The sequence below is a fragment of the Acinetobacter lwoffii genome (assembly GCF_019048525.1).
GTDB lineage: Bacteria > Pseudomonadota > Gammaproteobacteria > Pseudomonadales > Moraxellaceae > Acinetobacter > Acinetobacter lwoffii_K.
In genome coordinates, this window is record NZ_CP077369.1 from 2,708,540 (window position 1) to 2,766,210 (window position 57,671).

Genomic DNA, 57,671 nt, shown 5'->3' on the forward strand with positions numbered 1-57,671 from the left:
GTGCGAGAGACCTGTTTGGCGACTCTTTAGGTTTCGTTCTTACTGAAACCTTCGCCCTCTTGATCTCTTCTGTAACCTTTGGTTTTGCAGTTCTTGCTGCATACAAAAAAGACGTTGCAAAAGTACTGACTTGGTTAGCGATTACTTGGGTATTCGGTGCTATCTTCATCGGCATGGAACTATATGAGTTCAATCATTTAGTTCATGCGGGTCACGGTCCAAGCACAAGTGCGTTCTTATCTGCGTTCTTTACTTTGGTAGGTACGCATGGTATTCACGTAACTTCTGGTCTGGTCTGGATGATCGTGCTTATGGTTCAAATCAAGAAATATGGTTTGACTCTTGCAAACACGCGTCGTCTAGCTTGCCTAAGCTTGTTCTGGCACTTCCTTGACATCGTTTGGATCTGTGTATTCAGCGTAGTTTACTTGATGGGAGTTCTGTAATGAGTCACGATCATAACGCTGCTGGCGAATCACACGGTAACGTTAAGCAATATACTGTTGGCTTTATCCTTTCTGTCATCCTTACCGTAATTCCATTCGGTATGGTGATGGCAGGCGGTTTTGGCCGTGGTATCTTGATTACTGTCATCGCGATTACTGCGGTTGCTCAGATTCTTGTGCAGTTAATTTACTTCCTGCATATGAACTCTTCTTCAGAGCAACGCTGGAACGTGATTGCATTCGTGTATACCATCTTAACTATCGCTATTCTTTTAGTGGGTTCTGTATGGATCATGAATTACCTACACTACAACATGATGATCTAAACTGGTCGTCATGCTGAAAAAGTATTTATTCCTGACTAAGCCAGGAATTCTCTTCGGTAACTTTGTTACCACTTTGGGTGGCTACTTCGTAGCCACCCAAGGTTCTGTAGATTTCCTTCTCCTGCTTATTACCCTTCTCGGTACTACGCTTGTCGTAGCATCAGGATGTGTGGTCAACAACGTGATTGACCAGGACATCGACCAAAAAATGCAGCGCACCCAAAACCGTGCTCTGGTCACCAAAACCATTTCCGAACCTGTTGCCCTGGCCTTTGCTCTGGTATTAGGCATCGCTGGTTTTAGTCTTTTATGGTTCTGGGTAAATGCGTACGCTTTCTTATTCGCGGTGATTGGTTTTGTCGTATATGTTGGTTTCTACAGCCTATGGACAAAACGAACCACAATTCATCAAACTGTTGTAGGCAGTATTTCTGGTGCAGCTCCGCCTGTCATTGGTTATACCGCAGTAGCCAATCAATTTGACCTCGGTGCGTTACTGATCTTTTTAGGTTATGCGCTATGGCAAATGCCTCACTCATGGGCGATTGCGATTTACCGCTTTGATGATTACAAAAATGCAGGCATTCCGATCTTGCCTGTGGCGCGTTCGATTCATCGTACCAAGATTGAATCACTGGTTTATGTGGTGTTATTCACCCTGACCATGAATGCGTTATTTGTCTTTGGTTATGCTAACTGGTTCTATGCAGTGATTTTAAACTTACTGTGCATTTACTGGTTGTATATCGGTGTCATTGGATTTAAAGCTGAAAATGATCAACTTTGGGCAAAAAAGTATTTCTTGTTCTCGGTGATCCTGATTACTGTCATCAGTATTATCTTTAGTTTTACCTCAACTGCGCCATCTACACAGATTGTGTTTTTTTAAAAAGATAGAGTTAGTCTCTATCTTTTTTATTTTGATTTCTCTTAATCCCCTACTTCCAATAGTTGTAGAGCAGAAACAAAAATTCGGCTTAATAAAGCTAAACCTCGATCTTCCTGATCGCTTAGAAAATTCAATCTTTCTGGTTCCAGACTCCGATCCTTCAGTTTTCTAGATTTTCTGGCCTGATAAGTACAGCTTAATCTTCGCAACAATACATTTGCTGAATTTAATCAGTCCAAATTTACTTAAAGCCAAAGTCAGGTTCTGATGATCGATCTGGTTATAGAGATAATTGCGCAAAAATGTCTTATTTGGTTGAAATTATCCCTAAAGATCACTACAATTCCCCCTTCGCAAACACTGCGACACAACTTTGGTTGTGACTCCTTGCTTCAATTTACTTAAATTGGGGCTGTCCAAACCGTAAGGAGCTGACAATGCGTCATTACGAAATCGTACTTTTAGTACACCCTGATCAAAGCGATCAAGTAGTTGGTATGGTAGAACGCTACCTAACTCACATCAAAGAAGCTGAAGGTCAAATCCACCGTCTTGAAGACTGGGGCCGTCGTCAATTGGCTTACCCAATCAACAAGATCCACAAAGCTCACTACATTCTTATGAATGTTGAGTGTGGTCAAACTACTCTTGATGAGCTTGAAGAATTGTTCCGTTATAACGACGCAATCATTCGTAGCCTTATCATTCGTCGTGAAAACGCTATCACTGAAGAGTCATTATTGGCGAAAAGTGCTGAAGAAAAACGTGCGCGTAAAGCTCAACGTGAAGAAGCACAACACGCTCAAGACTCTGCTGAAGCTTAAGGAGAACATAACATGGCACGTTTTTACCGTCGTCGCAAGTTCTGCCGCTTTACAGCTGAGAACGTTACGTACATCGACTACAAAGATATCGACACTTTAAAACAGTACATCACTGAAAACGGCAAAATTGTTCCTAGCCGTATTACAGGTACTAAAGCTCGTTACCAACGTCAATTAGCGTTAGCTATCAAACAAGCTCGCTACTTGTCTTTGATCCCTTACACTGACAATCATAAGTGAGGTTGAGCTGTGGATATTATCTTATTACAACGCATTAAAAACCTAGGTAAACTAGGCGATAAAGTTTCAGTTAAAGCTGGTTACGGCCGTAACTTCCTTATCCCTCAAGGTAAGGCTGTTGCTGCAACTGAAGCAAACACTGCTGCTTTTGAAGCTCGTCGTGCTGAACTTGAGAAAGAAGAAGCTGCTATCTTGGCTGCTGCTCAAGCACGTGCTGACCAATTGAACGAAGTGAACATCGTTATCACTGCGAAAGCTGGTGATGAAGGTAAACTATTCGGTTCTATCGGTACTCGTGACATCGCTGACGCGTTGACAAATGCTGGTCTAGAAGTAGACCGTGCTGAAGTACGTCTTCCAAATGGCGCGCTTCGTCACACTGGCGAATTTAACATCGCAATCCAATTGCACCATGATGTTACTGCAGAAGTTCTAGTTACTATCGTAGCTGAGTAATTTCTCGCCTCAAAAAGAGCATGCGAAAGCATGCTCTTTTTTTATCTCTAAAAAATATAATCTAGCCAACACTGTCAAATTCATTTTATTATTCGTGTTTACAAAAAATTGCACTTCGCATTTTTGATCAGAGCGCGTATCATTTCATTTCGTCGTGAATAAACGCTATTCATCTCCGACGATATTTAACCATTGTATTTAAAATCAGGGATTTATATGTCACAGGCGAATGCCAGCAAAAAGGTAGCTCCTGCTAAACCAGAAATTGTTACTGAAAATAGCAATCTCAAGGAGTTCCGTACTCCGCCACACAATTTAGCAATTGAACAGGCTGTACTTGCTGCCCTTATGACTGTGGCTGAATCTTTTGAGCAGGTCGGTGATGTACTGACCGAAAATGATTTCTATGCCACCCGACATAAATATATCTTCCGTGCCATTGAGCAACTCTCTAAAGAAAACTCGCCTTATGATGCGGTTCTGGTGCATGACTGGCTCATCAAACAAAACTTGCTCGATGCAATTGGTGGCGAAGAATATCTGATGCAGTTAATGGCAGATTCGCCATCGAGTTTCTATAACCTGGAAACTTATGCAGGCAAAATTAAAGAATTCTCTACCCTGCGTAGTATGATTAAAGTCAGCTCTGAAATTTTACAAAATGCCTATGACACCAAAGGCCGTACTGTCAGTGAAATTCTGGATCTGGCTGAGACCAATATTTTCTCGATTGCCGAACAGCATAATAACAATGCCAAAGCGCAAGGGCCTAAGCCGATCAACTCGGTGGTCGCGGACGTATTCGACAAATTAAATGAACTGTCGCAAATGGAAGGCAGCATTACCGGTTTAACTACTGGTTTTGTGGAACTGGATAACAAAACTTCCGGCATGCAATCCGGTGACCTGATTATTGTCGCAGCGCGTCCTTCCATGGGTAAAACCACCTTTGCCATGAATCTGGTCGAAAGTGTTTTATTCAATAACAACCTGCCTGCTCTGGTCTATTCGATGGAGATGCCAGCCGACTCCATCGCCATGCGTTTGATTTCGTCATTTGGTCGCGTGCACCAAGGGCATTTACGTTCCGGTAAAATGGACAGTGATGAATGGTCAAAAGTCACCAGTACCATTGTGCATTTACAAGAAAAAAATCTGTATATCGATGATTCTTCTGCGCTACCACCAACAGAATTACGTGCCCGTGCGCGTCGTATTGCCAAAATGCATGGCGGAAAGCTGGGCTGTATCATGGTCGATTACTTGCAGCTGATGAAAGTACCCGGTATGGGCGATAACCGTGTCGGCGAGATCTCGGAAATCTCCCGAAGCTTAAAAGCTTTAGCGAAGGAAATGCAATGTCCGGTAATTGCCCTGTCACAGCTCAACCGATCGCTGGAAAACCGTCCAAACAAACGTCCGGTGATGTCCGACTTGCGTGAATCCGGTGCGATTGAGCAGGATGCCGACTTGATCATGTTTATTTACCGGGATGAGGTTTATAACAAGGAATCCAAGGAAGCTGGCACCGCCGAAATTATTATCGGTAAACAACGTAATGGCCCGATTGGTACCGTGCGTCTGGCATTCGAAGGTCAATATACCCGCTTTAGTAATCTCTCACCTGAGTTCTATGCTCAGTATGATGACGAAGAGTAATCAGGCTCTCGTCATCACATTTCCATCGTCCCTCTAGGAGTAATTTAGGGTGCGTCAAGCTACAGTTTATATTGACAGCGCTGCGCTGCAATATAATTTAAACCGTGTCAAACAACTTGCCCCAACCGCGAAAATCGTCAGCATGGTGAAAGCCAATGCTTATGGACACGGAGTTAAAGACTGCTTAGCAGCCTTAAGCGAAACCGATGCCTTTGGTGTTGCCTGTCTGCAAGAAGCCCTGGAAATTCGTGAATTAGGTTATTTACAGCCGATCACGCTTATCGAAGGTGTTTTTTCACCAGATGAGATGCCAATCGTAATTGAACAAAATATTGAAGTCATTGTGCATCAACAGGCACAAGTCGACTGGTTAATTGCACATAAAGATGCCTATATCGCCAAAGAACTTAAAGTCTGGGTCAAACTGAACAGCGGCATGAACCGCCTGGGCTTTAAGATTGAACCGATCAAAGACGTAATTTATACGCTAAAAGCCGCAGGCTTTACTTGCGTGCTTGCCATGCATTTTGCCAATGCCGATGCTGAGCATCCACTGAATGATGAACAAATCCGTCAATTCTTGGAAATTAAAAATGACTGCGCCCCACTTTTAGCCTCTTGCTGTAACTCGGCTGCAATCTATAAATATCCAGAATTGCATTTTGACTATGTCCGTCCCGGGATCATGCTCTATGGCGCGACGCCTTTTGCAGACCGTGATGTACATGACCTAGATTTAAAACCGGTCATGACGTTTACAGCTGAAATTATTGCCTTGAATGATATTCAAGCGGGTGAGCATGTCGGTTATGGTTCGACGTTCACCGCAGATCAAGACATGACTTTGTCCATTGTTTCAATTGGCTATGGTGATGGCTACCCTCGTGCTTTCCCTAAACAGAACTATGTCGCAATCAATGGTCGGCAAACTCGCGTGATCGGCCGCGTAGCGATGGATATGATCGCTATTGATGTCACAGGGTTAGAAGTGCAATTGGGCACAGAAGTCGAACTTTGGGGTAAAACCCGTCTGGTGGATGATGTGGCTGAAGCGAATGGCACGATTGGTTATGAACTATTATGCAGGCTCAGCAATCGTCCACTACGCCAAGTAGTCTGATCTAGTCCTCAAAGTAAAAAAGCCCAACATAGGTTGGGCTTTTTCTTTAGGCTGACTTTTGTTCTTCGCCCTGCTCTATGCATAATTGCATTAATAAGGCATCGACATGACTTTGCTGAAAGGCAAAAGGATTAAAGTCATCAAATCCCATTTCCCGACAGAATTGCTGGATCTGACTGCGTTTGGAAATATATTTCATGGACCAGTCCGGGAAACTTGGATATTCAATTTCCTTGGTCTCAAATAATTTAATATCCTGATGGCGTGGATCTTTATTCAGTCGCTCCACCAGCAGACTCTTTAAAGTAAGACATTCACCTTCCAGACATTGAAAAAAATGCCCATCTGCGAAATACAGTACACCTGTCACTTGATGCTGGTAATTAAAATCACGAGCTTCTTTCAGGATATTCGCCAAATCTTCAAGTAAGTCAGGTTTGGGAGAAGTACTTTTACTGGCATAACAAAATTGGTACATGTGCTAACTCCTCTTTTTTTATTATACCTGATGCATAGAAGTTAACACTGTACGCGAAAAACCTGAACCCGGATAGGTTTATTATAAGAAATACTCATTAGAGGGAACCGGAAGTTCCGCCAATCCTTTTTTCAAGGTCTCTGACCATTGCCGGCTGATTGACGTGAAATACTCATCATCTTCGGCAATACGCTTGCCTCTTGGCATGATCAGACTGTCTTTTTTATAGACCAGCACATCGAGGGGCATACCAACCGATACATTGGAACGTAGGGTCGATGCAAATGAAATCAGGGAACAGCGCAAAGCTTCATCCAGCGGCATATCATAAGTCAGCGCACGATCCAGGATCGGCTTGCCATATTTACTTTCGCCAATCTGGAAATACGGCGTATCGCGTGTGGCACAGATAAAGTTCCCTTGCGGATAGACATGATAAAGCTGCATATCCTGATCTTTAAGTTGCCCCCCGACCAGCAGATTGCAATAGTAATTGCTTTGTTCCGAAATATCGCTCGTAACATTCGCAATCACTTTTTTCAGCATACTTCCAACCAGCTCAGCGACATCAAACATGGTGTGCAGACTCAAGATATTGGGTTCCTGCTTCAGTTCGAGCTGATTTTTGATATGCCCAATTACGGCTTGTGTTGTTGCCAGATTTCCGGATGCCTGTATGACGATCATACGTTCACCAGGAATACCAAAGGTATACAACTTTCGAAATACAGAAATGTGATCTACTCCGGCATTGGTCCGGGTATCACTGATAAAAAGCATACCTTGCTCTAAACGTAGTGCACAACAATACGTCATTCATTCGTCCTTATTAATATCCTAGCACTTGAACGATGGAATGCATGGATTCCACACCGCCCTTTTCTCTGACACCGCGTACCGGCGCCACATCCCAATAATCCCGTCCAATCGCCACATAAACATGCGAACTTGGAGTAAACAACAGATTACTGACATCAAAACAATACCATGTCTGGTCTACAAACACCTCTGCCCAAGCGTGACTGGCCAGATGCGAAGCATTTTGTGCATATAAATAACCAGAAACATAGCGGGCAGGTAAACCTAGATATTTGCACATGGCAATAAAAATATGACTATGGTCCTGACAGACGCCCTGTCTGGACTCAAAGGCATCTATTGCAGAGCCTTGCACTGAAGTACTGTTGGAAATATAAGGCACATGCTCCAGCAAGGCCTGTGCCAGTTCAATCAAATGCTGACGGGTTAATGCAGGAACATGACGTTGTGCAAAGTCTTTCATTGCTGCATTACATTGTGTCGATTCGGTCGGCTGTAGAAAAAGATTGAGATTGATTGAATCATTCAGTCCACTCTGATGCGCAGGATTCAGTTCAACAATCCCTTGCGCCATGATAGTCAGGGAATAATAAGGCTCCCGCTGGCTACAGGTCATCCACAGATTATGAAATGCATCTTTCCGGATTTCTTTATTACCCGGCACACTAATATCCCAGGAATGCACCCGCTGATGCGCATTGCTCGAAGGCATCATTTTAATGTACTGAATACTGTTCCTCACCTCGGCCGTGTACATATAATGCGTTTGGTGATTCACCATCAATTTCATACATCTGCCTCAAACAGTTGATGGATATGGTCGCTAAACTGGTAAAACTGAATCCGGTTCGGTTCTGTACGCAACTGCTCCCAGTACTGTTCCAGATCATTCCAGCCCATCTCTACCAAAATTCTGACCACATAATCAATCTTGCAGAGTGTAGTACTGGTTTCTTCACCCAGACGTAACTGATGATCGAGCTGTTCGACACATTGCCCTAGACTAAAAAACAGAAAAATATCGGAAGATTCGGCTTCCAGAATATCTTCACATTCCGTCACCACTTCACAGATATAACCAGCATTTTTGTCTGCGGTTTTGATCAGTTTCATCAGTTCCGCATAGCCTGAAGCAGACAATACACCACGTAATTCCTGAATATTGTCTTTGGCCACTTTAAACTGCTGGCTAAAAGACGCCACTTGCGTAGGATCAAGTACCAGCTCATTTAAGGAACTGGCATCAAAGGCAGGTAAACAAAAGGCATGAGCATACGCTACTGCCGCTTCGTCTTCTAAAAATGGAAAGCGCGCACATAAAAAATGAGTGCGAGATAAATAACGCCCTAGCCAAAAAATATGTTGTGCATTGCTATTCAGCAAAACCATGACATTTTCCTTCTTTGGAATCTTATGAATGTAAATTGTCGACTACCCAGGTATCTTTGATACCGCCACCTTGTGATGAATTCACCACCAGTGAGCCGGGCTGCATCGCCACACGGGTCAAGCCACCCTGTACGATTTCAGTACGATAAGGCGAACTTAATACAAATGGGCGTAAGTCGATATGACGTTCAGCAATACCAAAATTGGTCAAAGTCGGACTAACCGATAAGTCCAAAGTTGGCTGCGCAATATATAAATGCGGCGCAGCTAAAATTTTCTCCCTGAAAGTTTCAATTTGCTGTTTAGAGGCTTGTGGTCCAATGAGCATGCCATAACCGCCCGAACCCTGCGCTTCTTTCACCACCAGTTGATCCAGATGAGCCACGACATAGTCTAATTCTTCAGAATTACGACATTGATAAGTCGGAACATTTTTTAGAATTGGCTGCTCACCCAAATAAAAATGAATCATTTTGTCGACATATGGATAAACCGATTTGTCATCTGCCACACCGGTTCCCGGTGCATTGGCAATCACAACATTATTTTGCAAATAAGCTGACATCAAGCCAGCCACACCCAAAGTGCTATCCGGTTTAAAGCATAAGGGATCAAGAAACGCATCATCGACCCGTCTATAAATAACATCGACTCGTTGGCGACCACGTATGGTTTTTACATAAACCTTCGAGTCATCAACAAAAAGGTCACGTGATGTTACCAATGGTATATCCATCTCCCTTGCAAGGAAGGCGTGTTCATAGTAAGCGCTATTAAAACGTCCTGGGGTCAGCACCACGACAAATGGCTTGTCGACGTAGGCATTTTCGATCAGGATTTCTTTCAATAATTGTGGATATTGCTCGATTCCGGCAATCTTGGACTGCTCGAATACTTTTGGCATGAGTTTTTCACTGATCTTGCGGCATTCCAGCATATAAGAAACGCCAGATGGCGTTCTGAGATTATCTTCTAAGACATAAAACTCGCCCTTGGAATCACGGATTACATCGATCCCGCTAATCTGGCTATAAATCCCGCCTTTCAAGCTATGTTGATACATATGCGGCTGATAGGCTTCATGAGTTAAAATCTGCAACTCAGGAATGATATTGGCTTTTAAAATGTCCTGTTGATGATAAATATCATGTAAGAATAAATTTAGCGCCCGTATCCGTTGTGCCGAGCCTAAAGCCACCATATTCCACTGCTTCCGGTCTATGACTCGCGGAATGATATCGTAGGGAATGGTGCGTTCTACGCCTTCTTCATCGCCATAAACGGTAAAGGTAATACCGTGATGTAAAAAATGTTCTTTTGCTACCTGATTCAGTGCATTGAGTTCATCCAGCGTATGTTGTGATAACCATTCTTCCAGTCTTTGACCAGCCTGACTGGACAACACATGTTCATCCTGCATTTCATTAAAGAACGTTGAAGATAACTGCTGCAGTAAAAGTTGTGGATTCGTTGTAGTAGATACCGCTGTAGTTTTAGTGTCTATAAAATTTTTTCCAATATTCTGGGAACTAAATTTATCAATTGTTTCAATCACATTTGTATCCTGATTTCCTTTAAGCATACAAACCCTCGTATTATCATCTATTATAATTAAATCAAAGCAATATCCATGCCATGACATCTGTATTTCAATTACCATTAATCTAATAAATGCCCTTTGAACTCAATGCCATTTTCGACCAAGTTGTTTTAGAATTGTAGGACAAATGTTGCACAGAGGGACTTGCGAAAAAATGAGAGTTTTTTTATTGTGTTAAGCTAAGCCTAAATCCCCTCTTCTTTATTGCCAGCAAAATAAATTATGTCAGCACAAGAAAAAGAAACTTCAAACAGTCTATATCGCCAATGGCAAATCTTGTCGCGTCTTTCTACCGGCAAATGGATGGGAACACGTGAATTACAGGAAATCCTCAATCGTGAAGGCATCGATATCAGTCTGCGCACCATTCAGCGCGACCTGAATCAGATTGCTCAACGCTTTCCGATTGAAAGCAGTAAAACCACGCCGCAAGGCTGGCGTTGGCGTTCAGATGCGCCGCTGCAAAGTTTGCCGCATATGACCAGCTCGCAAGCGGTCACTTTCATGATGGTCGAAGAACATTTAAAACATCTGCTGCCACCGAGCCTGATCGAGGAAATGAATCCGTGGTTTGATCTGGCACGACGCAGTCTTTCTTCCCAGAACAATGTCCGGCAATGGATTAACCGCGTACGCATTGTTCCGGCTACCCAACCCCTGATTCCACCTGTGGTAGATAAGGCTGCGCAGCAAGCGGTGTATGAAGGTCTGTTACAGGACAAACAGCTGGAATGTGTGTATCAGGGCCGCGGTCATAATAGCGAAGAAAAAACCTATATTCTCAATCCTCTGGCATTGGTACAAAAAGGCTCAATCATCTATCTGGTGTGTACCCGTCATGACAAATCGGATATCCAGACCTTTGCCCTACACCGCTTTAAATCGGCTGTGGTGCTGAATTCCCGCGCCTTGCATCCGGTCAATTTCGATATTGATGAGTATATTGATTCTGGTGCGCTGGGCTTCCGGGTGGACTTTAACCATCCTACCGAAAATGTCACGCTTAAACTCAGCATGTCAGAATCGGATGCGCATTACTTTGAGGAAAGCCAGCTCAGCAAAGACCAGAAGATTGAAAAAATGGACAATGGCATGTCGCTGATCACAGCTACCGTGCCATTTACCTCCCAACTGGTCTGGTGGTTACGCAGCTTTGGTAAAAAGATTAAACATATTGAACCGAGTATTGTAGCCAATGCAGTCGCTCAACTGGATGAGGAAAACCCTTAACCACACATGCTTCATCCAGATTCTTTTAGGTATTCCAGAATAAAAAAATCCCCAAATTGGGGACTGGAGAATTATGCTTATATTTTTGTTCTTGTTGTGGTGATCTGCCGCTGTGCCAAGCTGCTTTTCTTTGATACCCCGAAATGCAACTTGGATGAAACATCAATATTTAAAAATGACTGAGACATGAGCAAGCCAGCTCAGCATTATTAAAGCGAATGGATTTTTTGGTCATAGTTTAAGACTCCTATGTAGTGAATAAACCGACTATAAAGTCATCTGTCTTAATTGTGAAATAAATAGAATGCATGTCTTTTGCAGATTTTTTCTATAGTACTTTTTTCGAAAAATTTATCTATAATCGCTGCCGATTCATTGTCTGGCTTAATAGCATTTTCGGCAAGTTTATAAAATCGAATAACAATTCTCTGCTTGTATAAGATACCTCGCTCTGCACATCATAAAGCCCTATAGAAGTAGAAATAGGGACTTAATTTTACAATGGCTAACCCTGCTCAATTAGTACGTCACAAGCTGCTCAATACTTTCTTTTCCCGCCATTCGGTCTGGTTTGCCTGCATTCTGATTGCAGTGATTTTTACTACATTTCATATCGGTTATTCACCGCGTTATATCTATTATTTTATTCCACAAACGTTGGTGAATACCCTATGGATCCTGAGTATTCTGCTGAGTTTGCTGGGTTTGTATGATGTACTGCAAAATAAGCATTCCATTCTGAAAAATTATCCCATCATGGGACATTTCCGCTTTATCTTTGAAGAATTCCGTCCGGAGATTCGTCAGTATTTTATTGAAGCCGACCGCGATGCACTGCCTTTTTCCCGTATGCAACGCAGTCTGGTGTATCAGCGGGCAAAAAATGAAAATTCAGATAAACCTTTCGGCTCGATTCTGAATGTCTATGAAGATAATTACCGCTTTGTTAGTCATTCTATTACGCCCTGCAAAGTTGCCGATCCGCAGACTTTTCGCATTCTGATTGGAAATGAGCAATGTACTCAGCCCTTTTCAGCTTCTATTTTAAATATTTCAGCCATGAGCTTTGGCAGCATGAGTGCCAATGCGATACGAGCCCTTAATCTCGGTGCTAAAAAAGGTGATTTTTTCCATGATACTGGAGAAGGCAGTATCAGTCCCTACCATCTGGAATATGGCGGCGATCTGGTTTGGGAGATTGGCAGTGGTTATTTTGGCTGCCGTACTTTAGATGGGCAGTTTGATCCGGAACGTTTTGCTGCACAAGCGAAATTACCCCAGGTGAAAATGATTGAAATCAAGCTTTCGCAAGGTGCTAAACCCGGACATGGCGGTATTTTACCTAAAAGCAAGATCTCGGAAGAAATTGCCCAAATCCGGGGCATCAGCCGTGAACATGATTGCGTATCACCCTCTAGTCATCCCGCCTTTAGCACCCCGATTGAAATGATGAATTTCATCCAACGATTACGTGAACTTTCCAACGGAAAACCGGTCGGATTCAAGCTATGTCTGGGGCAGCCCTGGCAGTTTATGAGTATGGTCAAAGCCATGCTGCACACCCAGATTTATCCCGATTTCATCGTCGTCGATGGCTCTGAAGGTGGAACGGGCGCTGCACCCATTGAGTTAATCGACTTTGTCGGTGCACCCCTAAGAGAAGGTTTACTATTTGTGCATAATACCCTTGTTGGTGCAGGTTTAAGAGATAAAATCAAAATTGGTGCAAGTGGTAAAATTATTAGTGCATTTGATATTGCCAGCACGCTCGCGATTGGGGCAGATTGGGTGAATTCGGCACGTGGTTTTATGTTTGCCGTCGGCTGTATTCAGGCTCAAAGCTGTCATACCAACCAGTGTCCTGTCGGTGTCACCACACAGGATAAAGATCGTCAAAAGGCCTTACATGTGCCCACCAAAGCAGAGCGCGTATTTCATTATCATAAAAACACCTTACATGCCCTGTCTGAACTAATAGCTTCCGCAGGTCTCAAACACCCTTCCGCTATTAAGGCGCATCATCTGGCACAACGCGTGAATAATCACGAAATAAAGAACTTTGCGCAGATTCATTTTTGGCTCAAAGAAGGTGAATTATTATCCTGTGAAAATAAGGATGAGGAGAACTTCTACTTCAGGATGTGGAATTTGGCCCAATTAGAAAAATTTTAATTTGATGCAGTTAAAATCAAAAAAGGCGTTTTAATAAACGCCTTTTTAAATATCCAATTTTCAATCTATTAATAATAAGTTTTGCTGCCATGTGCATGCAGAAAGGCTGGAATCAAACCCGTCAATGCAGCGCGAATATCAGCACGTTCATTGATTAACTGATGCGAACCTTCTTCCAGCATCAGTAAAGTCTGGAGCCGGAATTTACGCCGGATAAATTCGATATTATAACGCCAATCAACAGTCTGATCCTGTGCACCCTGTGCCAGCCAGACTGGAATACGACAAGCCGGACGCGCTTCCATTTCCAGCATCCAGCGTGACATCGCCAGAATCCAGTCCATGCCCATCATTCGCGGTTGTAATGGATCTTTAAGCCGGATAAAACGCAGAAACTCCGGATTATGGTTATTGCGTCTAAAATGCCGGGGAACTTCACGTTTGATTCGGCTAATAATGCCAAGCCCGACCGAATTATGCCACCAAGCAGTTTTGGCGGGACGAATCAATGGTGATAATAGCAAGACCCGCTCGACAAAAGGATTTTCACGACGTTCTGCAAATTCCAGTAAATGGTGCATCCAGATCGCACCACCGGTACTCTGGCCGATGCCAACCCAAGGTTTCGGTAATTGTGAAGCGTGCTGTACATAGCGATGTACTGCATGCAAGACCTGCTGATAATGATCAAAATTCTGAATGCTAGCAGGTGAACCATCACTGAGACCATGTCCCGGCAAGTCATAGGTCAATACGCTAAAACCCTGTTCCAAAAGCTCTTTGACAATCGGCTGATAAATACCGCTATGTTCCAGATAACCATGCAGCAAAAAAGCGGTTCCCTGAATATTGTCAAAGCGGGTATTTTCCAGATTCGGTTCAAACACCTGTACATGCAACCTGAATAAAGGCATCTGTACATAGCCCTGCCAGTGTTTGCAGTCCAGTAAATCAAAACCATAAAGCTTGCGATAGGATTGCAAGTCAATCGGCGGTTCATCACTACGATTCAGGTTTAAAGGTGGCAAGAGTTGAGGCGTAACATCCCGACTCGGAATGGGTAAATCCAGCTGTTTCAGAATGGTGGGATTTAAAAATGGGATATCAGACATTATGGCACCTCCCGACAGTCACTGGATCCAAACCACATATCGCGCATGGTCGCCAACATTTCATAATTGGCACGACGACTGTGATCATAATTTTGTGCACTTGGACGCCATCGTGTCAATGGCGTTGGCATCGGCGCTTCTACCGGAATGGTTTGTATGCCATTTAACGCAAATAAACGGCGGGTACGCGGCATATGATAACGATCCGTAATCAGAATCACTGTAGGCGCTCCACCTTTCTTTTGTAATAATAATGAACTGAAACGGGTATTTTCACAGGTGTTCATGCTGCGATCTTCCAGTAATTTGGCATCGACACCATGATTTTTTAACCAGCGCTGCATATACGGCGCTTCGACCCCACTCAGAACAATCGGCAACTGATAATGTTTCTCTACTGCCAGCGTAGTTTCCAGACGTAGTCGCGTATAGTTATTGACTACAATTTCTTTGCTTTGTTCATCCAGAGTTAAGCCACCACCCAATACCACAATCGCATAAGGCTGAGAGCGATTCGCGGGTTTAGCCTGCTGTTGCTCTTGCAGTAAAGCCAAGTCTTGCTGGATCTCCTCTCCATCAGTTTCCTGTACCGAACTGGCTTCCCCTTGTTCCAGCGGATGCGTCATCAGAAACTCCATATATTGCTCAATACGTTCCTTGTTTTCACTACTGTCCCACTCCAGCAATTCCCGGACATTTGCTGTCGGATCGACTGGTTCTGCATCTTCCTGTGAGGACAATAACGGCACCTGAGCAGGTGGACTTTGCTCTGTTTTTTGATCTTGCTGCTCGCGTTGATATTCTTCAATTACTTGCTGCAGTGCTTTATAACGCGCCTGAATCAGCATCAGGTTGGCAGAATTATTCTGCTGGATATCCTGTTCCATGACCTTTAAATAAGCCTGACGGGCAATCCACAAATCAGAGCCAGGTTCCAGATTTTCATGCTCGCTTAACGCTGCCATTTTCTGGCTTTGGGCCGCGACTTCATTTAGCTCTAGGGAGACAAACTGGTTTAAACCCTTGACGATCATTTTTGAGTAAAAAGGCGTATAAACCAACACCAGTAGACAGCCGCATAGTACAAATAGTCCAGTGATAATTTGTAGCAAACGTACCATCCAATGGGTGTTTTTCATGTTATTCCTCTTCCTGATGAGAACGGATCAAGCCATTTTTATCGAACAATACAGGTTCAGGTTCCAGCATTAGACTAAATTTTTCCCAAACCGATTGCTGTACTGCACGATAAGTTTTACGTACATCGGTGAGAGAGGCTTGACCATAATTCACCAAGACCAATGCCTGTTTGTGAAACATGCCGACAGACCCCAACTGTTTACCCTTCCAGCCCGCCTGATCAATCAGCCAGCCCGCTGCTAGTTTAACTTGAGCATTGGCTTGTTGGTAATGGGGTAAATTCGGGAAAGATACAGCAATTTGGTCAGAGACCGCCTGATCAACCACTGGATTTTTAAAGAAGCTACCCACGTTGGGAAATTCTTGCGGATCAGGTAATTTGCTCTGACGAATCTGAATGACCTGTTGCTGCAAGTTTTCTGCTGTGAGCTGATCACCGACCGCAGTCTTCAGGTCACCGTAATTCAGTTTCAAATCTGGCTGTTTAAGTAATCTAAAAGTCACATGGGTAATCACATAACGGTTAGGATCATCTTTAAAAATACTATGCCGGTAGGCAAATTGACAGTCTGCTGCCTGAATCGAGGCAAATTGTTTCAGCTGACGGTCATAGACCTCGACGGAATCGATAAACTCGCCGACTTCAACGCCATAAGCGCCAATATTCTGTACTGGCGAAGCACCGACACGTCCAGGAATCAGGGCCAAATTTTGTAAACCATACAGACCTTGTGCTGTAGTCCAGAGCACGAAGTCATGCCAGCCTTGTCCGCCGCCTACACGTAAACGTTGCGACTGATCATCAGCATCCAGCATTTCAATGCCTTGAATATCCATATGCAGAACTAGCGCATCAATCTGCTCCGGCAACAACATATTACTGCCGCCTGACAGGATCAGCAAATTGATTTGCTGCTGTTCCGCAAAATCTAGTGCAGTTAGCAGATCAGCGGTGGATTGAATCTGAGCATAGTGCGAAGCAACTGCTTCTAAATTTAAGGTATTAAAAGGTTTAAGTTGAACCTGGGTTTGAATCTGCATCGCTTAAACCTTGTGTAAATTCTGTTTAAAAATCTCAATCCAGGCCTGGCTGCTGGACTCACACTGATCAAGCACCCGTTCAAAGCCATCCGCTTCGCCATAATAGGGATCCGGTAAGGCCTGTTTCGGATAGGTCTGATCATGTTCACTCATCAATGCCACACGTGCACGTACATGACCAAACTGAGTTTCTGCCAGACGCTGTATGTTCTGGATATTGGATAAATTCTCCAGATCCATCGCCAGAATCAGATCATAATCAATAAAATCATGCGGAATAAGTTGACGTGCGCGAAGTGCTGAAAGGTCATAGCCACGTTTCAGCGCATGCTGCTGGCTACGCAAGTCCGGTGCCTTGCCCGGATGATAATTACTGGTTCCGGCAGAATCGACCACAATATTCAGTTGCTGTTCATCACAATAATGTCTGAGTACAACTTCTGCCGTGGGAGAGCGGCAAATATTTCCCAAACAAACACATAACACCTTGTATGGCGTTCTGGATGACATAAACAACCTCAGAGCTACTTTATTTTAAGGATTCTTATGTTAAGTTATTTATATACTGATTCCTATCTTACAACCATAGAATAATCTCGTATTTGCAATAAAAAAATCAAGGATATCGCCATGAATCGTTTTCAGTTTCAAACCGTCCCCAATATCATTGCCGGACTAGGCACGATTCAGGAATTATTTAAAATTCTAAAAAATGGCCGTTATCAACGTCTTCTGCTAGTGACTGACCCGGGGATGCTGAAGCAGCAATTACATTTGCCGCTTCTTGATATTATTGAATCTGCCGGGCTGGAGTACGTGATTTACTCGGATGTTCAGGCCGATCCGCCCGATACAGTGGTGCTTGAAGCGGCGGCTTTTGCAAAACAGGAAAATATTGATGTGGTGCTGGGCTTTGGTGGTGGCAGCTCGATGGATGTGGCCAAACTCATTGCAATTTTGGCGCATCCCGAGCAGCATCAGACACTGTCCGATCTGTATGGCGTTGATAATGCTACCGGACCGCGTTTAGCTTTAATTCTGGTACCGACCACCGCTGGAACAGGTTCGGAAGTGACGCCGATTTCGATTGTCACCACAGGTGAAACGACCAAAACTGGCATTGTCGCGCCCATTCTCTATGCAGATATTGCCATTCTGGATGCAACCTTTACCCAAAATCTTCCGGCACAGATCACTGCCGCCACCGGCATTGATGCCATGGTGCATGCCATTGAAGCTTATACCTCAAAACACAAGAAAAACCCTTATTCGGATATGCTGGCCAAACAGGCTTTAAGATTACTGAATGCCAATCTGCAGCGCGTGCTGCAAGACGGCAATGATTTAGATGCGCGTCAAAATATGCTGATTGGTTCCATGCTGGCTGGACAAGCCTTTGCCAATGCACCGGTCGCTGCTGTACATGCGCTGGCTTATCCGCTTGGTGGACATTTTCACCTGTCACACGGGCATAGCAATGCACTGGTTCTAACTGAAGTATTAAAGTTTAATGCGCCAGTGGCTAAACAGCTCTATGCGGAATTAATGACCTGGCTGGATCCCCGCAGTAAAGGTTGTCATGATGGCCTGACCGATCTATTTATTGATCATTTTAATAATCATCTGATGCAAAGCGGTTTGACTCTAAAACTAAATCAGTTGAATGTTCCAGAACATATGCTGCAGGTCATGGCAAAAGATGCGATGCAACAAAGCCGGCTGTTGCAGAATAATCCCCGTGAACTCAAGCTGGAGGATGCTTATCAGATTTATCAGGCGATCTATGCCTAGATCAATTTCCACCTAAGCCTTATCTAGCCGAGGACTGAATAGTGATAAAAGCCACCATCAAACAGCGCGAACACTATACATTTTTCCTGCCCATTCAAACCCGATGGGCAGACAATGATCTGTACGGCCATGTCAACAATGTGACTTATTACAGTTATTTTGATACCGCAGCCAATGCCCTGCTGATTCAGGAGGCTGATTTTGATCCTAAATATTCCCCGATGATTGGGCTGGTGGTCAGCTCCAACTGTCAATTTAATCAGGAACTGTCTTATCCGGAAATTATTGAAGTGGGCGTGGCCATTGAAAGCATGGGAAATTCATCGCTCAGCTATGATCTGGCTATTTTTAAACGCAACTCAGATACAGCCGCTGCGCAAGGCAATTTTGTCCATGTATTTGTTGACCGTGAAACACGAAAAAGCACCCCGATTCCAGTCGAAATGCGGGATGCTTTATCTCGATTTGTTGTGACTTAACATCCAGCCTATTTCAGCTGAATATTTTGCAGTTCACCATCAAACTGCTGTAACAGATCGCGTACTGCCGGTTCAGCATGTAACAGTTCTTCGGCACGTTTAAAGGCACGTACCTTACGCTGATGCTGCATGGTATAGGGCGTTAACTGATCCACATTTTCAAATTTCACCTGGAAATTGGTTTGCGGCCATTGCTGTTGCAAAGCAGCTTCCAGATGATGTTGCAACTGGGTCAACAACTGCTGGTACTGTTCAGGAATATGGAAAACGGATTCGCCATTCATCTGGCCAGTCATGACGCCATACTGCACCAGTTCCTGTACCGCTGGAGAAAGCTGGCTATTACGGAACCAGTATTCCCATTTTTCTACGCTCCACTCGCCTTCTAAGGTTTGCTCAGGTATTTTTAAAATATCCTGTGGCATCAGATTCTGCGTATTTACATCTTGGGAAATATCTTCCAGCAAAGCTGTCTGTGCAACTGGCTGAACCGGAGCTGTGTTTTCAAGAGCAGGCTGAGCAATCGAATCCTGTGAAAGTTCCAATTCCGGTGCAGCAAGACTAAATTCCTCATCAGCAGGCATACTGTCTTGTGCTGGCTCGGTATGAATCACAGCATCTGCAGGAATAAACTCTTCAAGCAGAAAATCATCTGAACTGTTGCTTGTAGCCGCTGTTTCTGGGGTGCTCTCGATTTCATCGAAACCAAATAGGCCTTTATCATCATTTGGATCAAAAACAATCTGATCCGCAGACTGAATCTCTTCAATCACTGTTTGAGTTGCTACAGGCTGGACAGGTTCAGGTGCATTGATGCTGGTTGGCTCTTCTTCATCGAGAAAATCATCCGAAGAAGGCCCAGACGCTGATGCAACATCAATCTCCTCATCTGTCCCATCGTCCAGAGAGAAATCATCAAATACCGGTTCTGCCTCCAATGATTGTGTTTCTATTGATTCAGATTGAAGTTGTGTCTGAACAGGTGGCTGTAGACGTGTTGTATGGGTTGTTGCCTGTTGCGATGCAGTCTCCTGCATTACTGGAATTTCACTTGGTTGTAATGGACGGAAAGCCAGTAAGCGTAGCACCGTCATCTCAAAGCCTTGTTCCTGCGTAACTGCAAGCTGTAAATCGGCACGACCCTTACAGGCAATCTGATAATAGAGTTGCAGGTCTTGTGCTGAAATTAGAGCCGATAATTGCATGATCTTTCGATTGATCTCGGCACTATATTTCAAACTCAGATCTGGCAGGTACTGCAATAAAGCCAGTTCATGCAGGGTTGAAATCAGCTGGTCGAGCACCAGTGATACATCCAGAGCTTGCTGGCGGAACTGTAGCAATAACTGACTGACTTGTGCTTTCTGATTCTGGTGAATCGCCAGAATCAGGTCATAAATAATAGTACGGTCAATCAGCCCCAGCATGTCTTTAACATCCTGATGCTGAATCGCTCCCTGACCATAGGCAATCGCCTGATCGGTCAACGACAAGGCATCACGTAATGAACCTTGCGCAGATTCAGCAATCTGCCAGATCGCATCCTGATCAGACTGAATACTTTCTTTGCTAAGAATATGGCCCAGATGTTCGGTAATTTCATCGACTGCCAATGGGCGCAAGGTAAATTGCAGACAGCGAGAAATTACGGTAATTGGCAGTTTTTGCGGATCGGTGGTTGCAAATAGGAATTTGACATGTTCCGGCGGTTCTTCTAGCGTCTTTAACAAAGCATTGAAAGAATGCGTGGAGAGCATGTGCACTTCATCGATCAGGTAGACCTTAAAGCGACCTTGAGTCGGTGCATAAGGCACATTGTCGAGCAGCTCACGGGTATCTTCGACCTTGGTACGGGATGCCGCATCGATTTCGATTAAATCAATAAAGCGCCCTTCATTGACTGCGGTACAGGTCGGACACACCTCGCAAGGCGTCGAAGTAATACCGGTTTCGCAGTTCAAGCACTTCGCCAAAATACGTGCAATCGTGGTTTTTCCGACACCACGCGTTCCTGTAAACAAATAGGCATGATGCAAACGGCCACGTTCGAGCGCGCTGGTTAAAGCACGTGATACATGGTTTTGCCCCACCAATTCATTAAAATTACGAGGACGGTATTTTCGCGCAAGTACTTGATACATGTATGCTCCTTTTTACAGGTCTAAGCATACTGTTTTTTTATAAAATAGTGAAATGAATGCCGGTTTATAAAGAATAAAAATCCCTTGATCAAAATCATTGAAAAAGGGATATAAAACAGATGCTTTTTTAAAATCAGACGGATTCAAACAAGATAAAGTCACTTTGCATCTGGTAGCGTTTGCCTGTTTGATCTTCACGAATTTCCAGAACATGCTTTTTCAGATCGACATAGAGTAGATTCCGGGTATCGACATTCAGCAATTCAATCTTTTGTTGTGATTCATCCTGAAACCGAATATTCCCGCTCATCGTTTCAATTTCATTATGACCACTTAAACTTTCACGCTGTAAAGTAAAGGTCTGATCTTCATTTAAAGTTAAGGCCACTGCCATGCCTGGACAGTCTTCACAACTTGAAAAGCATCCCATACATGGCGTTGTACCTTGATAATTCCCGACCCAGGCAGGAATCTGAGCTTTGGCTTCCATCACCGTTTTTACAGCCGGCTGATTCGGCTCCTGACATCCGAACAACGCACTGCTTGCGACCAGTGGAATCACCAGCACTTTTTTCATTACTTCACACCATAGCCATGGACTGCGCGACAAAATAACATATTTGTCTGATGGGCTAAACTCCCAAATCAGGGATAACTAGCGCCAGCCTTTGCGGCCGGTCAGTACCGCATCCGCACAGCGCAATGTTTCCTGCGTCAGGCCCCAAAGACGATAATCTCCGGTTAATGAACCTGTCGGGAAATTATGGGTATAGGCAAAACTTAAATTCCGCTCAGGATCGCACCAGGCACCAGAGCCATTAAACCCCATATGACCAAAACCTTTAGAGGCTTTTCCTAAAGTGAGAACACGGTGATAACCCAAACGCCAGTGCATCGGTAAAGGCATGACCCGATCTCGTGTTTTGTATTGCATCTGACTAAGTCGCTGGAACACCTCAGGCGAAATCAGTTGCTGACCTTGCCATTCGCCATGATTCGCCAGCATGGTATAGATTTTTGCCAGACTCTCTGCAGTAAAGACACCATTGGCGGAGGGAATAATCGCTTGTAGCCCCTGTTCACTAAAGAAACTAAATTTCTTCATGCCTTTGGGAATCATGGCATCCTGAAAATCCTGAGGATCCTGCCCGCTAAAGACCAAGGCTCGCTCCATCAGGTTCGGCTTTCTTGGTGTAGTTTTTTTCGCAGTCTGTGTTTGAGACTTGGCTGCTTTAGGCTTTAAAATGGGCAGCGCTACCCGAGCTAACTCATTCGTCGGTACGCTAAAATAAGCACCATTTAACTGTAGTGGCTGTACCAGATATTCCTGCATCAGCTCACCCAGTTTTTTACCAGTCGCTTTTTCTAATGCTCCACCCACCTGCCAGCCAAAAGTCAGCGGTTGATAGGCTGCATCTGTTGCAACTCGAAAACGTGGTTCCGCTGCTGCAATCCGGTCCAGCATATGCGACCAGTCGGCCATTTCAGTGGCATCATCAATCATATTACGGATATCAAACAGGCCACTTTGATGACTCAGCATATGCGCCAGAGTAATATTTTCTTTACCCTTTTGTGCAAATTCAGGCCAGTATTCTGCAACCGGTCGATCATAATCCAGATAACCTTGACTCACCAGAATGTGCGCCAAAGTCGCCAGCACACCTTTGCCTGTGGAATAACACAGCGACATGGTATCCGGTTGCCAGTTTTCAGTGACAGACTTTTTACCGGTATAAATATCGACGACCTTTTGTCCCTCAAAATATACCACCAGTGCGGCACCACCCTGTTCGGTACGTGCATCCTGCAAACGGCTAAACTGACGGGCAAGGTCACTGAAACGCTCATCGACATTGCCCTGATAATTATGCTGATCAGCAAACAGATAATCTTTAATTGGCTGCATCATTCTATCCATAGAATATTGATCCCTTAAAATGAAAAAGCCTAAATCGGGTTTAGGCTTTTGATCCAGATTTAAATCGCTTTGATATGACCGGTGACATGCGGTTTTTGACTCTTACTGTTTCGAATCAGGAAATCTGTCTCATTCGCTGCCTGCGCGGTCAGGAACTCAACTTTAGATGGCAAGTACATCGGCAACTTGAACCAGACATCAACTTCATAAGCATCTGGCAATGACAGATTCGCCAGTGCTTTGGCTTTGCTCCACATACCATGTGCAATTGCCTGTTTAAAGCCAAAGGCTTTCGCTGTAACTGCATGAATATGAATCAGGTTAAAGTCACCTGAGGTCATGGCATAACGGCGACCCGTATTCTCCGAGATGCTCCATTCATTATTCAGTTTGTATTCTGGCGCTTGGCTTTCTGCAGGTTTAGCAGCCGCTTTAGCATTGGTCTTTTGACGTGACAGATAAGTGGTTAATGCTTCAACTACGACTTCACCTGCCACTTTGACTGTAGTAATGAAATCAAACTGAACGCCTTTATCATGTGGCTGTAATTCACCAAATTTGCATGATAGGGTCAAGGTTTCATTGACGCCGATTTTACGGTATTGCTTCACTTGGTTACGGATATGTACCAGACCCAAGATCGGAAACGGAAATGCTTCTGAAGTCATCATGTGCATTTGTAGACTTTGTGAAAGCACCGTCAGATAGATTGCTGGAATATAACCATTATTTTTAAAACCGCAGACTTCATTATAGGCTTTCAGATGTTTTTGATCGACCTTGAATGAATCCACCACATATTCAACTTGCGGTAGAACTTTTTCAGCTTTCGGCTTTTTAAAAATCAAGCCTTGAATCACTTTTGGATAGGCTAAATAAGGTTTTGGAAGTTGACTAAAATGGCGCGTATTCATACTGAACCTTTAAAATATTCTTTTCATTTATATATGAGTGGATTTCTCTCTCCCTTTGGGAGAGAGTTAGAGAGAGGGCTAAAAAAAGGCCCCTAATCTCCCTCTCCTAAATCCTCCCCCTGAGCTTCAATAAAAGCGCAAGAGAGAATTTGAATGCTTTAAGCCCCTAAAAGACTTTGACCACATACACGTATCACGTTGCCATTTAAACCTGTTGATGCAGTAGCAGCAAACATTGCAATCGTTTCTGCAACATCGACAGGTAGACCGCCTTGACTCATCGAATTCATACGGCGGCCCGCTTCACGGATCGCAAATGGAATCGCAGCCGTCATTTGTGTTTCGATAAAGCCCGGTGCAACGGCATTAATGGTTATACCATTTTTTAAAGTTGGTGCTGTGAATTTCACCACACCAATCACACCCGCTTTAGACGCTGCATAGTTGGTTTGACCCAGGTTACCTGCAATGCCTGAAATTGAGGATACACAGATAATACGACCATTGGCATTTAGACCATCGTTGGAGATTAAATAGTCATTTACACGTTCAATCGCAGACAGGTTGATGTTAATCACCAGATCCCATAGCTCAGGCTTCATATTGGCCAAAGTCTTGTCACGGGTAATACCGGCATTGTGCACAATAATGTCCAGACCACCCTGCTCAGCTGCTGCCGCTTTGATTTTCTCACCTGCATCTGCAGCAGTAATATCAATAGCTAAAGTTGAACCGCCAATTTCACCGGCTACACGATCAAGGTCCGCTTGCTGCTGCGGAACATCCAGACAGATGACATGTGCACCATCACGTGCCAATACATGAGCAATCGCTTCACCAATACCACGGCTCGCACCGGTTACTACAGCAGTTTTGCCTGCTAATGGTTTAGTCCAGTCTACGTCTACTTTTTCAGCTGGTGAAACACGGATCACCTGACCAGAAACATAGGCAGACCGTGGAGAAACTGCAAAACGTAAAGCAGACTCAAGATTTGCTTTAGCACCAGCATCTACATAGATCAGGTTCGCTGAAATTCCCTTTTTAAACTCTTTACCCACAGATTTTACAAAACCTTCCAGTGCGCGTTGAGCAATGGACTGGCTGACTGATTTAGCAGTTTCAGGCGTAGTTCCTACAATCACGACACGGCCAGAACTTTGGATTTGACGTGCAATCGGGTTGAAGAAATCATAAAGTGATTTTAACTGTTCTGAGTTTTCGATTCCTGAAGCATCAAAAATGACAACTTTGAATTTTGATTCTTTATCGCCTGGATTAAATGCACCCAGATTCAGTCCAGCTGATGCAGCAGCCTGTTGTAATTCAGCATTGTTACCTGCATAGCTATTGGCATGAATATTTGCCAGAACCTGAGCAATAGCACCAGTCAAGGTACTTGCCGGTGCTGCTCCAAACAATACTGCACCTTTGACTACAGGTGTAGCAGACTCAAAACGCTCTAAAGAAGTTGGGGATGGCAGACCCAAATTTTTAATGACAAATTTACCAATAGGAGATTTTGCAAAAGTTTGGTACTGATCAGTCATGTTTATTATCTCTCATACAAATTAATTTTTGGTTGATCTAAAGTTATCCTTAAACTTCAGTATGATGCCAGACACTTATATTTCAATAGATCTACCAGTTTCCGCCCAATCATACTTGAGATAACAGGCAGATGACTTGACCTAAGCGCAGTCTGTAATGTCATTGTAGTCAATACAGCTTATCTTCTTCTATGCTAATGTAACCGCCAAGAAGACGATCTATTTGCCTGGTAAAGCCTTATGAGCAAAACAACTCAAGATAATCCAGCAGTCGAGAACTCTGCGACAGAAACTGTGTCAAAACCATCAACGCGTAGCAAGCGTAGCACTAAAAATCCTGATACAGCCAATGCCACAGAAAAAAGTCCGGCTAAAACCACACGTACACGCAGTACATCTGCACGTACCAAAAAAACGACTTCAAGCCAACAAGATTCAACATCTATAACACAGACTTCTGTTCAACAGGAACCAAACATGAGCCAAAATACAGTTCGCCGCGTTGCTATTATTGGTGGTAACCGCATTCCATTTGCACGTTCTAACGGTGCTTACTTTACGGCATCCAATACTGATATGTTCACAGCAACCCTGAACGGCCTAGTTGAACGCTTTAATCTGCAAGGTCAACGCTTAGGTGAAGTGGTTGCGGGTGCAGTACTGAAACACAGCCGTGACTTCAATATGACCCGTGAATGTGTACTAAATACTGCCCTTGCACCTGAAACGCCTGCTTATGACATCCAGCAGGCATGTGGTACTGGTTTGCAAGCGGCATTTCTTGTTGCCAACAAGATTGCTTTAGGTCAAATCGAAGTAGGCATTGCAGGTGGTGTAGATACGACTTCTGATGCACCGATTGCTTTTGGTGACGGTTTACGTAAAGCATTACTTGAGCTAAACATTGCGAAAACTGCAAAAGACCGTCTGAAAGCACTGACCAAAATCAATGTGAAAGACCTTATGGATGCACCAAAAAATGGTGAGCCGCGTACAGGTCTGTCTATGGGTGATCATCAGGCGATTACCACACTGGAATGGGGAATTTCCCGTGAAGCGCAAGATGAACTGGCTGCATCTTCACACCAGAAAATGGCTGCAGCTTATGAAGAAGGTTTCTTTGATGACCTGATTACACCATTCTTGGGTCTTCAACGTGACAATAACCTGCGTGCTGATTCTTCAGTTGAGAAGCTGGCAAAACTTAAACCTGCTTTTGGTAAAGGTGATGCACGTACCATGACAGCGGGTAACTCTACACCGCTAACAGATGGTGCTTCTTGTGTGCTATTGGCTTCTGAAGAATGGGCGAAGGCAAACGGTCATGAAGTGCTAGCTTACCTGACTTTCCAGGAAACTGCTGCAGTTGACTTTGTCGAGAAAAAAGAAGGCCTGTTGATGGCGCCTGCTTATGCAGTACCACGTATGCTAGAGCGTGCCGGTCTGAAACTGCAAGACTTCGACTATTATGAAATTCATGAAGCTTTTGCATCTCAAGTATTGTCTACGCTGAAAGCTTGGGAAGATCCGAAATTCTGTAAAGAGCGTTTAGGTTTAGACGCTCCACTGGGTGCAATTGACCGTGCCAAACTGAACGTGAAAGGTTCATCACTTGCTGCCGGTCACCCGTTTGCAGCAACTGGCGGTCGTATCATTGCGACAGCAGCAAAACTGATTAACCAGAAAGGTTCAGGCCGCGTACTGGTGTCGATCTGTGCAGCCGGTGGTCAAGGTGTAACGGCGATTATTGAAAAATAATTGTTCCCACTATAAAAAAAGCCCCTCAAATGAGGGGCTTTTTTATGACTTATTGATTTGGCATCGGGTTATTTTTAAAATACTCATCTACTTTATTCCATGGTGCAGTCGATGCCACGCCTTTCACCATATTCTGGTTCACACCCTGACAAAGTGCGTTGTCCGGCGTCAAATGAAAAGCATTTACATTTGGATCCATATAAGGAATTGAGCCTGGACGGCGCTGGAAATAGAAGTTTAACCAATCGACCACAGCTTCAAAGCCATAATCCGACATGGCCCATGCACTGTTATGTCCGCCCCAATGATGACCAAATTCATGTGCAATAATTCGATAACCAGATAATCTGTAATGGCCATAGAACAACCAGGTATCCACTCCCAAGACTGCTCCACCTCCTAAACCACCACCCATATTGGTAATGCCAAGATTAATTTCATTGCGGTTAAGAATTTCCCGATAGATCCGGACATAATCTTCTGGCTGAAAGAAACCATTCGGCCCTTCTACCTGACCAGCATTGCCCAAAAAATCGTGTCCCATGACCGCTTTATGGTTAAACCATAAGGTTTCAAATTCTGGAGTACTGAGCATATAGGCCAGATTAGTCATCATCATGACCCATTCCCGGGCATAGACCGGCGTAATACGACACCATTTATTCGGTTCATCATAGGTACCGAAATAAATTTTCCATTTGGCTTTAATCTGGTTCAGCTTTTTAACGTGCTCATCAGTCTCAGAGCTAATTTTCAGATCAAAAACATTGCTTGGATTTTGCGTGGTCTGACTCAGACCTGCCAGCTGGATCGAGCCTGTGCCATCAAGCAACGGGAAACGGGATTGATCGGTTAACTTGAGATCAAAATTTGCCTTCGAAAATGGCGTCAACTGATCCAGCTTAGCCAGAATCACCCAGTCTTCTGAGTTTTTAATCTTGGCACGAATCTGCAAATCACGTACAGGCACAGCACTGTAACTTTGCACATGCAGGTGGTTGCCATTTAGAGTTGCCGATAAAATCTGGTTCATATAAACATGACGCTGGCTGCTATTAGTCAAGATTTCCCATGATTCACCATCCTGCAAAACACGGCTTCTCTCGCGTGCTTTAGATTCGGTTAAAATCATAGCTTGGTTTAGCTGGGTGGATTTATTCTGTTGCAGGGTCAGCATTGGCAGAATATGAATTTTCTGATTGGCCATGTGTATTAGATTCTGACCATAAATATAAAGATCGCTAGCCTTGGCCAGTCGACTGCTCTGGTTTTGCCCTTTTAAAATATAATCTCGGAAAGTATCTACACTTTTATTGGGTAAGATAGACTCTGAACCGTACCGGGTTTGTCGGAGACTTTTTTATTTAAGTTAAGCCACCTGACCTAACGGGTTAATCTTATCATAGTACATTGCTTCAAACTCAAAAGGCGACACATAACCCAGTGCACTGTGTACACGCTTTTTATTGAACCAATCTACCCAGTTTAGTGTCGCAAGTTGTACATCTGCTAAACCTTGCCAATCTGCTTTTAAATATTCAATCACCTCTGTTTTGTATAAGCCATTCACCGTTTCAGCCAAAGCATTATCGTATGAATCACCAGTTGTACCGACTGATGCTCGTAAATTTGCTGCTTCTAAACGATTGGTATAGCGAATCGAAAGATATTGCACACCCCTGTCGGAATGATGAATCACATTCTTTGGCATGCCTCGATCGTGCAATGCTTGCTCAAGTGCATCGAGCACCATATCTGTATTCATTCGTGTAGATACTTTCCATCCAACAATTGCTCGTGAGAACACATCAATAATAAAGGCGGTATAGACCCAGCCTGAATGAGTTTGAATATACGTAAAGTCACTGACCCATAATTGGTCAGGTCGATCAGCACTAAAATTACGTTTCACTAAATCATCTGCTCGTTTTTGATCATCTCGGTTGCGGGTAGTTTGTTTGTTCTTACCACGCCAAACACCTTGTATATCTAGCTTCTGCATCAATCGAGCAACTGTACAACGTGCAATAACATAGCCTTCACGTTTCAATTTTTGCCAAACTTTACGTACACCATATCGACCTGAACTTTCCTTCCAAATTCGTTTAATTTGTTCAGCATGATGCTTATCATGTAGATCTCGTTTCGCTCGATGTTCTGGATTGTCAGCGAGATCTAAAGTTCGGTAATAGGTTGAAGCTGCGATCGGTAAAATCCTACAAATCGCATCAACACCATATAAGTCTTTATTGTTATGGATAAAATCCACCATTATTTGTGTGGGCGGTCGAGCTCCGCCTGGGCGAAAAAAGCGGCTGCTTTACGTAGAATTTCATTGGCACGCTTTAATTCTTTAATTTCACGTTCCATTTGCTTCATTTTTTCTTGATCAGATATCTGTTGTACTTTAATAGGATTTTGCTGATCTAAATGCTTTTGATGCCAGGCACGAAGTGTTTCAGGAGTACAACCAATCTTAGGCGCAATTGCTGTGATTGCAGCCCAAGTAGAAGGATAATCTTTTTCAGATTCAATTAGTAATTGAACCGCTCTTTCTCTAATTTCGGGGGTATAGGTTGGTTTTTTCATCGGAATAGTCTCTCAGAATATTGAGTCTCCGACAAACCCGGTACGGTTCACTCCAAGTTAAAAGATTTTTCCCGGTAGCTTTTTACAGTTCCATCATTTCGTGATACATAGACCAAGCCATCGTTATGGCGATGCATGACTGCCGACAAATTGGTTTCTGTTAAAATGGGCGCAATATTATTTCCATTTTTCTGAATCTGATTGATATCGTGGACATAAGTCATACCATCGGGCAGACTGGTGTACAGATAGTCGCCCATGACCTCCATACGTGCATTACAGTTGCGTGCACAGCCCGGCAAGCTGAGCCGTGCAAATTTGCGGGCCTTTAAATGATTTTGCGCAGTCACATCACTTTGACGCCAGACATTGATCCGGCCTTCAATATTAGGTACATAAACATAGCGATCGTCAGCAGTCACTGCATTGCTATGTACCAGCGCATAATTAAGCGCATCGCCCCACCATACACCTGTGCCGAGTGCCGTAATGAAGTTCGGTTGCTCACCACTAATATCTAGAATATCAATTCGGTTTAAGCCATAGTTGGCCACATATAAACGCCCTGCATGAATTTCCAGATCATTCAGACTGTCCCATTTTTTGACCAGACCCGGAATTTTCATAGGATCTATGGAACTGAGTGCACGTTTTTGTTTTAAGTCATAACGCAACATATTCGATTCGGCCTGACTATTGGCAATATAGTCAAATCATTATAAAACCAATACAATGGTGCAATGAGTTATTCAGAACATTTTAGACGTAAAATTTTAGCTAAGCTTGAGGAAGGTTATTCTATTCGAGCGGTAGCTGCACAATTTGAAATTAATAAAAATACCATTGTTGAATGGAAGAAACGTATAGAGATTAAAAAAACTCGTGTACGTAAACCTTCTAAAATTAACGATGATGCTTTACGTGAAGATGTTGAAAAGTATCCTGATGCTTATCAATATGAACGTGCTGCACGTTTTAATTGTGGTGTTTCATCTATTGGTGCTGCATTAAAGCGCTTAAATATTACAGTTAAAAAAAGACGTTAAGCCATCCTAAAGCAGATACAAAGCTTAGGGATAAATTTATTCTGCAAGTGAATGAATTAGAAAAAAACCATCCGATTATTTATCTGGATGAAAGTGGTTTTAAGTCACATGATTATAGACCTCATGGCTACTCACGAAAAGGAGTACCCTGTTTAGGGCAATATAATTGGCAATTAAAGAATCAGACCAATGCCATTGGAGCAATCCATGAGGGTAAGTTATTTTCAGTCGGTTTATTTGACTGCAAAATCAATTCAGATGTTTTTCATTTTTGGATTGAGCAATTCCTCATACCAGCATTACCAGAAAATAGTGTAGTGGTTATGGATAATGCAGCATTTCATAAAAGAGCAGATATTCAGGAGTTATTGGAACAACAAGGGCATAAAATTCTTTGGCTTCCTGCATACAGCCCTGATTTAAATCCTATAGAACACATGTGGGCATGGGTTAAACGTAAGCGTAAAGAATGGTTGATCGACTCAGTCGATGAGTTATTTCGAGTTTTTTTCGAATCTTGTATGAATAATAAAGTAGTTTGACTATATAAAGGACATCGCCATTTACCACCATGACGGTGGGATTCCAGCTGGCCAGACCGAAATTCCCTGCTGTTAATTCTGAACCCACATCCAGAACCTTAAATTCCGCAATTTTGCTCAGTTGCTCACCCGAACCGGGGGGGTGTCACTGGATCCGGCAGCGTCTGCTGTGGCGTACTGCTCTCACCTCCTCCACCCCCACATCAGCAACACGATGGACACTGACAAGATCGCTCGTCTAAATAGCATTGAATTCCCCAATAAATTTAAAAATTAAAATAAAAAATCAAAGTCTTATAGCTTAATTTTCAGTTGGGTTCGAGCATAAAAAATGAGGACTTGATCAAGTCCTCATCGCTGAATATTTCACCTTTCGCATTCTGAAAAGGGAGTCTGAACTGTGTGGTATTTTTTATGGCGTATTTTATGATGAGATTTTCCGATAATCCGGCTGTAGCCCCAGTCTGGCTTCTAGATGATCATAAACCCACTGAAAAATAAAGGTATATACGAGAATACAAAGGGTTAGAGCTAAGTCCAGCAAAAAGGCCTGAGCCAGACTCATGTGTAAGGCATAAGCCACCATCGGAATGGTCGCCAGCATCAAACCGCCTTCAAAGCCAATTGCATGAGCAATTCGCACTTTAATGGTTCTTTTCAAATGATGTCTGGCTTCAAACTTTTCAAAATAGTGATTGAACAGCATGTTCCAGAATACTGAAGTCACGGCCATAGCAATCCCGAGTGCACCAGTGACCTCAAGCGGCATATGCATCAATGTACTTAGTAGGACAGCGATCACGACCAGCAAAATGCCTTCATATAAGGCAGCATGAATCAGTCTTCTTTTGGAAATTAACATATCAAATCAGCTCAGTTTTTTACACGATTCAGGAAGTTTATTTCTTTAAATCTGACTATTCGAGTTAGAATCTATCAATAAAAATGAAAGATAAAATTATGAATGTTAATCAAGAACAGTTACTGATGTTTAAAACCGTGATGGAAACTGGCTCCTTCTCTGCGGCTGCCCGACAACTGGGTAAAGTCCCTTCAGCAGTCAGCATGGCCATTGCCAATCTGGAAATTGACCTAAATCTAGAACTGTTTCAGCGTATAGGTCGTGAACCGAAACCGACCGCACAGGCGCAGGTGCTGTATGAAAAAACCCAGCAACTTCTGGTCGAGATGAACCAGTGGAAACAGCATGCTCAAGCCCTAAGTTCAGGCCTGGAATCTGAACTGAATATTGTGGTGGTTTCAGAATTGCTGCATACACGCTGGACCGATTATATCGTGTTGCTGGAACAGGAATTTCCTGCACTGCAAATCAATGTGTTTAGTGCACCTCAGGAAGATGCACATCGTATGCTGTTTGAAGGTTCAGCGCAGCTGGCTTTAATGTTTGAACGCGAACAGCTGGAAACACGGGAACAGTTTGTGGAGTTGAAACGTGAGGTACTGGTGGCTGTAGTCGCTAAACAGCATCCCTTAAGTCAGTTCGATCAAGTCAGTTATGAACAGATTTTGCAAAACAGGCAGATTGTGGTCGCCAGTCGGGATCGTACCATTAAACCGGAACTGCTCTTTTCAAGACACTACTGGCGGACCGACAATCACCACTCGGCTTGCAGCATGATACGGCAAGGTCTGGGCTGGGGCGTGCTGCCACTCGAGATGCTGAATGAGCAGCCACATTTGCAAGATCAGTTACAGGTTCTCAACCTGCTCGATTTCACCCCAAAGTTTGAATATTTTGTTGACCTGGTCTGGAGCAGGGAAACCCGATTAGGCACAGCTGCTCATTTTTTGATTAATCACTTGCGCAAACAACGTAAAACTAGGCATTAATCACAGAAATTCAACGACAGTCTACTTGGTAAACCGGCCATTTATGATATATAAGAAAGCATAAGCAATAACCATAGAACTAGATCGTAATGACATTAACTGCATTAAACCAATTAAAAAACTTGACGACCATTGTGGCAGACAGCAGTGATTTGAGTGCCATTGAAAAATTTCGTCCGCTTGATGCAACCACCAATCCATCGCTGATTACTGCAGCAGCGAAACAACCTGAAAATCAGGCTTTGATTGAAGCTGCTTTTCAGCAGGCCCAGCAAGAAGGCTATACAGATGATGCCCTGATTGAACGTACCATTGATATTTTGACGGTCAAATTCGGTGTAGAAATCTTAAAACTGATTGAAGGTCGTGTTTCAACGGAAGTCGATGCTTCGCTGTCCTTTAATACTGAAGCTACCATTGCCAAAGCCAAAGAGTTACTGGCACTTTATGCGCAATATGGAATTGACTCAGACCGCATTCTGATCAAGATCGCGTCTACCTGGGAAGGCATTCAGGCAGCGAAAGCACTGGAAGAACAAGGCATTCATACCAATCTGACTTTATTGTTTGGTCAGCATCAGGCCCATGCCTGTGCTGATGCCAAAGTAACATTAATCTCGCCTTTTGTCGGCCGTATTCTGGACTGGTACAAAAAAGCTGAAGGCGTTGAGTCTTACCCGATTGAAAAAGATCCGGGTGTACTTTCGGTTAAGCGTATTTATGAATTTTATAAAGCGCATGGTATTCAGACTGAAATCATGGGTGCCAGCTTCCGCAGTATTGATCAGGTTCTAGGCTTGAGCGGCTGTGACCTGCTCACGGTAGCACCAAACCTGCTGGCCGAACTGGAAAATGATCAGCGTGAAGTGCAGGCCCAACTCTCAGCCAAAGATATTAAAGTTCAAGGTGAACTCAGCCCAATCAGCCCTGCCGATTTTGAAGCACAACTGAAACAGGATCCGATGGCCAGTGAATTATTGCAAGGCGGCATTGACGGTTTCATTAAAGCCCGTGAGCAACTGGCTGCTTTATTACGTGAAACTTTCCTGAGTACCACTGAGATTTAAAGAAAATTTAGCAAATTTCTCCAAGCCGATGTTGCTATAATGCCGCATCGGCTTTTTTGTTCATGCGAGTTTTTCGTGTTTGGTATCACAGATCTAACGACCTTTATCATTGGAACCACGTTGATTGTGCTACTGCCCGGGCCGAATTCCCTGTATGTCATGTCGATTGCTTCGCGCTTTGGGATTAAGACGGGATATATGGGTGCCTTGGGGGTTTATACGGGCGATCTGATCCTGATTATATGTACAGCATTGGGAGCAGCTTCTTTACTGCATGCCTTTCCGGTACTGTTTATTGCACTGAAAGTTATTGGAGCGATCTATCTCAGTTACTTGGGTATCAAGCTAATCATTGCGGCCTACCAGACTTTCTTTCCGGAAAAGTCATCACAACGCGTCCAGATTAAAAAGACGACTCCAGATACGGTAGAATCTGTTCATCCCTTTCGTACCGCACTTACGATTAGCATCTTAAATCCCAAAGCGATTCTGTTTTATCTGTCTTTTTTTGTGCAGTTTGTCGATCCTGCCTATCCTTATCCTGCCCTGACGTTCACGCTACTGGCTCTGATCCTGCAATTGATCAGTATGACCTATCTGTCAATCCTGATTTTTTCTGGTGTAAAACTGGCGTCCTATTTCAATCAAAATTATAAAGTGACTGCCAGCTGTGTCGCGGCGGTCGGGATTCTATTTTGTGGTTTTGGCCTTAAACTGGCGACTTCAACTTTCTAGTATTGACCGGCTTCAAGCCACCAGACCTCTGGATAAAATTGTTAAAAACATTGTGTTGATACGTGAAAAGCGTATGATTTAAACGCATTTAAAAATAGTGTCATGGATGATGCCAAAACTTTTACAAGATCTCTCCTTTCCTGCCATCATGGCCGGTTTTATTACCTGCATGATTGGTATCAGTGTTTCCGCCGTACTGGTCATTGAAGCTGCGCAAAGCCTGGGTGCCAATGCCGCGCAAATCAGCTCCTGGTTGTGGGCACTGGGTATCGGCATTGGAGTTTCCGGGTTTCTGCTTTCTTGGAAATATCGCTATCCGATTTCAACCGCCTGGTCGACTGCCGGTCTGGCGCTGGTCATTGCTTCTGCCGGTCACTATAGTCTGGGGGAAGCAATTGGCGCTTTTCTGATTTCTGGCATTCTGATCGCTTGTCTAGGATTTTTTGGAATTTTCGAGCGAATTTTCCAGTTTATTCCACAAAGTTTGACCAGTGCCATGCTGGCAGGTGTCTTGCTGAAATTTGGTATCTCGGTCTTTGGCAGTCTGCAACAGTCTTGGGAATTTGTGCTTTGTGTACTGGCGATTTATCTGGTTTCTAAAAAATTGAGTACGCGCTATAGCATCGTGATTACCGTGTTAATGGCTATTACTCTCTGTCCTTTCTTTATTAATTTCACTATTCCTGCACTGAACTGGAGTATTGCCCAGCCGGTATGGATTACACCTGAATTTAGTCTGCAGGCTGTTTTAGGATTAGCCTTGCCTTTGATGGTGATTAACCTGGCATCACAATATCTGCCTGGACTCGCCGTCATCAAAAGTTATGGTTATCCGCCGAAAGTAAATTCTATTCTGGGCTGGACGGGCATTACACAGACGATGTTGGCACCATTTGGCTGTTTTAGTGTCAATCTTGCCGCAATCAGTGCGGCAGTCAGTCTGGATGCTCAAGCACATCCCGATCCGGCCAAACGTTATATTGCCGGTATGAGCTGCGGCCTGTTTTATATTCTGATGGGTTTCTTCGCTGCGACCTTGACCAGTCTATTGATGGCTTTTCCCGCTATTCTGATTACAGTATTGGCGGGCATTGCCCTGTTTGGCACCATTGGCCACAATATCGCACTGGCTTTTCAGGACAGTCATGACCGTGAAGCAGCACTGATGACATTCCTGTTTAGCGCCTCTAATATCCAGTTTTTTGGGATTGGTTCAGCTTTCTGGGGACTGCTACTTGGTTTGATGGTTTATTTGCTGTTTAAGCTGAAACCGCAAGTGGCATAAGCTTATTGTAGAAATGAGGCAGCTACCTTGTCTGCCTTTTTAATGCCCTGTAGTTTGAGAAAACAAGTTAATCACCACCACACCGGAAATGATCAGTGCAATCCCGATAAAAGCGGGCAAATCCAGCGCCTGCTTAAAGATTACATAGCCCACGATTGCCGTAAGAACGATGCCTACTCCCGCCCAGATCGCATAGGCAATGCCTAAAGGAATGACTTTAATGACCTGAGACAGCAAATAAAACGCAATACAGAATAAAACGACTACTGCCAGAGATGGCCATAATCGGGTAAAGCCTTCAGACTTCACCAGAAATGTTGATCCAGTCACTTCGGCAATAATAGCCAATGCCAACAATAAATATGCCCATGACACAGGATTCATTTTTTAAACTCCAAACTATTTTTCAATGATTGCTGTCGGGACGATCTGACACGATCAATCTTGAGAGATTCATTTTGCACAGTTTTCTCTTCACGGGGAAAGCTGATGTAAAAAATCCAGGGTTTTGACAAAAGTTTGCTGACTTTCCTTTTTGCCCATAAAAAACTGATATTCATGAATGAGCCAGGCCTTAGACTCTGGATAAAATATTTCAGTCACAGGAATCTGCTGTTCCTTCAAAGCTTTTACAAATGGTAGCGACTGAGTATCGGTCAGGAAGTCCTTATTCCCGCCACTGATGAACACGGGCGGATAAGACGGCGTAATATACTGAATCGGAGAAATCTGCTTTAAAAACTCGGCATCATATTTACGATCGCCGGTATAAGCCTGAATCAGGTTAAAGACACCCCATTCAATAATTTTCATTTCTTCAGGCGCTGTGCTGGCAAATGCTTCCAAGTCATAAATTCCACAATGCAAGATTAAACCTTTAAGCTGCGCGGGTTGCAGATGAGGCTGAATACCGGATTGGTTGGCAAATACAGGATTGGTCAAAAGCGCGGCGTAATGGCTAGCTATATTCGCCCCGGCAGAATCTCCGGCCAGATATAAGTTCTGGGCATCAATTTGGTAGGTGTCTGCATAGGTATCTAGAAATTCAAGTGCCTGATTGATCTGGTGTAACTGGCTAGGATAGGTCGCTTTTGGTGCAAACTGGTATTGTACGGATACCACATTATAGCCCTGTGCCGCCAGCAGCTTGAAATAACCGCGTGCATGTTCTTTGGAACCTGAAATCCAGCCGCCGCCATGAATCCAGACAATGGTCGGTCGTGGTCCAATACTGGCAATATTCTGCGGCTGATACAGATCCAGAGATAATTTCTGCTGCGGCGCATAGGTAATATTTTGCTGGACGATAACCGTACCAGGCGCATAACGGTCCATCACTTTTTGCTGCAAGCCTGTGGTCAGGTTAAAAGCACCGGCAATGACTTTAGTGTTCTGTGCGGTTTGACAGCCGGAAAGAATAACTGAACTTATGAGCAAAAGATGAATGGCAAAAAACCTCAAAACAGTCCCCTATACATGATCTAAAAATAGGCTACGGCAGTTTAAACCATCCTGCTGTAAACTAGGACTATTCATGCTCTTATTTTTGATCATGAAAACTGCAATTCCGAGTTTTTTACTCTGTTTTTTTCATCACTTTTACATGAAAAATATTTGTAATTTAATAAGTTTTTTCAATTTTACCGCTTTTTTGCAATTGCACCCGCCACAGCACTGTGCTATCAATAAACCAAGCCTAATAATCAGACAACCTGCGGAGAAAAGCCATGGCTTATCAACATATTTTAGTCCCAGTGGACGGTTCAGAAATTTCCTTTTCTGCAGTACGACATGCTGCCAAAATTGCCAAGGCATTCGGTAGTCAGCTTTCCCTGATCAGCCTGATCGCAGAAGATCCTTTTACCGAGGCTGATTTCTATTACAGCTCCTCCATCATGAAGGAATATTTTATCGAGGCACATGCCAATGCCAAAAAGGCTTTGAAAGAAGCCACTGCCATCGCAGCCGGTGAAGGTATTGAAGCGCAATCCCGTATTGTCACAGGTTTAGTCAATGCAGAGCATATTGCTGAAACCGCAGGTGAAGTGAAAGCAGACCTGATTGTCATGGGTTCTCATGGCCGTAAGGGCTTCCAGAAAATGATTCTGGGCAGCTTTGCACAAGATGTTTTAGGTGCGAGTGAAATTCCCGTACTAATCGTGAAAAAGTAATCCTGATGCTGCGCATCTTCAAGATGCGCAGTACTTGCTACTTTTACATTTGAAAGTCTAACAAAACATGCTGTGGAGATTTACTCGCTCAAACCACACTCCCCCTTTCCTGCAAGAATAAATATGAGGAAGCACCATGAATAACTATGATCATCTTCTCGTAGCACTCGATGAGTCCTCGATTTCCTATGCTGCCGCAGATCATGCCCTGGAACTGGCCAAAGTATTTCATAGCCATGTCACTTTACTCAGTGTGATTGCGGTGGATCCCTTTAAGGGCGTAGATTTTTACAAAGTTGCTCCAGCAGTCACAGATTACTTTATGCATGCAGAACAAAATGCACTGGATCGTTTAAATGAACTGAAACTGAACTTTGTTCGTGATGGTATACAGGTGACGACAAAAATCCTGCATGGCATGGCACCGTCAGAAGGCATTATGCAGGCTGCAAATGAATCCCCGACCGATATGATCATTATGGGTTCACATGGTCGTAAAGGCCTGCAAAAACTCATGCTGGGCAGTGTCGCTCAGAATGTTCTGGCACTTTCCTCTATTCCAGTACTCATTGTCAGACAATAATATGCTTGATCAAAGCCTGCATGATGCAGGCTTTTAACGGAGCTTTTGATTGAGTTCACTTAAGAAAATTTCAGCATCAAGCTGGCTTTGAAATACTTTTTTGTATTCTCCGACCTGCTGAATGGAATGCGGCGTATATTGAATGGAGATTTCAAGTAAGCCATTTTCAGGATTCTTGCTGACATGTACGGCAATAATATGCTGGCTATTTAAATAAAAACCATCTTCAATTTTCACTAACATATCTTAAATGACCTCCAGTAAGTGGATCTCTAAGATCCTTTTACCCTGCTTACAGCTTAATAAACAAATACTCTTTTCCGTATAATCATACTGTAACACCCTTTGGTACTTACCTAGGCCTTTAGAGAAATTCAACTGTATTTAAAGCCAGCGTTTGAAATACACAGGAAATAAAAAACCGGATCAGGTCGATCCGGTTTTTTATGAATATTGATGTTATACGCTGAGCATACTATTGAGTGTCTCAGACACATTTTTAGATTTAACCAGTGGCTTTAAGGTTTCAAGCTGTGCTTTTACTTCACTGCGTTGCGGTTCTGCCAAGGTATACCAGCGTGACAATACCTGTAGCAAACGTGAACCTACAATCGGGTTTTTCTCGTCCAGATATTTTGCCAGTCCAATAAAATGCTGCACACCAAAGCTCCAGGTATTGACCGGGTTGGCATTCAGACCACCACTCACTGCACGGATACGGTTAGGCACCGCCAGATCATAATCCGGATGCTGGGTCAGATACGCAATGGTTTCGTCCGTTGCTTTTGGATGCGCTGCCTGAACCATAAACCATTGGTCTAAAGACAAGGCCTCATCTTCAAAGCGGCTATAGAAATCTGCCAAAGCTTCTTCTGCTTGTGGTGCATCATTCCAGACCAAGACTTTCAGCGCACCCAAACGTTCAGACATATTCCCCGTGTGATATTGCTCATAGGCTAAATCAAAGGCAAATGCATCTCCCTGACGAGCCATCATCGTCAGCATAATATTTCTTAAAGCACGCACACCCATCGCTTGTGAGAATTCAGATTGCAGATCAGGATCCAGATTAAGATAAGTTTCTTTCGCTGTTTCTCCAAAAGCACGTGCCAAGGTATGCAGCAAAGCCTCACGCTTTTCCTGAATCATGACCGGATTATAATCCTGATCAATACGGCTACCTAAATAACCTTCCGACGGTACATCAAACAGACGTGATGCCAACAGCGGATCTTTCTCAATCACATCCGGCAAGGTATTGAGCATAGCCTCGATATAAATTTCTGCAGGCTGGTCATCCAGCAAGATACGCTCGAGTAAGGTCTGAGTTGCTTGCCACTGGTTAAAACCATTGGTCTCGTATTGCAACAGGAAAGCCAGTTCTTTTTCTGAATAGTCAAAGTCCAGATTCACCGGTGCAGAGAAATTACGCAGCAAGGACACCACCGGTTTTGCTGTCACACCGCTAAATTCGATCGTGGCTTCATCCTGATCAAACAGATACACGCCATCTTTGACGCCATTTTCAAAGAGTGCCTCAGAGTTCAGCGTTAGCTGCTCACCGCTTTCAGCATCAAACAATGCCAAAGCCACTGGAATTGGAACTGCTTTCAGATTCGGGTATTTGGCATGCGGTTTCAGGCTTTGCTTGAAGTGAAGACGATAGATTTGGGTCTCAACATCGTACTCAGCTTTTACTTGCAATTTAGGCGTACCTGGCTGGTTGTACCAGGTCAGGAAGTTTGAAAGATCCACACCTGAACCTGCTGTAAGCGCGGCCACCCAATCCTCAACTGTTACCGCCTGACCATCATGACGGCGGAAATATTCATCGGTTCCCTGACGGAATTTTTCCTTGCCAAGCAAGGTCGCCATCATGCGGTTAATTTCCGCACCTTTTTCATAAACAGTGGCAGTATAGAAGTTGTTAATTTCTACAAAATGATCCGGACGCGGTGGATGCGACAATGGGCCTGAATCTTCCGGGAACTGATGTGCTTTCAGAACTGCCACATCATCAATACGCTGTACTGCAGCCGACTGTAAATCTTCCGAGAAAGACTGATCACGGAATACGGTCAAGCCTTCTTTCAGACACAACTGGAACCAGTCACGACAGGTAATCCGGTTACCAGTCCAGTTATGGAAATATTCATGCGCAATGACTGACTGCACTCGCATGATAGCAGCATCAGTGGTGTACTCTTCATCGGCCAGCACACATGAAGTATTGAAGATATTCAGACCTTTATTTTCCATGGCACCCATGTTGAATGCACTGGTCGCCACGATCATGTAGTTATCCAGATCATAAGGCAGACCATAATGCTCCTCATCCCAGCGCATGGAATGTTTGAGCGCTTCCATGGCGATCTTGCATTTTGGAATATCTTTTTCTTCTGCGTAGATTTCCAGAGCTACATTGCGGCCTTCCGATGTGACATAGGAATCTTTCATCACTGCCAAATCACCAATGACACAGGCGAACAAATAGCTCGGTTTCTTGGTCGGATCCTGCCACACGGCATAGTGACGATTGGCATCGACTTCACCTGTTTCCAGCAGGTTACCATTTGCAAGCAAAACCGGATATTTCTTATCTGCTTCGACACGCGTCGTAAAGACCGACAACACATCAGGACGGTCTGGATAGAAAGTAATTTTACGGAAACCTTCTGGTTCATTTTGGGTCACAAACAGATCTGAACTGGCCTGATATAAACCTTCCAGCATAGTATTACTTTCAGGATGAATTTTAACCACGATTTCAAGCGACACTTGATCAGGCGCAGTGGCAATCACCAGTTGTTCAGCATCAAGACTGTAGTCAGTTGCATTCAGGATTTGACCATTTAACCGAATCGATTGCAGCTCCAGATCGCGGCCAAGCAGAACCAGATCGCCAGCAGTTTGGCGCTGCATCTCTAGCTTGCTGCTGACCAGACTGTGGTCACTATAGACTTGAATATTCAGGTCGATGGAATCAACAATAAAGGAAGGTTTTTGATAGTCTTTTAAATAAATGGTTTGATCCGCTTCGATCACCGAGTTTGCCGCAATATTCATGTCCTGTCCTAATCTTTTATCGTGTTCGACATTGTTCATGTCAAAATCATACGCCAAGTTTGAAACGCTGTCTGTGCATTTGTATTGTCAGATCTAATATGGGCATTTCATGCACCACTTTCAATGCATTCTGCCTAAATGGGCAGCACTCGGCTCTACATAAGAAATATCTGTGCCATAAAAATAGTCAGAATCATAATTTCTTACATTTTCATAAATAACTGATTTAAAAATATATAATTTTATTTGCAGAGTACCGCATAAATGCAGATTAAAAAATGAGCACACTTATTGCTACAGTTAAACTGTGTTTTTCCACACTTCCAATGAAAGAATAATGATAACGATGATGAGGTGAGTCATGTATTTAAAACAGCATGTAATACGGATCGAAAATATTAAAACTCTGCAGACCCTGGATCAGGCCAATATTGATCATAAAGTGATTGCACTGTTGATGAGCTGTGAAGGTATTCCGCTTCAGGCTCATGAAGTGACTGCCATTCTCAACACCTACGATGCACTGGGTACCAAAAAAGTTCCCTCTAAAAAGGTTCAGGCCTTAATTCATGCCAAACATCGCGGCGAGGAGGACGACACATTACCCTGCCCGGTTTAAAAAGTGTCATTTCATGTTTTTAAAATCAGAGCTACTTCGGTAGCTCTTCTCCTGTTTGGGTGACTATTTTTGATTTAGAAAAATTGCACCAGTCCACTACGTTTGCATCTCATCAGCCGTGTATAATCAAATGCCCGTCCATTCTAGAGTTGCTCGCGACCATGGTATTCAGTGTTCTGCAAAAACAGCTTGATGAAAGTACCCACTGCCCATTGTGTAAGGCATCGATGTATTGGATTGAGGCAGAACAATATGATCAGGAGCTGAGCTATCATGAATGCAGCCATTGCCAGCATCAGCTTTACTCCGATCAAAAGCACAATTGTTATTGCGAACAATGTCTGGCGCAGCGTAAACGCATGCTCAAGGAAGTCCGTTTACAGGAAAACCGTCAATATCATAAAAAGCAGGATCGGCCGGTTCTTGAGCTGAATCAGCTCAGTTTTATCAATAAACTGTTTTTACTTGCGATTCTGGATGAACAGGTTCAGGAATATAGCCAGCACCGCGAATATATTGACTGGCATCAAATTCGATATTATTCCATCAGTCCCAATTATCTGTTCCAACATGGTCTGGTGAAAAGCCTGATCCGGGATCAGGTTCTGATTCCCAAAGATCTCCAGCAGGAAAATCAGCATTATTATATTAATGTGCGACTGGATGGCTATTCTGAACCGACCCTGTTCAGCATTACCCAGCAGCTGCGCAATTGGTTTTATCAAAACCTGAGCCAAGGTGTGCCCTTTAAAAGTGCAGATGAAGTCAAAGATGCACTCTATTGCCTGCTGTATGAAGAAATCATTCAGTTTGCTCAATTCTATTGTCGTAGCTGGAATGTGCAAATTGCCGGAAATCAGAGCTTTCAGACCTTTTGCTATCGTCTTTTGGATGTACTGGCTGTGGGTCAGATTTATTATCTGGTGCAGACCGGGCTGGAATATCTATATAAACAAAAAGCCCTCAAGCCTCGCAATGAAAACTTTATTAATACCAATCTGCTGAAAAAAACCTTGCAGCAGTATCGCGAACGTTCAGTGACGGAAAAATGGGAAACCTCTACCCTGCCACGTCCACCGCAACTAGCTTTCAGCAAGATGAGCGAAATCCTGTTTTATCGTTTTCTGGGCTATGATGAAAATATCTTCTTTCAGCCAGTATGGCGTTCGTGGCACAAGATCGAACCCCGCCTGAAATTTTATTCCCAGAAACGTTGTATGCACTGCGGCTCACAGGAACTGTCGGTGGATTATGATGCCAGTGACTATGTCAGCCTGTTCTGTCGTAGCTGCAAGCATCAAGACCATTATTTTACCCGCTGACCGAATACAACGAATCTTTCTCCTATTCTAAATGACCACGATGACTACTTCGATGCAAGCATTACAGCAAACACTTCTGGACCAGATCTGTGAAGCCTGGTTGAAACTTCAGCAACAGCAACCCCTGGTGCATATCATGACCAATACGGTGGCCAGCAACTATGTCGCCAATATTGTACTGGCTGCACATGCTTCTCCGGCCATGATCGACAATCCTTTTGAAGCTGAAAGTTTTGCCAAGATTGCAGCAGCAATCAGTCTGAATCTGGGTACACCAACTACCGAGCAGGTTCAGGCGATGCAGATTGCTGCGAAAACTGCACATCAATTGCAAAAACCGTGGGTGCTTGATCCGGTCGGTTATGGAACAGTTCTGCGCTGGCGTTCTGGCGTCGTAGATCAGTTGATGCATTCCCAGCCTACGATTTTACGAGGCAATGCTTCTGAAATTGGTGCTTTGGCTGGCAAGCAGATCGAGTCCAAGGGTGTAGACAGCACAGTAGACAGTGCGGATGTTTATTTACAGGCGCGAAGTTTGCTGGATCATTGTGAATGCATCGCAATCTCCGGTGAATCTGATTACATTATTTCGAAAGACTATCCTGTGATACAGGTGTCAGGCGGTTCTGCTTTACAGCCCCGAATCACGGCGATGGGATGTGCACTCGGGGCACTAATTGCTGCCTATAGTGCAGTAACGTCCCCAGCCCTTGCTGCATTAACGGCACATGTACATTTTGCAATTGCCGGTCAATTGGCATTTGAACGTGCGCAACAGTTAGGCAGTTTTAATGTCGCCTTTCTGGATGAAATCCACCAACTCAATACTGAAACAATCCGAAAATACGCCAACTTTAAAATTCTGCCAGAATCCATTTAGTTTACTGGTCGCTTCACAGGGTGTTTGTTCTCCTGAATAGATAAACGCCCCTATTTAGATTGATCCTGCCCATTTGCTCTATTGATCTCCTTAGAAATGTTTTGTCTAGCTCTTTCGGAGATCATTTTTGAGTAGTTTTATTCTGAACTGAGTAGGCTTCATACAACTTATCTAATGATTTCCACACAAACGGTTTCCATTTTACTTAAGATCTGTTTGCATCATGCAAATCTAGTTCATGTGAATTGTAGTTCAATTTTTTGTCAGTATTTAAATATGACTTTTAAGTTTTGATTAACAGGTTACATGAATCAATATTTGATGCTTGATCATGCTTATTTTCGATTGCTGACTTGACTTTTTCGGCTTCAAAATCTCACTGCAATATCCGGATATTCAGCTCAATCGGGAACATGACTAATAGTATGAATAAACTGATAAAAATCAGTTTAAACGAAGGCTCATATTATTTTAATGAGCCACATTCAACAGACATGCATTAAAAAAGCCAGCTGCCACTAAAGCAACTGACTTTTAGAATTTGAACAAATAACGTGTTTAAAACACCTGTTTAACCTACGTAATGAATGCTGACCGACTTGATACGATTGCTTTCAATTTCAGTGACTTTGAACTGCACACCTTGATAATTTAACTCGGTGCCCACTTCAACCGTACTGTTGGTTTTATCCAGAATCAAACCCGCCACACTGATATAACCGGCATCTTCATCAATCAGATCAATCATGCCAAGCTCAAGCTCAAGCTGATAAAGATCTAACATGCCCGATGCAATCCAGTGCGTATCATCGATTTTAACTAGATCTAGCTGTTCGTCTGCATCCGGGAATTCACCAGCAATTGCTTCAAATACATCTAGCGGTGAAATCAGACCCTGTACATTACCAAACTCGTCACTCACCAAGACCAAAGAACCTTTAGAAGTACGCAAGGTATTAATCGCGTCAATAACTTTCATCTTTTCAAAGATATAAATTGGGCGATGACGTTTAATCAGTGCTTTTAATTCTTCCGGCTCTTCCAGTACATCCAATAATTCTTTGGCACGTACTACGCTAATCACCTTATCCAGGCTACCGCGACATACCGGGAACAGACTGTGTGGAACAGACAGAATTTTTTCACGGATCTGTTCTGGGCTATCTTCCAGATCAACCCATGAAATCTGACCGCGCGGCGTCATGATCGAAGCGACTGAACGCTCTGCAAGGGTAAGCACCCCACCAATCATATAGCGTTCTTCATCTGCAAAGGTTTCTTGTGCCTGATTATTTTGACTGTCGGTCGTCTCTAGCTTGCCACCCATTAACTTCAGGATCGAGTCAGCGGTACGATGACGCAAAGGAATCTTAGATTCATGTTTAGCAGCATTACGCTGACCGAACTGGTTGAATGCTTCGATTATGATCGCAACACCAATACCTGAATAGATATAGCCTTTTGGAATATGGAAACCAAAACCTTCTGCAATCAGGCTGATACCAATCAAAAGTAGGAAGCTTAAACACAGAATCACCACGGTTGGATGGCGATTCACAAAGTTGGTCAATGGTTTCGATGCCAGTAGCATCACGCCCATTGCGACAATCATGGCAGCCATCATGACATAAATATTGTCGACCATACCAATGGCGGTAATCACTGAATCTAAAGAGAAAACAGCATCTAAAACAACAATCTGTGCAACAACAGCAGTGAAACTTGCATATACCACATTGGTAGACACTGTGACTTCAGGTTTACCTTCAATCTTTTCATGCAGCTCAGTAACGGCCTTATACACCAGGAACAAGCCACCAAATAACAAGATCAGGTCCCGACCGGAGAAGGTCCAGTCAAACACAGTAATCAATGGTTGTGTCAAAGTGACCAACCAGGCAATGGCAAATAACAGGCCTAGACGCATGAATAATGCGAGAGACAAACCAATAACACGTGCTTTATCGCGTTGTTCAGGAGGAAGTTTTTCAGCCAGAATGGCAATGAAGACTAGGTTATCAATACCTAAAACAATTTCAAGAATAATAAGAGTAATTAAACCTACCCAGATTCCGGGATCTAATAAAAATTCCATTAGAGAATGACCCCGTTCGAGTAAGCTAGAAATAGAGATGGAAGATCAACGCACGGCGAGGGATCCATTAAAATTTAACCTATGCAACTTAAGACTATTCCATTATGCATAAACTGAGTATTTTGTAATGTATTAATTTACAAAAAAATTACATGATCATGATTTTATTGAGACTTTTATGACCAACTGATTGATGCTGAAACTGATTAATTTTAATTTTTTCTACATCATGTATTCGAATTGAATTAAAAATAAACAGAATTTAGTTTGATTAGGCTATTATTTTTAAGGTCACTTAAAGATTAGAGCATAAACTATTTTTTTATTGAAAGAACAATCACTTAAAAATATAGCTGTAAATAATCATTTACTATATTGACTAAAACCACTCAATCACCCTATATTTCTTAAATCGATTAATTTATTGAAATACAATTATTTGCATTAAAACCTATTCAGACAGGCTGCTTAAGAATAATAAAAAGTCTTGGAAAACATTTCTACTCACGAAATACATAATGAGGAATTAAATTTATACAAAATATTATCGCCTTTCATCCGATTTTAAAGAACAATCTTCGCGCCAGATAAGGCTCACATGCAGAACTGATCAACTCCTTGGGATGTTAAGCAAAACTAAAAAGTGTTAGCGCTTTAACATTTTTAAAATAAAGGTTGAAATATGCATAAACTTTTTCATAAAATGAACGGGCCCTAGAAAAATAAATACAAGGAACATTTCATGACTAAGAAATATGCAAAATTTTTGCCGTGTACGGAAGAATTTAATTTAGAAAACTTTCCATATTATTGGGTAACTCAGGTTCATGCTCAATACGTCGTTAATGTCGATCATGCACTAAAAAAGTATGGTGTTGACAATTCCCGCCGCCGCATCCTTCTTGCACTAAAAGCCAAACCGCATGCCAGTGTTTCTGATTTGTCAGAGATGGTTGTTTCTAAAATGTCGACCACGACTAAAATTGTCTACCGCTTAAAAGACGAAGGTCTGGTTGAAACCTATTCATGTGAGGATGACGCACGGATTACCCGAGTATTTTTGACTGACAAAGGCATGCAAATGACACATAAGATCAATGATCTGACCAATGTCGTACTGGAACAGTCATTTGAAGGCCTGACGCCTTTGCAAATTGAAAAAACCATGGAAAGTTTACGTCATATTTTCAAAAATTTAGCTCGTTAAAGACCTACTTTTTATTTTAAATAGACGCTGGCGAATTGGCGCATACTTTATAATAATAAATAATTCGCCAGAGCTTTCTAAAAATCAAAAAAGTTCAGTTGTGGACTGACTTTTTTGATTTTTTCTTTTGGTACATGTGAGCATTCAAAATCTTCTACCGGAAAGCCCTCTACAAAGTTACGAATATCCGGATGCCTTAGCGTTAGCCATTCTTGCAGTCGCTGCTGTGGAATCACAATAACCGAGCGTTTGATATTACCCGGCTCATGAAACTCCTTCATCATGGGATGGTCAATTGCATCCATGGTAATCATACTGGCAGAGCGTACAATTTCACCTTGTACCCGAGCAATCTCATACACAGCTGCAATAAAAGTCGCCTGACCATCTTTACGTCTTACACCCCAACGCTGCGGTTTATTGTCAAAATATTTGGACTCATAAAATTCCGATACCGGAATGACGCCAAAATGACATTTGGCGGTGGCTTCAGCGAAGGTGGGCCTTTGCAGTAAGGTTTCATTTCTGGCGTTATAGGTCTTGGTACCTATAGTTTTGTCTTCTGCCCATTTCGGAATGAGTCCAAAATTCACGGAACGCCATTCCAGTCCTTGAGCTGAATGAAACAAAAGCGGTGTAGCATAATTGGGATAGACCTCCTCTGGATATTCAAAAGGAATTTCTGGCAATCCCAGATTATGCAACTGCTCTAAGGTTAAAGGCTTAAAATTGGCGCACATGGTTCATATATGTAAATCATTCGACCATCAGATTATACCGTGATGCCAAGTCGAAGCCTGTCGTATTTCTATAGTTTTAGGCGCATTGACTGTTATGAATTCGGTACGGTCAACCAATGTGTCCGGGTAAATTCCTCAAAAATCCAGCGGCCATTAAAACGACCCAATCCTGAATTTTTCTCGCCGCCAAAGGGTGCGTTTGACTGGTCTGCAACACTAATCCCATTAATATGCGTCATCCCAATATCCAGTTGTGCGGCAAACGCGCTGCCTCGCTCGATGTTTGAGGTACATACTGCACTGGATAGACCAAACTCGGTCGCATTGGCCAGGTTTAAAGCATGTGCTTCATTCCGGGCTTTTAAGATAGGTAAAATCGGACCGAAGCTTTCTTGCTGCGCCAGATCGGAATCTTCCGCGACATCAATAAAAATATGCGGATAGACCAGATTCCCTTCAATTCCTCCTTCATACACCAGTTGTGCGCCCTGCTCGCTGCCTGTTTGAATGATCTGTTGATGCTTTTCAACCTGACTCTGATTAATGATCGGACCGATCACGGTATCTTCCAGATTTGGATCACCCACCGGAATCATTTTGATCCGATCCAGGAGCTTATCTACATAAGCATCATGGATAGAGGCATCGACAATGACCCGGTTAGTACTCATGCAAATTTGTCCCTGATGCATAAAACGCCCCATCAGCGTTAGTTCAACCGCAAGATCAAGATCGGCATCATCCAGAATGACCAAAGGTGCATTGCCACCCAGTTCAAGTGCCAGACGCTTGATTCGTGAACTGGCCAAGGCTTTACTGCCGACACTTTTCCCCACTTCGGTGGAGCCGGTAAATGAAATCATTTTCGGCACTGAATGCTCAACAAAATAATCCCCGATTTCACTGCCAGCACCGGCAACAATATTCAGTGCACCTGCAGGCAAACCTGCCTCTTCAAATAATTTACCAATTAAGGTGCCGCCAGTCACCGGCGTATCACTGGCCGGCTTCAATACAACGGTATTGCCACAGGCAATTGCAGTAGCCACTGAACGTAAAGACAAATGAAATGGAAAGTTCCATGGACTGATGACTGCAATCACGCCTAAAGGCTTACGTAAAACCATACTTTTACGTGCTGGATCTTTGCTTTCGAGCTGTTCTGTTTGGATCTGATCTGGAAAAGCCAGACTTTCCTGAATGATGCCTAAAGCAGCATCTACCTCAACGCCGGCTTTAATGCGCGTACTGCCTGATTCAATAATGAGCCAGTCAATGATTTCGTCCCGACGCTGCTGAATAATTGTCATCACATTTTGCAGCACTGTTTTTCGTACTTCAGTGGGATTCAAAACACCCTGCTGAAAAGCCTGCTCTGCTGCGGTATAAGCACTGTCGACATCGACAGAACTGGCAGCTGGCATACTAAAAATTTCACTCTGGGTATAGGGATTAATATTTTTTATTATTCTGGTTGAAGTACCAGCTTGCCACTGACCATGAATAAACTGCTGGTCTAAATTTTGATATACCGTTGTCATTTTATTGTTTCCTCACATGCTTTGCCCCACTTTAAGAGTTCAACTGGAAAATTTCTAGTCAAAACAACGACGGCTTACCATTAGACAATAAAAAAGCCTCCGAAGAGGCTTTTTTAAGCTAGACAGGATTAGTCACCTGTATAACCTTTTAACTTTAAACGCGCTGCGTGCAGAAGCGGCTCGGTATAACCTGATGGCTGCTCACCACCTTTAAAAATCAAGTCAGATGCTGCCTGGAACGCAATATTGTTGGCAAAGTCAGCAGACATTGGCGTATACAGTGGATCATTGGCATTTTGCTCATCCACAATTTTCGCCATACGTTGCATAACTTCTTCTACTTGCTCACGACTTACGATACCGTGACGCAACCAGTTCGCAACGTGTTGTGAAGAAATACGTAGAGTTGCACGGTCTTCCATTAAACCGACATCATTGATGTCTGGCACTTTAGAACAACCTACACCCAAATCTACCCAACGAACCACATAACCTAAAATACCTTGACAGTTATTTTCAAGTTCTTTGGTTTTTTCTTCTTCAGACCAGTTAGTGTCTTTCGCCAATGGCGGTGTCAACAAATCATCTAGAGATAAAGGCTGAGTCGACAATAGTTCTTGCTGACGGTCTGCAACATTAATCTGGTGATAGTGAATCGCGTGGATCACCGCACCTGTAGGTGATGGAACCCATGCACAGCTCGCACCCGCTTCAGGATGTTCAGCTTTGGTTTTGTACATGTCAAGCAGCATGTCTGGCTTTGGCCACATGCCTTTACCGATTTGTGCTTTACCACGTAAACCTGCTTGCAGACCGATCATCACGTTACGGTTTTCATAAGCTGGGAACCAGATTTGGCCTTTTACTTCGCCTTTACGAACGAATGGACCAGCTTCCATAAAGGTATGGATTTCATCGCCGGTACGGTCCATGAAACCTGTATTGATGAAGATAGTACGATCTTTGGCTTGTGCAATACAGTTCTTCAAGTTCACAGAAGTACGGCGTTCCTCATCCATAATCCCGATTTTTAAAGTTTTTGCAGGTAAGCCAAGTGCCTGTTCTGCACGTTCAAACAATTCAACGGCAAATGCCACTTCTTCAGGACCATGCATTTTCGGCTTAACGATATACATTGAACCTTGACGCGAGTTCTTGATCGTGTTTTCACCTTTGATGTCTGCAAAAGACAACAATGGCGTAACCAATGCATCCATGATGCCTTCATAGATTTCTGCGCCATCTACCAGAATCGCAGGGTTTGTCATTAAATGACCAACATTACGCAGCAACATCAATGAACGGCCGTGAACTTTAGTTTCACCACCTTCTACATTTTTGAAAGTACGGTCTTCATTCAGTTTACGGGTAACAGTTTTACCGTTTTTCTCAATAGACTCTTCTAAAGTACCTTTCATCAGGCCTAACCAGTTACGGTAGCCTTCTACTTTCTCTTCAGCATCAACAGCTGCAATCGAGTCTTCCAAGTCCTGAATGGTCGTAACCGCAGCTTCAAGAACTACATCTTTTACACCAGCAGCATCAGTTTGGCCAATCGGGCTGCTGGCATCAATTTGCACAATAGCGTGCAGGCCATTATTTTTAAATACGATTTCAGTCGGTGCTGAAGCTTCGCCATTGTAGCCAACGAATTTAGCTGCATCTGCCACAGTTGTTTTTGAACCGTCTTTTAGGGTAACAACCAGTGCATTAGCTTCAACTGCGTATTGAGTTGCATCTGCATGCGAACCTTGTGCCAATGGGAAAGTTTCGTCGAGGAAATTCTTTGCAAATGCGACAACTTTTTCACCACGTTTCGGGTTATAGCCTTTGCCTTTTTCCGCGCCATCTTCTTCAGAGATGACATCGAAGCCATAAAGTGCATCGTACAAAGAACCCCAACGTGCGTTTGCAGCGTTCAGGCAGTAACGTGCATTACGTACTGGTACCACCAACTGTGGACCTGCCAGTACTGCAATCTCTTCGTCTACATTTTCAGTGCTGATTTGAAAATCTTCTACTTCTGGTAACAAGTAGCCAATTTCAGTCAAGAAAGCTTTGTAAGCTTGTAATTCAAATGTGTTATTGCGGTGCCATTCATCAATTTTCGCCTGAATGTCATCACGCTTAGCCAAAAGTGCTTTATTTTTAGGGCTAAGATCAACAACGACTTGTTCAAAGTTTTTCCAGTATGTTTCGCTGTCTAAACCAGAACCTGGTAGTGCTTCATTTTCGATGAAATCGTAAAGTTCTTTAGCAATCGCTAACTTGCCTTTTTGAATACGTGCAGTCATTGTCTTTCCTGATATTGCTACTTTTTATACAAGAGATTCTAGTATACCGATTAAAATCTAGCTGAATAGTATTATCACATTGCTAAATACTGAGCATTTTTTCCAATATGAATACCCTCATAAACATATTTGATCTTTGTCAGTTGCAAATAGATATCATTCTGCTAAATACCTTAATGACAGTGTATAAAGTTTTCGAAATGTAGAAATTAGACTTAAGTTCAGATTTTCGAGTAAAAATTATGCATTCTAGTTATACACGATCATATTTAGACCGAGATTAAGCCATGTTTAATCAGGCTTGTCGACAATTCAAGTGCTTATTTTTATAAAAAAAGCGCTGGTGAATGACCAGCGCTTTTATGGTTATTCTCCGTTCACGGAGGCGATTTTCTCAATCTGGCGATGTTCAGAATTCAGGTATTCATCCGACTGCATTTCCAGCAAACGGGAACGGGTCCGTTCAATTTCAAAGGCCAGTTTTTCACCCTGGTAAATATCCACGATATTATCTTCTGAGGTTAAGAGTAACTTGACGCCACGGTCATAAAATTCATCGACCAGATAAATAAAACGGCGTGTTCCATCATTCAGAAAATCGGTCAGGTGCGGCACATTGCTGACCAACACTGTATTATAAATATTGGCGATTTCAATAAAATCAGCCGGACTGCGTGGCTTTAAACACAGTTCAGAAAATTCACACCACAATACATCTTCAGTATGTGACACGGTTTCAACAATACGGTTGTTGATAATAATCGGCTCTTCAGAACAGGTCTGAGTCTGGGTCAAAGCGCTAAAACGTTGAGCAATCCAGTTTTTATGATCATGTGTTAACGGGAATTTAAACAGTTGTGCCTGTTTCAAAACCCGTAGACGGTAATCGACTCCGGCATCGACATTTAAGACCACACAGTTTTTCTTGACCAGTTCGATGGTAGGCATAAAACGGTCACGGTGAATGCCGTTCTTATATAAACCGTCCGGTGCGATATTCGAAGTAGCGACCAAGGTGATACCACGTTCAAACAGCTTCTGGAACAGATCGCTCAGGATCATTGCATCCGTCACGTTAGACACAAAAAATTCATCAAAACAGATGATGACCGCTTCTTTATAAATTCGATCCGCCACGATATCTAGCGGATTACGCTGTCCGGATAATTTGTTTAACTCACGATGCACATGCTGCATAAAATGGTGAAAATGCATCCGGGTTTTACGGCGAAACGGAATCGAATCGTAAAACTGATCCATTAACCAAGTTTTTCCACGCCCCACACCACCCCACATGTACACCCCTTTCGGAGATGTCTGACGGCGAAAGCGGCGAAATGCTTTTTTCGATGCCTTAAAACGCTGAATCAATTCCAGCCAGACACGATTCAGTTCATGTACTGCCATTGCCTGTGCTTCATCAGGCATAAACTGTCCCGAAGAGATCGCTTGTGCATAACGTTCTGCAGGAGAAATCGGACTAAAAGCGGTGCTGTGCTGTGAATTAAAATCGGACATAGAATTTCGTACTATTTGGGATCAATTTAATTATAGCGGAGTTTAATCAACACGCTATAACACTTTGGCATAAACAAGCTTAGGCTATTTTATATATTGCCGAGGACTTTGCCCAAACCAGCGTTTAAAGGCATGGTTAAAAGCAGCCGGCTCGGAATAGCCTAATAATTCTGCAATCATTTCAATCGAATACTGTTTGTATTCAATCAGTCGCAAAGCTTTATCTTTAATAATTTCTTCGCGAATCTGCTTATAACTGGTATCACACTGCTGTAACTGATGCCGTAAGGTTCGTTCCGGGATATTCAGCGCTTGTGCTGTTTCAGCCATGCTCGGCATCAGGCCGCTTTGGATTTCCAGATAATCCTGCACGCGCTGCACCACAGTCGGCGTCTGCTCATCCTGTTGCAAACGTTCCAGTTCAGCCAGACATTTGGCTTCATAAACGGCAAAAGTCACCGCATCCGCAGAGGGAATTTTAATATCCAGCACTGCTTCATCAAACCAGAATGCTGCCCGAGATGCATCAAACTGTACCTGTGTTCCATAATAATCATGGTAGACCTTTAAGGTAGTCAGATCTTCTGGATAGGCAAATGGCAACTCGATCCGCAAATCAGGTTTGGATAAGCCCATCAATTTGTAAATTTCCCGGATAAACTTAAACGTCCCGGAAATCTCCGCCTGTGCCAGCAACATTCCCAAATGATCATCTTGCTGCTTGGCCCGATAACACAGCGCGCTATGATGCTCGCTTTGCTGCAAGGCCAACTGACCGGTCAGATGCGTCAACTGCTGAAAACGGATCACCTGATTCAGTGCATCACGTACCGTAGGACTGGTCACCAGCAACATGAGTAAGGGACCATAACCTGCCAAAGCATAATGCTGGCCAATCAATAATCCCTGTTCAGGTTGGATTTCCTGTCCTACCACCTTAAGCACATCATGTTCCAGACTCGGATGGATCACCGAGCTTGGATCAAAGGCATCTACACGCAGTCCAATGTTTTGCAGTTTCTGATCGACTTCCATGCCAGCCTTGCGCATCCCTTGAATCAAATACATCAGACTGAGAACAGAACGTTTCATAACCATACAAATACAATGTGATTGCTCTAGTTGTACTATAAAAATAATGTGTCGGCTATTGCCGTTTAGATCAATTTTCTGTCTAATCACCAAGGAGCAAATTACGATAAATATCCAACATTAAAATAAGTAAGGAATGTACTGATGCTAGATCATGCCACCGCTACACGCTCCCCCCCCTCATACCAAAGTTGCCATTATTGGAGCTGGTTTCGGCGGTATTGCCATGGCAATACGTTTACAACAGCATGGTATTTATGACTTTATTATTCTGGAAAAAGGGAGCGATTTTGGCGGAACTTGGCGGGACAATCAGTACCCTGGAGCAGCCTGTGACGTGCAATCACATTTGTATTCCTTGTCATTTGCTCCAAAAAGTAATTGGTCCAAGCGTTATGCGGAAGCACCCGAGATATTTTCTTCTATTCAGGATCTGGTGACCGATTATAACCTGCGTGCTTTTTGCCGTTTAAATACTGAAGTTCTGGCAGCACATTACCAGGCAGAACGCTGTCTATGGCAATTACAGCTTCAGGATCAAAGTATCCTTGAAGCCCAGTTCGTTATCTTCGCTTCTGGGCCATTGCATATTCCCCAAATCCCACATATTCCCGGTATTGAGAAATTCCAGGGTAAAGTCTTTCATTCTGCGCAATGGGATCACACTTATGATGTAACTGACAAAAATGTTGCTTCAATCGGGACAGGTGGCAGTGCCATTCAATATATTCCGGAAATTGCCCCGCAATGCAAACATCTGTATGTCATGCAACGTACTGCAGCCTGGATCATTCCCCGAGATGAACGTGCCTATCCGAATCTTGAAAAGAAGCTCTTTAAAAAATATGACTGGTTTAGAAAGCTACACCGTGCCCGCCTGTATTGGTCAAATGAATCGCGTGTGGTACCGATTGTCAAACCTGGCATTATGAAATTCACCCAAAAACTGGCGGAACTATTCATTAAATATGAGGTAAAAAATCCTGAATTGGCCAAAAAACTGACCCCCGACTACATCATGGGCTGTAAACGCATTCTGGTCTCGAATAAATACTTCCCGACTTTTAACCGTACCAATGTAGAACTGGTGACCGAGAAGATTCAGGAACTGACTGAACACAGTATCATTACACAAGATGGAAAAGAACGGCCGATTGACTGCCTGATTTATGGCACCGGATTCATTACCGATCCACGCATCTATATGAAGAATTTTCAATGTACCGGGCTCCATGGCTTAGAACTGAATGAAGTCTGGAAACAAGGCGCTGAAAGTTATTATGGAATTTGCATGAAAGACTTTCCAAACCTGTTTCAGTTACTGGGACCAAATATCCTATTGGCGCACAACTCTGTGATTTTTATGATTGAGGCACAAGTCGAATATATTTTGCAGTTGATGCAACTGGTCGATCAATCCCAAAGCGATGCCATCATGGTCAAAGATCAGGCACAAAATACATTTAATCAGCAGGTGCAACACATGTTTGAAAAGACCGTGTGGCAATCTGGCTGTGTCAGCTGGTATCAGCAGGAAGGCAGCAAGAACTTTGCCTTATGGCCAACTTATACCTGGAAATACTGGCTCAAAACAAAAAAGCCAAATGCCGCAGATTATCGATTATTGAATAAAGTCGCCTAAAAGCTTTTTACCATCTGACATCAAGCGGTGGCATAATTTATAGGTAATTTTTTCAATCCATTAAACTTATGCAATCGCTTTGGCTTATCTTTCAGCTTCTATTCTGTCTAGCACTCGGTTTTGCCATGGCAAAACGAATTCCACTTTCGATTATTAAAATCTGTTTCAAGCTATTGCCCTATTTTAGCTATGTTTTATTGATTGCGATTGCCTTTGAATTTTCACAACTGGTAGATGAATTACAGCATCCCCTACAGATTCTAAGTACGTCGATCAGTATTGCCTTTCTGA

Annotated in this window: 54 protein-coding genes, 1 pseudogene and 1 other annotated feature (2 of these 56 running past the window's edge); of the genes and pseudogenes, 27 read left to right on the forward strand and 28 right to left on the reverse strand. The window is 43.3% G+C overall.

Going from position 1 to position 57,671, the window contains the following annotated elements; genetic code table 11:
• The 8 genes from cyoC to alr form a co-directional block, all read left to right on the forward strand.
• A protein-coding gene (cyoC, locus tag I6L24_RS12695) for a cytochrome o ubiquinol oxidase subunit III (protein WP_004278786.1) crosses the window boundary here: on the forward strand, nt 1–446 show its 3' portion. The gene continues 175 nt to the left of window position 1, outside the view; 446 of the gene's 621 nt are visible here — the last part of the coding sequence; its start codon lies off the left edge, out of view; its stop codon occupies nt 444–446.
• Entirely contained in the window at nt 446–772 is a 327-nt protein-coding gene (locus I6L24_RS12700) for a cytochrome o ubiquinol oxidase subunit IV (protein WP_004645410.1), read from the forward strand. Before cyoC ends, I6L24_RS12700 begins: the two co-directional genes overlap by 1 nt.
• Before the next feature lie 10 nt (nt 773–782).
• Nucleotides 783–1,661 carry a heme o synthase gene (gene cyoE, locus I6L24_RS12705; protein ID WP_004645412.1) on the forward strand — a complete coding sequence of 293 codons (879 nt, stop codon included), beginning with the start codon at nt 783–785 and terminating at the stop codon, nt 1,659–1,661.
• Nucleotides 1,662–2,098: 437 nt separating this feature from the next.
• On the forward strand, nt 2,099–2,485 hold the full coding sequence (gene rpsF, locus I6L24_RS12710) for a 30S ribosomal protein S6 (RefSeq protein ID WP_004278789.1): 387 nt from the start codon (nt 2,099–2,101) through the stop codon (nt 2,483–2,485).
• 12 nt (nt 2,486–2,497) lie between these two features.
• On the forward strand, nt 2,498–2,725 hold the full coding sequence (rpsR, locus tag I6L24_RS12715; protein ID WP_004278792.1) for a 30S ribosomal protein S18: 228 nt from the start codon (nt 2,498–2,500) through the stop codon (nt 2,723–2,725).
• Between the two features lie 9 nt (nt 2,726–2,734).
• Nucleotides 2,735–3,181: a 50S ribosomal protein L9 gene (gene rplI, locus I6L24_RS12720; protein ID WP_004278793.1), complete on the forward strand. Its 447-nt coding sequence runs from the start codon at nt 2,735–2,737 to the stop codon at nt 3,179–3,181.
• A gap of 216 nt (nt 3,182–3,397) precedes the next feature.
• Complete coding sequence (dnaB, locus tag I6L24_RS12725) at nt 3,398–4,840, forward strand: replicative DNA helicase (protein WP_044108866.1); 1,443 nt, start codon at nt 3,398–3,400, stop codon at nt 4,838–4,840.
• A 49-nt stretch (nt 4,841–4,889) separates the two neighbouring features.
• On the forward strand, nt 4,890–5,960 hold the full coding sequence (gene alr / locus I6L24_RS12730) for an alanine racemase (RefSeq protein WP_216986131.1): 1,071 nt from the start codon (nt 4,890–4,892) through the stop codon (nt 5,958–5,960).
• A 46-nt stretch (nt 5,961–6,006) separates the two neighbouring features.
• On the opposite strand, the gene I6L24_RS12735 is transcribed toward alr, so the two are convergent.
• The 5 genes from I6L24_RS12735 to I6L24_RS12755 all read right to left on the reverse strand — a co-directional run bounded on the left by I6L24_RS12735 (nt 6,007) and on the right by I6L24_RS12755 (nt 10,228).
• Nucleotides 6,007–6,438 (reverse strand): BLUF domain-containing protein, encoded by a 432-nt coding sequence (locus I6L24_RS12735; RefSeq protein WP_216986132.1) that lies wholly within the window; start codon nt 6,436–6,438, stop codon nt 6,007–6,009.
• A gap of 81 nt (nt 6,439–6,519) precedes the next feature.
• Nucleotides 6,520–7,254 carry a proteasome-type protease gene (locus tag I6L24_RS12740; RefSeq protein ID WP_004278798.1) on the reverse strand — a complete coding sequence of 245 codons (735 nt, stop codon included), beginning with the start codon at nt 7,252–7,254 and terminating at the stop codon, nt 6,520–6,522.
• 13 nt (nt 7,255–7,267) lie between these two features.
• Nucleotides 7,268–8,047 carry a transglutaminase family protein gene (locus I6L24_RS12745; RefSeq protein WP_216986133.1) on the reverse strand — a complete coding sequence of 260 codons (780 nt, stop codon included), beginning with the start codon at nt 8,045–8,047 and terminating at the stop codon, nt 7,268–7,270.
• A complete protein-coding gene (locus tag I6L24_RS12750; RefSeq protein WP_004278801.1) occupies nt 8,044–8,646 on the reverse strand; it encodes an alpha-E domain-containing protein in 603 nt (200 codons plus the stop codon). The genes I6L24_RS12745 and I6L24_RS12750 overlap by 4 nt, the downstream gene beginning before the upstream one ends.
• Nucleotides 8,647–8,668: 22 nt before the next feature.
• Complete coding sequence (locus tag I6L24_RS12755) at nt 8,669–10,228, reverse strand: circularly permuted type 2 ATP-grasp protein (protein WP_216986134.1); 1,560 nt, start codon at nt 10,226–10,228, stop codon at nt 8,669–8,671.
• Nucleotides 10,229–10,468: 240 nt separating this feature from the next.
• Between I6L24_RS12755 and I6L24_RS12760 the strand changes: the two genes are divergently transcribed.
• Together I6L24_RS12760 and I6L24_RS12765 are read left to right on the forward strand one after the other, a co-directional pair.
• Nucleotides 10,469–11,476 carry a helix-turn-helix transcriptional regulator gene (locus I6L24_RS12760; RefSeq protein WP_071852095.1) on the forward strand — a complete coding sequence of 336 codons (1,008 nt, stop codon included), beginning with the start codon at nt 10,469–10,471 and terminating at the stop codon, nt 11,474–11,476.
• Nucleotides 11,477–11,977: 501 nt separating this feature from the next.
• A complete protein-coding gene (locus I6L24_RS12765; protein WP_216986135.1) occupies nt 11,978–13,648 on the forward strand; it encodes an FMN-binding glutamate synthase family protein in 1,671 nt (556 codons plus the stop codon).
• Between the two features lie 68 nt (nt 13,649–13,716).
• Here the strand turns inward: I6L24_RS12765 and I6L24_RS12770 are convergent, their stop codons facing one another.
• Genes I6L24_RS12770 through I6L24_RS12785 form a run of 4 tightly spaced genes read right to left on the reverse strand, consistent with a single transcriptional unit; the run spans nt 13,717 to nt 17,451 of the window.
• Complete coding sequence (locus I6L24_RS12770) at nt 13,717–14,760, reverse strand: alpha/beta hydrolase (RefSeq protein WP_216986136.1); 1,044 nt, start codon at nt 14,758–14,760, stop codon at nt 13,717–13,719.
• Nucleotides 14,760–15,899: a YdcF family protein gene (locus I6L24_RS12775; protein WP_005106608.1), complete on the reverse strand. Its 1,140-nt coding sequence runs from the start codon at nt 15,897–15,899 to the stop codon at nt 14,760–14,762. Before I6L24_RS12775 ends, I6L24_RS12770 begins: the two co-directional genes overlap by 1 nt.
• Nucleotide 15,900: 1 nt before the next feature.
• Nucleotides 15,901–16,941 (reverse strand): UDP-N-acetylmuramate dehydrogenase, encoded by a 1,041-nt coding sequence (murB, locus tag I6L24_RS12780; RefSeq protein WP_216986137.1) that lies wholly within the window; start codon nt 16,939–16,941, stop codon nt 15,901–15,903.
• Nucleotides 16,942–16,944: 3 nt separating this feature from the next.
• Nucleotides 16,945–17,451 (reverse strand): low molecular weight protein-tyrosine-phosphatase, encoded by a 507-nt coding sequence (locus tag I6L24_RS12785; protein ID WP_004278810.1) that lies wholly within the window; start codon nt 17,449–17,451, stop codon nt 16,945–16,947.
• Nucleotides 17,452–17,571: 120 nt separating this feature from the next.
• Here I6L24_RS12785 and I6L24_RS12790 point away from each other — a divergent pair, with 120 nt between their 5' ends.
• Both I6L24_RS12790 and I6L24_RS12795 read left to right on the forward strand, forming a co-directional pair.
• Nucleotides 17,572–18,732 carry an iron-containing alcohol dehydrogenase gene (locus I6L24_RS12790; protein WP_044108857.1) on the forward strand — a complete coding sequence of 387 codons (1,161 nt, stop codon included), beginning with the start codon at nt 17,572–17,574 and terminating at the stop codon, nt 18,730–18,732.
• Nucleotides 18,733–18,776: 44 nt separating this feature from the next.
• Nucleotides 18,777–19,211 carry an acyl-CoA thioesterase gene (locus tag I6L24_RS12795; RefSeq protein WP_081401206.1) on the forward strand — a complete coding sequence of 145 codons (435 nt, stop codon included), beginning with the start codon at nt 18,777–18,779 and terminating at the stop codon, nt 19,209–19,211.
• Between the two features lie 8 nt (nt 19,212–19,219).
• Here I6L24_RS12795 and dnaX read toward each other — a convergent pair whose 3' ends face one another.
• The 5 genes from dnaX to I6L24_RS12820 form a co-directional block, all read right to left on the reverse strand.
• On the reverse strand, nt 19,220–21,352 hold the full coding sequence (gene dnaX / locus I6L24_RS12800; RefSeq protein WP_216986138.1) for a DNA polymerase III subunit gamma/tau: 2,133 nt from the start codon (nt 21,350–21,352) through the stop codon (nt 19,220–19,222).
• Between the two features lie 133 nt (nt 21,353–21,485).
• Nucleotides 21,486–21,929: a copper resistance protein NlpE N-terminal domain-containing protein gene (locus tag I6L24_RS12805; RefSeq protein WP_216986139.1), complete on the reverse strand. Its 444-nt coding sequence runs from the start codon at nt 21,927–21,929 to the stop codon at nt 21,486–21,488.
• Nucleotides 21,930–22,007: 78 nt separating this feature from the next.
• The gene (locus tag I6L24_RS12810) at nt 22,008–23,273 is read right to left on the reverse strand and encodes a serine hydrolase domain-containing protein (protein ID WP_216986140.1); all 1,266 of its coding nucleotides are present in this window, start codon (nt 23,271–23,273) and stop codon (nt 22,008–22,010) included.
• A 59-nt stretch (nt 23,274–23,332) separates the two neighbouring features.
• Nucleotides 23,333–24,187, reverse strand: a complete 855-nt coding sequence (locus I6L24_RS12815; protein ID WP_044108854.1) for a MaoC family dehydratase — start codon at nt 24,185–24,187, stop codon at nt 23,333–23,335.
• Nucleotides 24,188–24,345: 158 nt separating this feature from the next.
• Nucleotides 24,346–25,737, reverse strand: coding sequence for a 3-oxoacyl-ACP reductase (locus tag I6L24_RS12820; protein WP_004645432.1), 1,392 nt, complete (start codon nt 25,735–25,737; stop codon nt 24,346–24,348).
• 240 nt (nt 25,738–25,977) lie between these two features.
• Between I6L24_RS12820 and I6L24_RS12825 the strand changes: the two genes are divergently transcribed.
• On the forward strand, nt 25,978–27,495 hold the full coding sequence (locus I6L24_RS12825; RefSeq protein ID WP_216986141.1) for an acetyl-CoA C-acetyltransferase: 1,518 nt from the start codon (nt 25,978–25,980) through the stop codon (nt 27,493–27,495).
• Nucleotides 27,496–27,544: 49 nt separating this feature from the next.
• Here I6L24_RS12825 and I6L24_RS12830 read toward each other — a convergent pair.
• From I6L24_RS12830 to I6L24_RS12840, 3 genes and pseudogenes are all read right to left on the reverse strand, one after another.
• Nucleotides 27,545–28,828: pseudogene (locus I6L24_RS12830) on the reverse strand (hypothetical protein); the annotation flags it as partial.
• A gap of 36 nt (nt 28,829–28,864) precedes the next feature.
• Nucleotides 28,865–30,084 (reverse strand): IS3 family transposase gene (locus tag I6L24_RS12835; protein ID WP_216985949.1). Its coding sequence is split into 2 segments (ribosomal slippage): nt 28,865–29,808 and nt 29,808–30,084, totalling 1,221 coding nucleotides; the frame shifts between segments, so codons are not numbered across the junction.
• Nucleotides 29,693–29,809: a sequence feature (AL1L pseudoknot), on the reverse strand. It overlaps the preceding gene by 117 nt.
• A 47-nt stretch (nt 30,085–30,131) precedes the next feature.
• Nucleotides 30,132–30,761 (reverse strand): LVIVD repeat-containing protein, encoded by a 630-nt coding sequence (locus tag I6L24_RS12840; RefSeq protein WP_228733323.1) that lies wholly within the window; start codon nt 30,759–30,761, stop codon nt 30,132–30,134.
• 63 nt (nt 30,762–30,824) lie between these two features.
• On the opposite strand from I6L24_RS12840, the gene I6L24_RS12845 reads away from it, so the two are divergent.
• Nucleotides 30,825–31,130: an IS630 transposase-related protein gene (locus tag I6L24_RS12845; RefSeq protein ID WP_000122230.1), complete on the forward strand. Its 306-nt coding sequence runs from the start codon at nt 30,825–30,827 to the stop codon at nt 31,128–31,130.
• A gap of 47 nt (nt 31,131–31,177) precedes the next feature.
• Nucleotides 31,178–31,672, forward strand: coding sequence for an IS630 family transposase (locus tag I6L24_RS12850; RefSeq protein WP_004781677.1), 495 nt, complete (start codon nt 31,178–31,180; stop codon nt 31,670–31,672).
• Between the two features lie 424 nt (nt 31,673–32,096).
• On the opposite strand, the gene aceI is transcribed toward I6L24_RS12850, so the two are convergent.
• Nucleotides 32,097–32,534 (reverse strand): chlorhexidine efflux PACE transporter AceI, encoded by a 438-nt coding sequence (gene aceI, locus I6L24_RS12855; RefSeq protein WP_216986142.1) that lies wholly within the window; start codon nt 32,532–32,534, stop codon nt 32,097–32,099.
• A gap of 98 nt (nt 32,535–32,632) precedes the next feature.
• On the opposite strand from aceI, the gene aceR reads away from it, so the two are divergent.
• The 4 genes from aceR to I6L24_RS12875 all read left to right on the forward strand — a co-directional run bounded on the left by aceR (nt 32,633) and on the right by I6L24_RS12875 (nt 36,610).
• Complete coding sequence (aceR, locus tag I6L24_RS12860) at nt 32,633–33,523, forward strand: HTH-type transcriptional regulator AceR (protein ID WP_216986143.1); 891 nt, start codon at nt 32,633–32,635, stop codon at nt 33,521–33,523.
• Between the two features lie 89 nt (nt 33,524–33,612).
• Nucleotides 33,613–34,590, forward strand: a complete 978-nt coding sequence (tal, locus tag I6L24_RS12865) for a transaldolase (protein WP_184413259.1) — start codon at nt 33,613–33,615, stop codon at nt 34,588–34,590.
• A gap of 75 nt (nt 34,591–34,665) precedes the next feature.
• Entirely contained in the window at nt 34,666–35,325 is a 660-nt protein-coding gene (gene leuE, locus I6L24_RS12870) for a leucine efflux protein LeuE (protein ID WP_216986144.1), read from the forward strand.
• A gap of 109 nt (nt 35,326–35,434) precedes the next feature.
• On the forward strand, nt 35,435–36,610 hold the full coding sequence (locus I6L24_RS12875) for a benzoate/H(+) symporter BenE family transporter (RefSeq protein ID WP_216986631.1): 1,176 nt from the start codon (nt 35,435–35,437) through the stop codon (nt 36,608–36,610).
• Nucleotides 36,611–36,649: 39 nt separating this feature from the next.
• Here I6L24_RS12875 and I6L24_RS12880 read toward each other — a convergent pair whose 3' ends face one another.
• A complete protein-coding gene (locus I6L24_RS12880; protein WP_216986145.1) occupies nt 36,650–36,994 on the reverse strand; it encodes an SMR family transporter in 345 nt (114 codons plus the stop codon).
• Nucleotides 36,995–37,084: 90 nt separating this feature from the next.
• Nucleotides 37,085–38,071, reverse strand: a complete 987-nt coding sequence (locus I6L24_RS12885; protein WP_216986146.1) for an alpha/beta hydrolase — start codon at nt 38,069–38,071, stop codon at nt 37,085–37,087.
• Nucleotides 38,072–38,337: 266 nt separating this feature from the next.
• On the opposite strand from I6L24_RS12885, the gene I6L24_RS12890 reads away from it, so the two are divergent.
• Nucleotides 38,338–38,781, forward strand: a complete 444-nt coding sequence (locus I6L24_RS12890; RefSeq protein ID WP_004278834.1) for a universal stress protein — start codon at nt 38,338–38,340, stop codon at nt 38,779–38,781.
• Nucleotides 38,782–38,917: 136 nt separating this feature from the next.
• Entirely contained in the window at nt 38,918–39,364 is a 447-nt protein-coding gene (locus I6L24_RS12895) for a universal stress protein (protein WP_004278835.1), read from the forward strand.
• A 33-nt stretch (nt 39,365–39,397) separates the two neighbouring features.
• Here I6L24_RS12895 and I6L24_RS12900 read toward each other — a convergent pair whose 3' ends face one another.
• Both I6L24_RS12900 and pepN read right to left on the reverse strand, forming a co-directional pair.
• Nucleotides 39,398–39,607 carry a hypothetical protein gene (locus I6L24_RS12900; RefSeq protein ID WP_004278836.1) on the reverse strand — a complete coding sequence of 70 codons (210 nt, stop codon included), beginning with the start codon at nt 39,605–39,607 and terminating at the stop codon, nt 39,398–39,400.
• Nucleotides 39,608–39,823: 216 nt separating this feature from the next.
• The gene (pepN, locus tag I6L24_RS12905; RefSeq protein WP_216986632.1) at nt 39,824–42,430 is read right to left on the reverse strand and encodes an aminopeptidase N; all 2,607 of its coding nucleotides are present in this window, start codon (nt 42,428–42,430) and stop codon (nt 39,824–39,826) included.
• A 361-nt stretch (nt 42,431–42,791) separates the two neighbouring features.
• Between pepN and I6L24_RS12910 the strand changes: the two genes are divergently transcribed.
• The 3 genes from I6L24_RS12910 (at nt 42,792) to thiM (ending at nt 45,251) form a co-directional block, all read left to right on the forward strand.
• Nucleotides 42,792–43,049, forward strand: coding sequence for a hypothetical protein (locus I6L24_RS12910; RefSeq protein WP_005252210.1), 258 nt, complete (start codon nt 42,792–42,794; stop codon nt 43,047–43,049).
• A gap of 161 nt (nt 43,050–43,210) precedes the next feature.
• Nucleotides 43,211–44,371, forward strand: coding sequence for a hypothetical protein (locus I6L24_RS12915; RefSeq protein WP_005106588.1), 1,161 nt, complete (start codon nt 43,211–43,213; stop codon nt 44,369–44,371).
• Nucleotides 44,372–44,402: 31 nt separating this feature from the next.
• A complete protein-coding gene (thiM, locus tag I6L24_RS12920; RefSeq protein ID WP_082180536.1) occupies nt 44,403–45,251 on the forward strand; it encodes a hydroxyethylthiazole kinase in 849 nt (282 codons plus the stop codon).
• A gap of 571 nt (nt 45,252–45,822) precedes the next feature.
• Here thiM and I6L24_RS12925 read toward each other — a convergent pair.
• Nucleotides 45,823–47,346 (reverse strand): TerC family protein, encoded by a 1,524-nt coding sequence (locus I6L24_RS12925; protein WP_005247303.1) that lies wholly within the window; start codon nt 47,344–47,346, stop codon nt 45,823–45,825.
• Between the two features lie 742 nt (nt 47,347–48,088).
• On the opposite strand from I6L24_RS12925, the gene I6L24_RS12930 reads away from it, so the two are divergent.
• Complete coding sequence (locus I6L24_RS12930; RefSeq protein WP_004278843.1) at nt 48,089–48,553, forward strand: MarR family winged helix-turn-helix transcriptional regulator; 465 nt, start codon at nt 48,089–48,091, stop codon at nt 48,551–48,553.
• Between the two features lie 77 nt (nt 48,554–48,630).
• Here the strand turns inward: I6L24_RS12930 and I6L24_RS12935 are convergent, their stop codons facing one another.
• The 5 genes from I6L24_RS12935 to I6L24_RS12955 all read right to left on the reverse strand — a co-directional run bounded on the left by I6L24_RS12935 (nt 48,631) and on the right by I6L24_RS12955 (nt 55,738).
• On the reverse strand, nt 48,631–49,293 hold the full coding sequence (locus tag I6L24_RS12935) for an SOS response-associated peptidase family protein (RefSeq protein ID WP_216986147.1): 663 nt from the start codon (nt 49,291–49,293) through the stop codon (nt 48,631–48,633).
• Between the two features lie 92 nt (nt 49,294–49,385).
• The gene (locus I6L24_RS12940) at nt 49,386–50,834 is read right to left on the reverse strand and encodes an aldehyde dehydrogenase family protein (RefSeq protein ID WP_216986148.1); all 1,449 of its coding nucleotides are present in this window, start codon (nt 50,832–50,834) and stop codon (nt 49,386–49,388) included.
• A 128-nt stretch (nt 50,835–50,962) separates the two neighbouring features.
• On the reverse strand, nt 50,963–53,128 hold the full coding sequence (locus I6L24_RS12945) for a malate synthase G (RefSeq protein WP_216986149.1): 2,166 nt from the start codon (nt 53,126–53,128) through the stop codon (nt 50,963–50,965).
• 366 nt (nt 53,129–53,494) lie between these two features.
• The gene (gene zapE / locus I6L24_RS12950) at nt 53,495–54,646 is read right to left on the reverse strand and encodes a cell division protein ZapE (protein ID WP_005252217.1); all 1,152 of its coding nucleotides are present in this window, start codon (nt 54,644–54,646) and stop codon (nt 53,495–53,497) included.
• An 84-nt stretch (nt 54,647–54,730) separates the two neighbouring features.
• Nucleotides 54,731–55,738, reverse strand: coding sequence for a helix-turn-helix domain-containing protein (locus tag I6L24_RS12955; protein WP_216986150.1), 1,008 nt, complete (start codon nt 55,736–55,738; stop codon nt 54,731–54,733).
• A gap of 154 nt (nt 55,739–55,892) precedes the next feature.
• Here I6L24_RS12955 and I6L24_RS12960 point away from each other — a divergent pair, with 154 nt between their 5' ends.
• Entirely contained in the window at nt 55,893–57,380 is a 1,488-nt protein-coding gene (locus I6L24_RS12960; protein WP_216986151.1) for a flavin-containing monooxygenase, read from the forward strand.
• A 68-nt stretch (nt 57,381–57,448) separates the two neighbouring features.
• Nucleotides 57,449–57,671: the 5' portion of a LysO family transporter gene (locus I6L24_RS12965; protein WP_216986152.1), read on the forward strand. 686 nt of this gene lie beyond the right edge of the window; 223 of the gene's 909 nt are visible here — the first part of the coding sequence; it begins with the start codon at nt 57,449–57,451; its stop codon lies off the right edge, out of view.

Excerpts from the sequence above, each read along its gene's own strand:
- I6L24_RS12700 (WP_004645410.1), top strand. The coding sequence starts at position 446 with ATGAGTCACGATCATAACGCTGCTGGCGAATCACACGGTAACGTTAAG.
- cyoE (WP_004645412.1), top strand. The coding sequence starts at position 783 with ATGCTGAAAAAGTATTTATTCCTGACTAAGCCAGGAATTCTCTTCGGT.
- rpsF (WP_004278789.1), top strand. The coding sequence starts at position 2,099 with ATGCGTCATTACGAAATCGTACTTTTAGTACACCCTGATCAAAGCGAT.
- rpsR (WP_004278792.1), top strand. The coding sequence starts at position 2,498 with ATGGCACGTTTTTACCGTCGTCGCAAGTTCTGCCGCTTTACAGCTGAG.
- dnaB (WP_044108866.1), top strand. The coding sequence starts at position 3,398 with ATGTCACAGGCGAATGCCAGCAAAAAGGTAGCTCCTGCTAAACCAGAA.
- I6L24_RS12735 (WP_216986132.1), bottom strand. The coding sequence starts at position 6,438 with ATGTACCAATTTTGTTATGCCAGTAAAAGTACTTCTCCCAAACCTGAC.
- I6L24_RS12740 (WP_004278798.1), bottom strand. The coding sequence starts at position 7,254 with ATGACGTATTGTTGTGCACTACGTTTAGAGCAAGGTATGCTTTTTATC.
- I6L24_RS12745 (WP_216986133.1), bottom strand. The coding sequence starts at position 8,047 with ATGAAATTGATGGTGAATCACCAAACGCATTATATGTACACGGCCGAG.
- I6L24_RS12750 (WP_004278801.1), bottom strand. The coding sequence starts at position 8,646 with ATGGTTTTGCTGAATAGCAATGCACAACATATTTTTTGGCTAGGGCGT.
- I6L24_RS12755 (WP_216986134.1), bottom strand. The coding sequence starts at position 10,228 with ATGCTTAAAGGAAATCAGGATACAAATGTGATTGAAACAATTGATAAA.
- I6L24_RS12760 (WP_071852095.1), top strand. The coding sequence starts at position 10,469 with ATGTCAGCACAAGAAAAAGAAACTTCAAACAGTCTATATCGCCAATGG.
- I6L24_RS12765 (WP_216986135.1), top strand. The coding sequence starts at position 11,978 with ATGGCTAACCCTGCTCAATTAGTACGTCACAAGCTGCTCAATACTTTC.
- I6L24_RS12770 (WP_216986136.1), bottom strand. The coding sequence starts at position 14,760 with ATGTCTGATATCCCATTTTTAAATCCCACCATTCTGAAACAGCTGGAT.
- I6L24_RS12775 (WP_005106608.1), bottom strand. The coding sequence starts at position 15,899 with ATGAAAAACACCCATTGGATGGTACGTTTGCTACAAATTATCACTGGA.
- murB (WP_216986137.1), bottom strand. The coding sequence starts at position 16,941 with ATGCAGATTCAAACCCAGGTTCAACTTAAACCTTTTAATACCTTAAAT.
- I6L24_RS12785 (WP_004278810.1), bottom strand. The coding sequence starts at position 17,451 with ATGTCATCCAGAACGCCATACAAGGTGTTATGTGTTTGTTTGGGAAAT.
- I6L24_RS12790 (WP_044108857.1), top strand. The coding sequence starts at position 17,572 with ATGAATCGTTTTCAGTTTCAAACCGTCCCCAATATCATTGCCGGACTA.
- dnaX (WP_216986138.1), bottom strand. The coding sequence starts at position 21,352 with ATGTATCAAGTACTTGCGCGAAAATACCGTCCTCGTAATTTTAATGAA.
- I6L24_RS12805 (WP_216986139.1), bottom strand. The coding sequence starts at position 21,929 with ATGAAAAAAGTGCTGGTGATTCCACTGGTCGCAAGCAGTGCGTTGTTC.
- I6L24_RS12810 (WP_216986140.1), bottom strand. The coding sequence starts at position 23,273 with ATGGATAGAATGATGCAGCCAATTAAAGATTATCTGTTTGCTGATCAG.
- I6L24_RS12815 (WP_044108854.1), bottom strand. The coding sequence starts at position 24,187 with ATGAATACGCGCCATTTTAGTCAACTTCCAAAACCTTATTTAGCCTAT.
- I6L24_RS12820 (WP_004645432.1), bottom strand. The coding sequence starts at position 25,737 with ATGACTGATCAGTACCAAACTTTTGCAAAATCTCCTATTGGTAAATTT.
- I6L24_RS12825 (WP_216986141.1), top strand. The coding sequence starts at position 25,978 with ATGAGCAAAACAACTCAAGATAATCCAGCAGTCGAGAACTCTGCGACA.
- I6L24_RS12840 (WP_228733323.1), bottom strand. The coding sequence starts at position 30,761 with ATGTTGCGTTATGACTTAAAACAAAAACGTGCACTCAGTTCCATAGAT.
- I6L24_RS12845 (WP_000122230.1), top strand. The coding sequence starts at position 30,825 with ATGAGTTATTCAGAACATTTTAGACGTAAAATTTTAGCTAAGCTTGAG.
- aceI (WP_216986142.1), bottom strand. The coding sequence starts at position 32,534 with ATGTTAATTTCCAAAAGAAGACTGATTCATGCTGCCTTATATGAAGGC.
- aceR (WP_216986143.1), top strand. The coding sequence starts at position 32,633 with ATGAATGTTAATCAAGAACAGTTACTGATGTTTAAAACCGTGATGGAA.
- tal (WP_184413259.1), top strand. The coding sequence starts at position 33,613 with ATGACATTAACTGCATTAAACCAATTAAAAAACTTGACGACCATTGTG.
- I6L24_RS12875 (WP_216986631.1), top strand. The coding sequence starts at position 35,435 with ATGCCAAAACTTTTACAAGATCTCTCCTTTCCTGCCATCATGGCCGGT.
- I6L24_RS12880 (WP_216986145.1), bottom strand. The coding sequence starts at position 36,994 with ATGAATCCTGTGTCATGGGCATATTTATTGTTGGCATTGGCTATTATT.
- I6L24_RS12890 (WP_004278834.1), top strand. The coding sequence starts at position 38,338 with ATGGCTTATCAACATATTTTAGTCCCAGTGGACGGTTCAGAAATTTCC.
- I6L24_RS12895 (WP_004278835.1), top strand. The coding sequence starts at position 38,918 with ATGAATAACTATGATCATCTTCTCGTAGCACTCGATGAGTCCTCGATT.
- I6L24_RS12900 (WP_004278836.1), bottom strand. The coding sequence starts at position 39,607 with ATGTTAGTGAAAATTGAAGATGGTTTTTATTTAAATAGCCAGCATATT.
- pepN (WP_216986632.1), bottom strand. The coding sequence starts at position 42,430 with ATGAATATTGCGGCAAACTCGGTGATCGAAGCGGATCAAACCATTTAT.
- I6L24_RS12910 (WP_005252210.1), top strand. The coding sequence starts at position 42,792 with ATGTATTTAAAACAGCATGTAATACGGATCGAAAATATTAAAACTCTG.
- I6L24_RS12915 (WP_005106588.1), top strand. The coding sequence starts at position 43,211 with ATGGTATTCAGTGTTCTGCAAAAACAGCTTGATGAAAGTACCCACTGC.
- thiM (WP_082180536.1), top strand. The coding sequence starts at position 44,403 with ATGACCACGATGACTACTTCGATGCAAGCATTACAGCAAACACTTCTG.
- I6L24_RS12925 (WP_005247303.1), bottom strand. The coding sequence starts at position 47,346 with ATGGAATTTTTATTAGATCCCGGAATCTGGGTAGGTTTAATTACTCTT.
- I6L24_RS12930 (WP_004278843.1), top strand. The coding sequence starts at position 48,089 with ATGACTAAGAAATATGCAAAATTTTTGCCGTGTACGGAAGAATTTAAT.
- I6L24_RS12935 (WP_216986147.1), bottom strand. The coding sequence starts at position 49,293 with ATGTGCGCCAATTTTAAGCCTTTAACCTTAGAGCAGTTGCATAATCTG.
- I6L24_RS12940 (WP_216986148.1), bottom strand. The coding sequence starts at position 50,834 with ATGACAACGGTATATCAAAATTTAGACCAGCAGTTTATTCATGGTCAG.
- I6L24_RS12945 (WP_216986149.1), bottom strand. The coding sequence starts at position 53,128 with ATGACTGCACGTATTCAAAAAGGCAAGTTAGCGATTGCTAAAGAACTT.
- zapE (WP_005252217.1), bottom strand. The coding sequence starts at position 54,646 with ATGTCCGATTTTAATTCACAGCACAGCACCGCTTTTAGTCCGATTTCT.
- I6L24_RS12955 (WP_216986150.1), bottom strand. The coding sequence starts at position 55,738 with ATGAAACGTTCTGTTCTCAGTCTGATGTATTTGATTCAAGGGATGCGC.
- I6L24_RS12960 (WP_216986151.1), top strand. The coding sequence starts at position 55,893 with ATGCCACCGCTACACGCTCCCCCCCCTCATACCAAAGTTGCCATTATT.